Annotated in this window: 58 protein-coding genes, 15 tRNA genes, 1 rRNA gene and 1 other annotated feature (1 of these 75 running past the window's edge); of the genes, 56 read left to right on the forward strand and 18 right to left on the reverse strand. The window is 44.1% G+C overall.

From position 1 onward, the window contains the following. The 17 genes from ACE04G_RS21555 to ACE04G_RS21635 form a co-directional block, all read left to right on the forward strand. Nucleotides 1-179, forward strand: a 23S ribosomal RNA gene (locus ACE04G_RS21555); the annotation flags it as partial. Between the two features lie 66 nt (nt 180-245). Next, nucleotides 246-321: transfer RNA gene (locus ACE04G_RS21560), tRNA-Asn, on the forward strand. A gap of 3 nt (nt 322-324) precedes the next feature. Beyond that, nucleotides 325-416: transfer RNA gene (locus ACE04G_RS21565), tRNA-Ser, on the forward strand. A gap of 9 nt (nt 417-425) precedes the next feature. After that, nucleotides 426-497, forward strand: a tRNA-Glu gene (locus tag ACE04G_RS21570). 67 nt (nt 498-564) lie between these two features. Next, nucleotides 565-640 (forward strand) — tRNA-Val (locus tag ACE04G_RS21575). A gap of 17 nt (nt 641-657) precedes the next feature. Next, nucleotides 658-731: transfer RNA gene (locus ACE04G_RS21580), tRNA-Met, on the forward strand. A 27-nt stretch (nt 732-758) separates the two neighbouring features. Next, nucleotides 759-836: transfer RNA gene (locus ACE04G_RS21585), tRNA-Asp, on the forward strand. Nucleotides 837-931: 95 nt separating this feature from the next. Further along, a tRNA-Phe gene (locus tag ACE04G_RS21590) sits at nt 932-1007 on the forward strand. Nucleotides 1008-1027: 20 nt separating this feature from the next. Next, nucleotides 1028-1103: transfer RNA gene (locus ACE04G_RS21595), tRNA-Thr, on the forward strand. 9 nt (nt 1104-1112) lie between these two features. Beyond that, a tRNA-Tyr gene (locus ACE04G_RS21600) sits at nt 1113-1198 on the forward strand. A 6-nt stretch (nt 1199-1204) separates the two neighbouring features. Beyond that, nucleotides 1205-1278, forward strand: a tRNA-Trp gene (locus ACE04G_RS21605). Nucleotides 1279-1307: 29 nt separating this feature from the next. After that, a tRNA-His gene (locus ACE04G_RS21610) sits at nt 1308-1380 on the forward strand. A gap of 22 nt (nt 1381-1402) precedes the next feature. Next, nucleotides 1403-1477: transfer RNA gene (locus ACE04G_RS21615), tRNA-Gln, on the forward strand. 4 nt (nt 1478-1481) lie between these two features. Next, nucleotides 1482-1556 (forward strand) — tRNA-Gly (locus ACE04G_RS21620). 6 nt (nt 1557-1562) lie between these two features. Continuing rightward, nucleotides 1563-1636 (forward strand) — tRNA-Cys (locus tag ACE04G_RS21625). Between the two features lie 6 nt (nt 1637-1642). After that, nucleotides 1643-1721 (forward strand) — tRNA-Leu (locus tag ACE04G_RS21630). Nucleotides 1722-1890: 169 nt separating this feature from the next. Then, nucleotides 1891-2817, forward strand: coding sequence for a class I SAM-dependent methyltransferase (locus ACE04G_RS21635; protein WP_221823665.1), 927 nt, complete (start codon nt 1891-1893; stop codon nt 2815-2817). A gap of 486 nt (nt 2818-3303) precedes the next feature. On the opposite strand, the gene ACE04G_RS21640 is transcribed toward ACE04G_RS21635, so the two are convergent. Next, nucleotides 3304-5694 carry a helix-turn-helix domain-containing protein gene (locus ACE04G_RS21640; RefSeq protein ID WP_221823664.1) on the reverse strand — a complete coding sequence of 797 codons (2391 nt, stop codon included), beginning with the start codon at nt 5692-5694 and terminating at the stop codon, nt 3304-3306. Between the two features lie 555 nt (nt 5695-6249). On the opposite strand from ACE04G_RS21640, the gene ACE04G_RS21645 reads away from it, so the two are divergent. The 12 genes from ACE04G_RS21645 to ACE04G_RS21700 all read left to right on the forward strand — a co-directional run bounded on the left by ACE04G_RS21645 (nt 6250) and on the right by ACE04G_RS21700 (nt 16705). Next, entirely contained in the window at nt 6250-6558 is a 309-nt protein-coding gene (locus ACE04G_RS21645) for a LiaF transmembrane domain-containing protein (protein WP_017692311.1), read from the forward strand. 35 nt (nt 6559-6593) lie between these two features. Beyond that, a complete protein-coding gene (locus tag ACE04G_RS21650; protein ID WP_017692312.1) occupies nt 6594-7265 on the forward strand; it encodes a PspA/IM30 family protein in 672 nt (223 codons plus the stop codon). 4 nt (nt 7266-7269) lie between these two features. Beyond that, nucleotides 7270-7503: a PspC domain-containing protein gene (locus ACE04G_RS21655; RefSeq protein ID WP_017692313.1), complete on the forward strand. Its 234-nt coding sequence runs from the start codon at nt 7270-7272 to the stop codon at nt 7501-7503. A 17-nt stretch (nt 7504-7520) separates the two neighbouring features. Continuing rightward, nucleotides 7521-8030 carry a PspC domain-containing protein gene (locus ACE04G_RS21660; protein WP_449003627.1) on the forward strand — a complete coding sequence of 170 codons (510 nt, stop codon included), beginning with the start codon at nt 7521-7523 and terminating at the stop codon, nt 8028-8030. A gap of 1 nt (nt 8031) precedes the next feature. Then, on the forward strand, nt 8032-8739 hold the full coding sequence (locus tag ACE04G_RS21665) for a PspA/IM30 family protein (protein ID WP_017692315.1): 708 nt from the start codon (nt 8032-8034) through the stop codon (nt 8737-8739). Nucleotides 8740-8889: 150 nt separating this feature from the next. Further along, a complete protein-coding gene (liaF, locus tag ACE04G_RS21670; RefSeq protein WP_091020935.1) occupies nt 8890-9537 on the forward strand; it encodes a cell wall-active antibiotics response protein LiaF in 648 nt (215 codons plus the stop codon). A gap of 31 nt (nt 9538-9568) precedes the next feature. After that, on the forward strand, nt 9569-10684 hold the full coding sequence (locus tag ACE04G_RS21675; protein WP_221823661.1) for a sensor histidine kinase: 1116 nt from the start codon (nt 9569-9571) through the stop codon (nt 10682-10684). Further along, a complete protein-coding gene (locus ACE04G_RS21680) occupies nt 10626-11294 on the forward strand; it encodes a response regulator transcription factor (RefSeq protein ID WP_091020933.1) in 669 nt (222 codons plus the stop codon). The genes ACE04G_RS21675 and ACE04G_RS21680 overlap by 59 nt, the downstream gene beginning before the upstream one ends. Before the next feature lie 203 nt (nt 11295-11497). Continuing rightward, complete coding sequence (locus tag ACE04G_RS21685; protein ID WP_221823659.1) at nt 11498-12247, forward strand: YwmB family TATA-box binding protein; 750 nt, start codon at nt 11498-11500, stop codon at nt 12245-12247. 215 nt (nt 12248-12462) lie between these two features. Next, complete coding sequence (gene zwf / locus ACE04G_RS21690) at nt 12463-14013, forward strand: glucose-6-phosphate dehydrogenase (RefSeq protein ID WP_221823657.1); 1551 nt, start codon at nt 12463-12465, stop codon at nt 14011-14013. Between the two features lie 357 nt (nt 14014-14370). Beyond that, nucleotides 14371-14769, forward strand: coding sequence for a DoxX family protein (locus tag ACE04G_RS21695; protein ID WP_024634146.1), 399 nt, complete (start codon nt 14371-14373; stop codon nt 14767-14769). Nucleotides 14770-15121: 352 nt separating this feature from the next. Then, nucleotides 15122-16705, forward strand: coding sequence for a peptide chain release factor 3 (locus ACE04G_RS21700; protein WP_221823680.1), 1584 nt, complete (start codon nt 15122-15124; stop codon nt 16703-16705). Between the two features lie 227 nt (nt 16706-16932). Here ACE04G_RS21700 and sspI read toward each other — a convergent pair whose 3' ends face one another. Further along, nucleotides 16933-17166, reverse strand: a complete 234-nt coding sequence (gene sspI, locus ACE04G_RS21705; RefSeq protein ID WP_036673259.1) for a small acid-soluble spore protein SspI — start codon at nt 17164-17166, stop codon at nt 16933-16935. Between the two features lie 128 nt (nt 17167-17294). Here sspI and ACE04G_RS21710 point away from each other — a divergent pair, with 128 nt between their 5' ends. The 4 genes from ACE04G_RS21710 (at nt 17295) to ACE04G_RS21725 (ending at nt 21976) form a co-directional block, all read left to right on the forward strand. Then, nucleotides 17295-17996 carry a potassium channel family protein gene (locus ACE04G_RS21710; RefSeq protein ID WP_076211287.1) on the forward strand — a complete coding sequence of 234 codons (702 nt, stop codon included), beginning with the start codon at nt 17295-17297 and terminating at the stop codon, nt 17994-17996. Nucleotides 17997-18022: 26 nt separating this feature from the next. Further along, on the forward strand, nt 18023-18817 hold the full coding sequence (locus ACE04G_RS21715) for a TrmH family RNA methyltransferase (RefSeq protein ID WP_221823656.1): 795 nt from the start codon (nt 18023-18025) through the stop codon (nt 18815-18817). A 1777-nt stretch (nt 18818-20594) separates the two neighbouring features. Then, entirely contained in the window at nt 20595-21296 is a 702-nt protein-coding gene (locus ACE04G_RS21720) for an SDR family NAD(P)-dependent oxidoreductase (protein WP_339305601.1), read from the forward strand. Between the two features lie 284 nt (nt 21297-21580). Next, on the forward strand, nt 21581-21976 hold the full coding sequence (locus ACE04G_RS21725; protein WP_397376288.1) for a MarR family winged helix-turn-helix transcriptional regulator: 396 nt from the start codon (nt 21581-21583) through the stop codon (nt 21974-21976). A 133-nt stretch (nt 21977-22109) separates the two neighbouring features. On the opposite strand, the gene ACE04G_RS21730 is transcribed toward ACE04G_RS21725, so the two are convergent. After that, on the reverse strand, nt 22110-22583 hold the full coding sequence (locus ACE04G_RS21730; protein WP_221823652.1) for a tautomerase family protein: 474 nt from the start codon (nt 22581-22583) through the stop codon (nt 22110-22112). 224 nt (nt 22584-22807) lie between these two features. Here ACE04G_RS21730 and ACE04G_RS21735 point away from each other — a divergent pair, with 224 nt between their 5' ends. From ACE04G_RS21735 to ACE04G_RS21770, 8 genes are all read left to right on the forward strand, one after another. Next, nucleotides 22808-23365, forward strand: a complete 558-nt coding sequence (locus tag ACE04G_RS21735) for a PadR family transcriptional regulator (RefSeq protein WP_221823650.1) — start codon at nt 22808-22810, stop codon at nt 23363-23365. Nucleotides 23366-23581: 216 nt separating this feature from the next. Next, on the forward strand, nt 23582-24244 hold the full coding sequence (locus ACE04G_RS21740) for an NAD(P)H-dependent oxidoreductase (RefSeq protein ID WP_221823676.1): 663 nt from the start codon (nt 23582-23584) through the stop codon (nt 24242-24244). A 665-nt stretch (nt 24245-24909) separates the two neighbouring features. Next, on the forward strand, nt 24910-25413 hold the full coding sequence (locus ACE04G_RS21745) for an SMI1/KNR4 family protein (protein ID WP_449003626.1): 504 nt from the start codon (nt 24910-24912) through the stop codon (nt 25411-25413). Between the two features lie 334 nt (nt 25414-25747). Then, a complete protein-coding gene (locus ACE04G_RS21750) occupies nt 25748-26506 on the forward strand; it encodes an SDR family NAD(P)-dependent oxidoreductase (protein ID WP_221823674.1) in 759 nt (252 codons plus the stop codon). Nucleotides 26507-26566: 60 nt separating this feature from the next. Continuing rightward, nucleotides 26567-27652 carry an alkene reductase gene (locus ACE04G_RS21755; RefSeq protein ID WP_449003625.1) on the forward strand — a complete coding sequence of 362 codons (1086 nt, stop codon included), beginning with the start codon at nt 26567-26569 and terminating at the stop codon, nt 27650-27652. A 175-nt stretch (nt 27653-27827) separates the two neighbouring features. Continuing rightward, nucleotides 27828-28826 (forward strand): NADP-dependent oxidoreductase, encoded by a 999-nt coding sequence (locus tag ACE04G_RS21760; protein ID WP_449003629.1) that lies wholly within the window; start codon nt 27828-27830, stop codon nt 28824-28826. 61 nt (nt 28827-28887) lie between these two features. After that, nucleotides 28888-29466, forward strand: coding sequence for a TetR/AcrR family transcriptional regulator (locus ACE04G_RS21765; protein WP_449003624.1), 579 nt, complete (start codon nt 28888-28890; stop codon nt 29464-29466). Nucleotides 29467-29555: 89 nt separating this feature from the next. Next, nucleotides 29556-30338 carry an SDR family NAD(P)-dependent oxidoreductase gene (locus ACE04G_RS21770; protein WP_449003623.1) on the forward strand — a complete coding sequence of 261 codons (783 nt, stop codon included), beginning with the start codon at nt 29556-29558 and terminating at the stop codon, nt 30336-30338. Nucleotides 30339-30356: 18 nt separating this feature from the next. Here ACE04G_RS21770 and ACE04G_RS21775 read toward each other — a convergent pair whose 3' ends face one another. The 6 genes from ACE04G_RS21775 to ACE04G_RS21800 are packed head-to-tail and all read right to left on the reverse strand — an operon-like array spanning nt 30357 to nt 33799. Next, nucleotides 30357-30956: a class I SAM-dependent methyltransferase gene (locus tag ACE04G_RS21775; protein ID WP_221823640.1), complete on the reverse strand. Its 600-nt coding sequence runs from the start codon at nt 30954-30956 to the stop codon at nt 30357-30359. Between the two features lie 34 nt (nt 30957-30990). Next, nucleotides 30991-32037, reverse strand: coding sequence for a sensor histidine kinase (locus ACE04G_RS21780; protein WP_339305596.1), 1047 nt, complete (start codon nt 32035-32037; stop codon nt 30991-30993). 49 nt (nt 32038-32086) lie between these two features. Continuing rightward, entirely contained in the window at nt 32087-32767 is a 681-nt protein-coding gene (locus tag ACE04G_RS21785; RefSeq protein ID WP_221823636.1) for a response regulator transcription factor, read from the reverse strand. A gap of 57 nt (nt 32768-32824) precedes the next feature. Beyond that, a complete protein-coding gene (locus ACE04G_RS21790; protein ID WP_221823634.1) occupies nt 32825-33391 on the reverse strand; it encodes a class I SAM-dependent methyltransferase in 567 nt (188 codons plus the stop codon). Between the two features lie 41 nt (nt 33392-33432). Next, nucleotides 33433-33702: a DedA family protein gene (locus tag ACE04G_RS21795; RefSeq protein WP_486094759.1), complete on the reverse strand. Its 270-nt coding sequence runs from the start codon at nt 33700-33702 to the stop codon at nt 33433-33435. Then, on the reverse strand, nt 33674-33799 hold the full coding sequence (locus tag ACE04G_RS21800) for a hypothetical protein (RefSeq protein ID WP_260632923.1): 126 nt from the start codon (nt 33797-33799) through the stop codon (nt 33674-33676). Before ACE04G_RS21800 ends, ACE04G_RS21795 begins: the two co-directional genes overlap by 29 nt. Before the next feature lie 866 nt (nt 33800-34665). Here ACE04G_RS21800 and ACE04G_RS21805 point away from each other — a divergent pair. Together ACE04G_RS21805 and ACE04G_RS21810 are read left to right on the forward strand one after the other, a co-directional pair. Continuing rightward, on the forward strand, nt 34666-35253 hold the full coding sequence (locus tag ACE04G_RS21805) for a sigma-70 family RNA polymerase sigma factor (protein ID WP_221823633.1): 588 nt from the start codon (nt 34666-34668) through the stop codon (nt 35251-35253). After that, nucleotides 35240-35989, forward strand: coding sequence for a DUF3600 domain-containing protein (locus ACE04G_RS21810; RefSeq protein WP_221823631.1), 750 nt, complete (start codon nt 35240-35242; stop codon nt 35987-35989). Before ACE04G_RS21805 ends, ACE04G_RS21810 begins: the two co-directional genes overlap by 14 nt. Before the next feature lie 73 nt (nt 35990-36062). Here ACE04G_RS21810 and ACE04G_RS21815 read toward each other — a convergent pair whose 3' ends face one another. Next, nucleotides 36063-36938, reverse strand: coding sequence for a helix-turn-helix domain-containing protein (locus tag ACE04G_RS21815; RefSeq protein WP_449003622.1), 876 nt, complete (start codon nt 36936-36938; stop codon nt 36063-36065). A 108-nt stretch (nt 36939-37046) separates the two neighbouring features. Here ACE04G_RS21815 and ACE04G_RS21820 point away from each other — a divergent pair, with 108 nt between their 5' ends. Next, nucleotides 37047-38204 (forward strand): Gfo/Idh/MocA family protein, encoded by a 1158-nt coding sequence (locus tag ACE04G_RS21820; RefSeq protein WP_221823627.1) that lies wholly within the window; start codon nt 37047-37049, stop codon nt 38202-38204. A gap of 225 nt (nt 38205-38429) precedes the next feature. Here the strand turns inward: ACE04G_RS21820 and ACE04G_RS21825 are convergent, their stop codons facing one another. Continuing rightward, nucleotides 38430-38750 (reverse strand): winged helix-turn-helix transcriptional regulator, encoded by a 321-nt coding sequence (locus tag ACE04G_RS21825; RefSeq protein ID WP_036605715.1) that lies wholly within the window; start codon nt 38748-38750, stop codon nt 38430-38432. 415 nt (nt 38751-39165) lie between these two features. Here ACE04G_RS21825 and zwf (ACE04G_RS21830) point away from each other — a divergent pair, with 415 nt between their 5' ends. From zwf (ACE04G_RS21830) to yunB, 4 genes are all read left to right on the forward strand, one after another. After that, nucleotides 39166-40620: a glucose-6-phosphate dehydrogenase gene (gene zwf / locus ACE04G_RS21830; protein ID WP_036605716.1), complete on the forward strand. Its 1455-nt coding sequence runs from the start codon at nt 39166-39168 to the stop codon at nt 40618-40620. A gap of 552 nt (nt 40621-41172) precedes the next feature. After that, nucleotides 41173-42066, forward strand: a complete 894-nt coding sequence (gnd, locus tag ACE04G_RS21835) for a phosphogluconate dehydrogenase (NAD(+)-dependent, decarboxylating) (protein WP_076211001.1) — start codon at nt 41173-41175, stop codon at nt 42064-42066. Between the two features lie 88 nt (nt 42067-42154). Further along, nucleotides 42155-42799: a fructose-6-phosphate aldolase gene (fsa, locus tag ACE04G_RS21840; RefSeq protein ID WP_449003621.1), complete on the forward strand. Its 645-nt coding sequence runs from the start codon at nt 42155-42157 to the stop codon at nt 42797-42799. Nucleotides 42800-43072: 273 nt separating this feature from the next. Then, nucleotides 43073-43951 (forward strand): sporulation protein YunB, encoded by an 879-nt coding sequence (yunB, locus tag ACE04G_RS21845; protein ID WP_221823623.1) that lies wholly within the window; start codon nt 43073-43075, stop codon nt 43949-43951. 177 nt (nt 43952-44128) lie between these two features. On the opposite strand, the gene ACE04G_RS21850 is transcribed toward yunB, so the two are convergent. Continuing rightward, nucleotides 44129-45199, reverse strand: a complete 1071-nt coding sequence (locus ACE04G_RS21850) for a M23 family metallopeptidase (protein WP_449003620.1) — start codon at nt 45197-45199, stop codon at nt 44129-44131. 241 nt (nt 45200-45440) lie between these two features. Between ACE04G_RS21850 and lipA the strand changes: the two genes are divergently transcribed. Continuing rightward, the gene (gene lipA, locus ACE04G_RS21855; RefSeq protein WP_017692371.1) at nt 45441-46340 is read left to right on the forward strand and encodes a lipoyl synthase; all 900 of its coding nucleotides are present in this window, start codon (nt 45441-45443) and stop codon (nt 46338-46340) included. A 14-nt stretch (nt 46341-46354) separates the two neighbouring features. Beyond that, nucleotides 46355-46774: a YutD family protein gene (locus ACE04G_RS21860; protein WP_244988285.1), complete on the forward strand. Its 420-nt coding sequence runs from the start codon at nt 46355-46357 to the stop codon at nt 46772-46774. Nucleotides 46775-46802: 28 nt separating this feature from the next. Here the strand turns inward: ACE04G_RS21860 and ACE04G_RS21865 are convergent, their stop codons facing one another. Together ACE04G_RS21865 and ylbJ are read right to left on the reverse strand one after the other, a co-directional pair. Further along, on the reverse strand, nt 46803-47606 hold the full coding sequence (locus tag ACE04G_RS21865) for an NAD kinase (RefSeq protein ID WP_036673293.1): 804 nt from the start codon (nt 47604-47606) through the stop codon (nt 46803-46805). A 104-nt stretch (nt 47607-47710) separates the two neighbouring features. After that, nucleotides 47711-48964 carry a sporulation integral membrane protein YlbJ gene (ylbJ, locus tag ACE04G_RS21870; protein WP_339305587.1) on the reverse strand — a complete coding sequence of 418 codons (1254 nt, stop codon included), beginning with the start codon at nt 48962-48964 and terminating at the stop codon, nt 47711-47713. 152 nt (nt 48965-49116) lie between these two features. Between ylbJ and ACE04G_RS21875 the strand changes: the two genes are divergently transcribed. The 3 genes from ACE04G_RS21875 (at nt 49117) to ACE04G_RS21885 (ending at nt 50676) form a co-directional block, all read left to right on the forward strand. Then, nucleotides 49117-49281, forward strand: coding sequence for a hypothetical protein (locus ACE04G_RS21875; RefSeq protein WP_155984997.1), 165 nt, complete (start codon nt 49117-49119; stop codon nt 49279-49281). Between the two features lie 242 nt (nt 49282-49523). After that, complete coding sequence (locus tag ACE04G_RS21880) at nt 49524-49901, forward strand: globin domain-containing protein (RefSeq protein WP_036605723.1); 378 nt, start codon at nt 49524-49526, stop codon at nt 49899-49901. 43 nt (nt 49902-49944) lie between these two features. After that, the gene (locus tag ACE04G_RS21885) at nt 49945-50676 is read left to right on the forward strand and encodes a DUF2225 domain-containing protein (RefSeq protein ID WP_076254604.1); all 732 of its coding nucleotides are present in this window, start codon (nt 49945-49947) and stop codon (nt 50674-50676) included. Between the two features lie 12 nt (nt 50677-50688). On the opposite strand, the gene ACE04G_RS21890 is transcribed toward ACE04G_RS21885, so the two are convergent. Together ACE04G_RS21890 and ACE04G_RS21895 are read right to left on the reverse strand one after the other, a co-directional pair. Then, complete coding sequence (locus tag ACE04G_RS21890) at nt 50689-50922, reverse strand: hypothetical protein (protein ID WP_017692378.1); 234 nt, start codon at nt 50920-50922, stop codon at nt 50689-50691. Then, on the reverse strand, nt 50919-51089 hold the full coding sequence (locus ACE04G_RS21895) for a YycC family protein (RefSeq protein ID WP_074096390.1): 171 nt from the start codon (nt 51087-51089) through the stop codon (nt 50919-50921). Before ACE04G_RS21895 ends, ACE04G_RS21890 begins: the two co-directional genes overlap by 4 nt. 118 nt (nt 51090-51207) lie before the next feature. Between ACE04G_RS21895 and ACE04G_RS21900 the strand changes: the two genes are divergently transcribed. Together ACE04G_RS21900 and ACE04G_RS21905 are read left to right on the forward strand one after the other, a co-directional pair. Next, nucleotides 51208-53007, forward strand: a complete 1800-nt coding sequence (locus ACE04G_RS21900; protein ID WP_339305584.1) for a M3 family oligoendopeptidase — start codon at nt 51208-51210, stop codon at nt 53005-53007. A gap of 274 nt (nt 53008-53281) precedes the next feature. Further along, nucleotides 53282-53692 (forward strand): O-methyltransferase, encoded by a 411-nt coding sequence (locus tag ACE04G_RS21905; protein ID WP_221823612.1) that lies wholly within the window; start codon nt 53282-53284, stop codon nt 53690-53692. 79 nt (nt 53693-53771) lie between these two features. On the opposite strand, the gene ACE04G_RS21910 is transcribed toward ACE04G_RS21905, so the two are convergent. Next, a complete protein-coding gene (locus ACE04G_RS21910; protein WP_076211017.1) occupies nt 53772-54005 on the reverse strand; it encodes an alpha/beta-type small acid-soluble spore protein in 234 nt (77 codons plus the stop codon). 193 nt (nt 54006-54198) lie between these two features. Then, on the reverse strand, nt 54199-55173 hold the full coding sequence (locus tag ACE04G_RS21915; RefSeq protein ID WP_036673298.1) for an aldose 1-epimerase: 975 nt from the start codon (nt 55171-55173) through the stop codon (nt 54199-54201). A 245-nt stretch (nt 55174-55418) separates the two neighbouring features. After that, nucleotides 55419-55686: a binding site (T-box leader), on the forward strand. Between the two features lie 73 nt (nt 55687-55759). Here ACE04G_RS21915 and trpS point away from each other — a divergent pair. Further along, on the forward strand, nt 55760-56594 hold the 5' portion of the coding sequence (gene trpS / locus ACE04G_RS21920; protein WP_221823610.1) for a tryptophan--tRNA ligase. 158 nt of this gene lie beyond the right edge of the window; the window shows 835 of its 993 coding nt (coding positions 1-835); its start codon is at nt 55760-55762; its stop codon lies beyond the right edge, outside the window.

Consider the following 56594-nt stretch of genomic DNA (forward strand, 5'->3'; position numbering starts at 1 on the left):
CGCTGGGTAGCTATGTACGGACGGGATAAACGCTGAAAGCATCTAAGCGTGAAGCCCCCCTCAAGATGAGATTTCCCAGTATGTAAGACCCCTTGAAGACGACGAGGTAGATAGGCTGGGGGTGGAAGTGCAGCAATGCATGGAGCTGACCAGTACTAATCGGTCGAGGGCTTATCCAATAGCAAGTGATAATTCGCATGTTTCGTTTCGAATCTAGTTTTCAGAGAACGATCTCTGAAGCATATTCCCTGATAGCTCAGTTGGTAGAGCACTCGACTGTTAATCGAGTTGTCACAGGTTCGAGCCCTGTTCGGGGAGCCATATGGAGAGGTGTCCGAGCTGGCCGAAGGAGCACGATTGGAAATCGTGTAGGCGTCACAAGCGTCTCGAGGGTTCGAATCCCTCTCTCTCCGCCATAATATTAAGGCCCGTTGGTCAAGGGGTTAAGACACCTCCCTTTCACGGAGGTAACAGGGGTTCGAATCCCCTACGGGTCATAATAACTTCAAAAAAAGAAGTTGATTTTTACAACAAGATTATGATATGATCATAAATGTGTTGTTCGGAGGCTTAGCTCAGCTGGGAGAGCATCTGCCTTACAAGCAGAGGGTCGGGGGTTCGATCCCCTCAGCCTCCACCATATAAACTTTATAACGACGCGGGGTGGAGCAGCCCGGTAGCTCGTCGGGCTCATAACCCGAAGGCCGCAGGTTCAAATCCTGCCCCCGCAATTATACTTTCCTTTGAGAAAGTGATCTGGAACCGTGGTGTAGTTGGCCTAACATGCCTGCCTGTCACGCAGGAGATCGCGGGTTCGAATCCCGTCGGTTCCGCCATTTAATCTTTACATGAGGCAAACTGTTCACTACATCTGCTGTATGGCACTGGTGCCCTATATAAAGTGTAAGGAATTAAGATTAGACTTTATTATGGCTCGGTAGCTCAGTCGGTAGAGCAGAGGACTGAAAATCCTCGTGTCGGCGGTTCGATTCCGTCCCGAGCCACCATTTTTAAAACAATTTAATATGCCGGTGTAGCTCAACTGGTAGAGCAACTGACTTGTAATCAGTAGGTTGGGGGTTCAAGTCCTCTCGCCGGCACCATGTAATCCTGGAGGATTAGCGAAGTGGCCAAACGCATCAGACTGTAAATCTGCTCCCGTACGGGTTCGGTGGTTCGAATCCATCATCCTCCACCAGTTTTTAGGGGCATAGTTTAAAGGTAGAACAACGGTCTCCAAAACCGTTGGTGTGGGTTCAATTCCTGCTGCCCCTGCCAATTAACTTTTTAGAAAATAACCTTTTGTGGCGATCGTGGCGAAGTGGTTAACGCACCGGTTTGTGGATCCGGCATTCGGGGGTTCAATTCCCCTCGATCGCCCCTTTGTTTTTTTATTTTTTATTGGGGATTAGCCAAGCGGTAAGGCAACGGACTTTGACTCCGTCATGCATAGGTTCAAATCCTATATCCCCAGCCATTATGCGGACGTGGCTCAGCGGTAGAGCATCGCCTTGCCAAGGCGAGGGTCGCGGGTTCGATTCCCGTCGTCCGCTCCAAAATATGGCGCCATAGCCAAGTGGTAAGGCACAGCTCTGCAAAAGCTTTATCCCCAGTTCGAATCTGGGTGGCGCCTCCAGCATATGCCGGCGTGGCGGAATGGCAGACGCGCTCGACTCAAAATCGAGTGGGAAACCGTGGAGGTTCGAGTCCTCTCGCCGGTATATTGAATAGCCCTACATGTTGCTTATGCAATGTGTAGGGCTATTTTTATTTTATATAAATTGCTTTTTTGTATTGTAAGGATAGTTGGACGTTAATAAAGATTGACGTATGATTATATTCAGTATATTGTAGATAAGTAAAGTCTTTAATATAAAGGAGTGAAGTAGAGTGACTAATGGAAAAAATGTATCGGATACCGATCTCTTATTTGATCTTTCTGTATGGGAAGAGGCATGGAAGAATCGTCCGAGAAATTCAAAATATAAGAAGAATAGTACCCCCGTTAATACAGAAGAAGTTTTTGAGCGCTGGGCCAGGGATTATCATGCACAGTCGTTCACTGAAGAAGGAAAGCAGCGTTCTGAGCGCATTATGGGCTGGATTGAGAATCAGGGTGTGGAATTCGCAGGGTTATCCATTTTGGACATTGGAGCCGCTTCAGGCATATTTACCATTCCTTTTGCGGAGAAGGGTGCAAGTGTGACCGCAGTTGAGCCTTCTGAGTTGCTTGTCTCCCTTATGAAAGAGACGATACCTTCAGCTCTGGAATCCAAAATCGAAATCGTAAACGAACGATATGAGGAAATCTCTATTCAGGATAAAGGCTGGGAGAAGAAATATGACTTTGCATTTGCATCCATGTGTCCGGCGATGTCGGATTGGGAAACGATCGAGCAGGCGATCAATTGTGCCCGGAAGTATGTGTATATAAGTACTATGGCGGGACAGAAGGAACACACACTAATGGATGAACTTAAGGATATACTGGGGGTAACTTCTTCATATAAGGCCGGTGATATGGGTTATATTCAACAATTGTTGTATTTGAAGGGGTATTCATACACCATGATCATTACGAGAGAAGTTAACTCATTTGAAGTACCGGTGGAAGATGTTGTAGAGAAGCTGCCAGAATGGCTTAATACGTATGAGTTACCATCGGATGAAGATTCTCTCAGATTGGCTGAGAAGTATATCCGAGATACATACAAGGATAGTACGGTGACCTTCTCACACGGAGCAAGGTTTGGTAAAATTCTAATTCAACTTGAGCAGCCCAATATGAAAACAGTTTGCACTAAGGATAAACGATAAATCGTATAAGCTGCGTACGGTCTGAGGATCAGGAATAGAGACGTGGCAACTTAGTCTTACGTCTGAGGTAACGCTAGCAAGCATTGCACCGCCACCACAAGAAGATGCACGTGTGAAACATATGAAGTTAAGATTATAGAAATGAAATTGTAAGTGAAGGGAGCAGATATGTGCTCCCTCTTTTTTTGAAGCGAATAATTAATTGACTATACTAAACAACATCTTCGGTTACTTGAAGATGTTAAGCTGCTTCATGAGACTGCACATGGCTAAAGCCAATCTTTATTCAAACATCGAGACAACGAAAAGCAAAACACAGACCTAGTTTTCAGAGAATGATCTCTGAAGCATATTCCATGATATTTCAGTTGGTAGAGCACTCGACGGTTAATCGAGTTGTCACAGGTCCGAGCCTTGTTCGGGGAACCATATGGAGAGGTGTCCAAGCTGGCCGAAGGAGTACGACTTACAATCGTGCTCCTTTTTCTAATTTCTGTTCGACACTTCTGCTTTTTGCTTACGCTCCCGATACTGACCGGGGGTGATTCCTTCCCATTTACGGAATGATCGGATAAAGTTTTGCGGATTGTTGTACCGAAGTCGTGCTGCGATATCTTTAACGGTTAGATCACTTTCGTCCAGCCATTTTTTAGCGATATTAAATCGGTACTTGGTCAGATATTCACTAAATGCACAGCCTGTCTCTTTGCGGAAGACACTACTTAAGTAGTTGGCATTGTAGTGAAGCTTCAAGGCACATTCCTCAAGCGTCAGATCCTTATCATAATCTTGATGAATCATGGCAATCATCTTCTCAGATATATGCTGATACTGGGCATACTGTCTTGCTTTAAAAACCTGGATGATGGGCAAGATGACTTGATGTTTAAACCAATCCTCAACTTCAGCAGCGTACTGCAAACTATGAAGTTCATGAAACATCGAGCCACGACCTTGGGAGATCTGTCCGAGTCGTATGCCGGATTCCTGAGTCATTTGCAAAATATGTGTGAGTAGCCTCGTAAGAGCCACCTCATACTCCTCGGGTGTAACCTCCATACCAAAGATCACTTCAAGCAGTTGTTGCAAAAGAGCAGAGGCCTGGACTTCGTCCGCATTTTGAATAGCTTGGATCAACGAATATTCCAATGATTCCGGGTAGGTCATGGACCAAGTGGGAGCGTAATGATCTATGTTCTCATATTGAAAAATAATGCCTGTTCCCAGCTTCATCCGATGCCTCAGTGCTTCCATGGCTTCTGTGTAAGCTTGAGGGATGTGATGTAGAGAGCTGTGCGGCTGGCTGAAACCTATACTGACTTGAAGAGCCAGAATCTTATCCATCTGTTGTTGTAACTGCTCTGTTAATACATATAGCTGCTGTGAAAAAATAAACTGATCCTGTTCAACGGTCCCAATCACCGTGACTACCGTATGTTCCAGCACAATGGGAAGCAATTGTTGGTTATGCACAACCGTTTCCTCCAATATATTTTGAATAGCGAATAATAAGAGGTCACGATCACTAGCTCTATATTTTGTATGATTAACAAGATCGGCCTGTAGTGTAATAACAGCAATTTGTTGCCATTCCCGAACCTGATGCGTGTAGCCATATTCATTCAGGGTGCCATGAAGAGTATGAACAGGGATCTTACCCTGGAACAGATTCATCATAAAATGATTGCGAATCTGCAATAGATGCACATTAAGTGTGTTCTCTAATTGGGAGCGAGAAGCAGATAATTGTGAGACCCCTGCTCTGATCTGTTCGAACTCATCAGAAAATGGTGGTGATTGCTGAGCTACCGTGTTTCCTTCTTTGGACAGGTGGTTGTCACCAAGTTGGGTTAAAAGTATACGAATCGGGACATGCATTCGCTTGGAGCCGAGCCAGGCGAGTAATAATGAAAGTAAAAGTAAGAAGATACTGATATACAAGGTGTGTAATCCGATATCGATATATTCTTGTGTCAGAATATTGGTAGGTGAGATTAGAATATAAGTCCATCCTTTTAAGGTAGAAGGGCTATACGTCAGAGAATAATGTGTATCGGCGATCTTAACTTCCCGTTTTTCAAAACCCGTTGAAAATGTGATGGGTGATAGCTTGGTTATGTTGGCTTCCGTATCCCGATCCTGTAATCCAATGGCAGACAACGGTTGTCCAATGTATACAGGATCGGGATGCACCAAGATACGTTGTTCCCGATTCAAAATGATCAGTCCTGAGGCAGCATTGCCTAAGGAGGCTTCGCCTAGTGTATTTTGCAAAGAACATGCAGGAATTCCCGCAATCAGGGCAGCATCGGAAGACGTATTCAGATTCGGAATAGATCTCGCAAGGGCAATATGATAGATACAGCCTGTACCGGGTGAACGCTCATCATTACTGAATACCGATGAAGGGGAGAGCTGCCATCCAGAAGTTAACGTATCCGAAATCAATTCCTTCATGGGAAGAGCCAGTGGAAAATCCGTATTACGATATAATCCGGCATGATCAATAAGCCAATTCTGAGATTGATTCACCAGAGTAATATCCAGCAAAGGTTCCCATGACCTCATATTCTGAAATTCGCTCTGCAGCTTGTCGGCAAGCAAAGGTCCTTTCCCTTCTAGTGAAGAAGAAGCAGACAGGGAACGAAGGGTTACTGGAGAGCGAACGGCCTGATCAAGCATATAACTGACTGTAGCGAGTTTGTGTTCTACGTTGGATTGCATTTGTTCCAGCAACTGTCTGTTGGCCTGCATACGATGCAGCTCAGTTTGGTTTGATGAATAGATAAATGCGGCAATTCCCGTTAACAAAATGGGCAGGGTGCTTAACAGGATTCCGAAGATGATCATTTTATGGAGATAGCTGATTGGTCGCACAGTTTCAGTTCCACCCCTGACATTAGAAATAGTAACACTTTCTATTTTAGTAAACGCTTACATATAGAACAATCTAAATTTTGTTTATTTGGATAAATAAGTAATTTTATGAGAGGGTATAGAAGTGGAGATAAGGGATTGCTGATAGATGATTTTGCAGAAAAGGTTAGAGAAACGGCTTGGACTGACTATCCAATACGGAATCATGAGAAACGAAATTGCAGTGTGAACGTAAATAGAGACATGGACATCATTCTCTCTACCTGGTGATATCGGGTGAAGTAGAGCCTGAATACGGGGAATAGAAGCTATCTGGAGTGCTATTCAGCTTAGGTGGAACGTTGGTCTTATATAGGGACAGTCAAAGGTCCAACTAGATCCCCGACCTGAGTCTAGGATGAAAAACCGTCCACGGTCTGTTTTGAAAAGTCGCGGAATCCCCTAGAATAAGGACATAAGGTTAAACAAGAAACACAGAAGCAAAAAACAAGAAACAAACGAACAAATGACTCAACACATTAAAACGAACGAATGGAAGGGCGGTGAACAACAATTATGAGATTGAATAAGGGAAATGGCTGGGCGATTGTATTGATTGCGCTGGGAGCACTACTCCTCTTCGGAAAGTTAACTCCACTTCTTGGACACTTAATGGGTTATCTGATTCCGGTCCTGATGATTGCACTGGGATATTACGGAGTTAAACGAGGGAATGTGATGCTTGGCTGGATTGTTCTCATCATCGGTATCATCTCACTGATGGGTAAACTGGCATGGTTGATCGGACCGATCATCGCGATCGGGTTAATCATCTTTGGTATCTCAATGCTAAGCAATAACCGCAGTCGTCGTGGTCGGTACTAAGCTTTCACGATTATGAAAAGGAGGGACAGAACATAATGAGTGTATTTCGTCGAATGCGGGATATTACCGTAGCCAATCTGAACGAACATTTGGAGCAAAGTCAGGATCCAGTCAAACTGATTGATCAGTTCCTGGTCTCGACCCGCCAAGACATCGGTGAAGCCGAGAAACTTCGTCATCAATATGCAAGCCATACCAGACAAATGAAACAACAAGCCGATCAGGCAGCAGGTATGGTGAACAAACGGGAAGAGCAGGCTTCCATGGCTCTGAAAGCAGGGGAAGAACATCTCGCTAAGCTGGCCTTGCAGGAGAAAATCCTCCACGAGGAAAAAATGGAACAGTACAATGAATTGTATGCACAAAGTTATGCGGCATTACAGGAGCTGGATGAACAGATCGACCAGCTGAAGGTTGAATATCAGAATGTATACAGCAAACGCCAATATTACTACGCTCGTATGCAGACGATTCAGTTACAACAACGTATGAACCAGAGAGGCAACCACAACGGTCAGAATGTACCCCGTATGTTTAACCGACTGGATGATCAAGTCTCTGATCTCGAATATGAAGCACAAAGTCTCCGCGATATCCGGCGGATGAATCAAGATGGTTCAGGAGTGACTGGCAGCATGTCATCCTCTACGCTGGATAAGGAACTGGAGCGCTTAAGACAGAAATTGAACAATGACAGAAAGGAGTAGTCACATGAGTAAATTATACCGCTCGGCGCGTAATCGAATGCTAACAGGTTTGATCGGCGGCATTTCTGAAAATCTCGGATTGAGTACCACGCTGCTACGTATCATCTTCTTCATCAGTATTTTCGCTACGGGAGGTACATCATTGTTGATCTACTTCATCGCTGCATTGGTCGTACCAAAGGAATCCAATCACGTTGATCCATATGCTTATGATTCCAACGTAAGAGGATATAAGTAAACGAAAGGAGCAAGCACATGAGCAAATTATACCGCTCAACGCGTGACCGGATGTTAACCGGCTTGTGCGGCGGAATTTCCGAAACCATCGGAATGGATTCCACCCTGCTGCGTATCATCTTTGTTATCAGTATCTTCGTAACTGGCGGCACGTCGTTGTTAATATACTTTATTGCAGCACTGGTGGTACCAAAAGAACCGTATCCGCCTTATGATCCATATGGCTACGGTCCGGGCCCAGGCCCTGGTCCTGGCAGAGGATACAACAACTATGATCACCAGCCACCAAGAGGTCCTTTTCAAAATAATCACAACCAACAAGGTCCTGGTAACTTCGGTCCCGGCCCTGGATACAACAGCAGACCCCAATCTGGTCCGCGTTCTTATGACAACAACGCCTACGGAGCAGGTGCATCGCAAGAAAGTGAACTTGATTCCATGATGAAAGATATCGAGAAAAAAGCACTGAAAAAAGAAGTTGAAGAGCTTCGCCAAAAATTATCTCGTTACGAGAAGGGAGAAAAGTAAAATGGGAGTATTTAAACGGATTAAGGATATGACGAAAGCATCGGTAAATGATATGTTGGATAAAGTAGAGGACCCGATTGTAATGTTGAACCAGTACTTGCGTGATATGGAGGCAGAGATTCATGAGGCAGAGGTAACTGTTGCCAAACAAATGGCAAATGAGCGTCGCATGAAACAACGTTTGGATGAAGCAGAGCGTACTTCGGTACAACGTGAGTCCCAAGCAGAAGCTGCTCTGTCTAACGGTCAGGAAGAAGTGGCACGCAAGTTGTTGGAAGAGAAAATCTACTTTGATCAAAAAATTACGGAGTACAGCGAACTGCATGCACAGTCCGAAGCACAAGCAAAAGATCTGTTGCAACAGTTGCATGATATGAAAGATGAGTTCTACAAAATGCGTAACAAACGTAATGAACTTGTATCCCGTGCACAAATGGCAAAAGCCAAAAAACAAATGTCTTCCATCAACAGCTTGCATTCGATCGAAAGTGGCGGCGCATCACTTGGATTCCACCGCATGGAAGAGAAAATCATGCAGCTGGAAGCTGAAGCTGACGTAGCTCGTGCACCTTATCGCAACACATCATCCACGTACACAAATCCTGTAGATGTGGAAAAACAGTTCAAAGTGGACCAGCAATTACAAGCCCTCAAGAACAAAATGGGCAATGGTTCCAAGAATGAAGCGAACGGAACTTCAAAAGAATAACTGTTCGCTTAGTGGACAATATGATATTCTATAAATCGTGTATAATGTACGGTTGGTAGAACAAAAGTTAAGCCATACAGGACTTCATTGCCTGGTATGGCTTTTCCGTTGAATAAAGAGAGATTAACTTACAGAGGAGGTGCGGCGGGGATGAATCAAAAGAGTAAATGGCTTGCAGTTGTCATTATGATTATTGGCACAATGATGTTATTGAATGACAATATTAATTTCCTGACCGCTGCCGCACTGATTCTGTTAACGGTTGGAATGCTTCAAGTCCGCAATGGGGATACCCGCAAAGGTCATCGGTATCTTGGCATTGGTGCGGCACTGTTATTGCTGGATAATTTAATGATTGTATTTTTGATTGTACTGGCATCGTTAGCTTACTTTTATTCAAAAAACAAAAAGATTCATCTGGACGAAGGCGTTATGAAGAAACAGAATTTCATGGCTCGGTACTACTGGGATCAATCATCCTGGACGTTACGTAGTATGAGTCTGTGGCATGCCATAGGTGAGGTTAACGCCGATCTATCTCTTTCGATTCCGGAGGAGAAACAAACAATTGTGCTGCTGCAAGGAGTTATGGGTAATGTTCGCCTTACGCTACCAGAAGATTATGGTGTGGAGATTGAAGCATCGGTTCTTTTCGGCCGGATTAATCTTCTTGGAGAACAAGATAGCGGTATGATGAACAAATTAGTATGGAGAACACCTGGATATGAATCCAGTGAACATAAAGCAAAATTTGTCATTTCTTATATAGTTGGCGACCTAAGCATCAGTAATCCGTAGTAATATAGATGAAGAGAAGGAGGAGACCCCGATGAAGACAAAACGACATACCGACATGGTAACCCGAAGTATGGGTGAAGGGATCCTCCTGGTTTTCATTGTGCTCGCTGTTATTTTGTATGTATTGTATACATATGGTTATCTTGCTCCGTTTACAGGCTGGCGCCATCTGATTCAATCGGGTCTGGCCTTATTGCTGCTTCTGATTGGAATCGGTGCGGTCTTTGGGTTCTATCAGAGTTACCGGGTTAAACGCCGGCTTGAACTGCTGCGGGAAACACTTCTACTGTGGGAGAAGGGCTCTCTATCACGCACTGTACCTGATCTGGGCGATGATGATGTGGGTCGTCTAAGTGACCAACTCGGACGAATCGGCAAAAAGTGGGAAGATCAGGTATCTTCGCTCCAGCGATTGTCTACTCATAATGCACAGCTTGCTGAACAAGCCAGAATTACGGCTATTGTGGAAGAGCGGCAGCGTTTGGCACGGGAACTGCATGATGCGGTATCGCAGCAATTGTTCGCGATATCCATGACAGCAACGGCCGTTGGACGGAAGATGGAGAAGGATTTTGAACGTGCTCAGCGGCAGGTGGCTTTGATTGAGGAGATGGCTTCGGTAGCTCAGTCCGAGATGCGTGCGCTACTGTTACATCTGCGGCCAGTCTATCTGGAGGGTAAACATCTCGAACAAGGTCTGCGTGATCTGGTGATGGAACTGAAAACCAAAGTACCCATGGACATTGTGTTCGAAATGGACGAAGACATTGATCTGATCAAAGGCATCGAAAATCATCTGTTTCGAATCGTCCAGGAGGCTATGTCCAATACATTACGACATGCAAAAGCGGAAAAAATGGAGATACGGATCCAGCGCCGTACTGATGCGATCCGGGTATTGATTCGTGATGATGGGCAAGGCTTTGATCTGGATGAGAATAAACAAGCTTCCTACGGTCTGGCTAACATGCGTGAACGTGTTACGGAGATTGGCGGAGCCATACAATTTGTAACAGCGCCTGGTAAGGGAACGCGGATTGAGATTACGATACCTTTGATGAACGATGAAAGCGAGGAAGAACATGTCAATGGAACCGGAAGTCGAAACGGAGACGGAAACGTCGATCAAAGTATTGCTCGTGGATGATCATGAGATGGTACGTATTGGTCTTGCAGCGGTACTGGATACCGAAGATGGAATTGAAGTTGTTGGTGAAGCAGGTAGTGGAGAAGAAGGCATTCGGCTCGCACAGGAATATAAGCCTGATGTTGTTCTGATGGACCTGGTTATGGAAGGAATGGATGGCATTGAGGCTACTCGTCAGGTACTTAAAATGTATCCGGAGTGCAAAGTCATTGTATTGACCAGTTACCTGGATGATGAAAAAATGTATCCTGTCATTGAAGCAGGCGCATTCAGTTATCTGTTGAAAACATCAAGAGCCAATGAAGTGGCAGATGCGATTCGCGCAGCCGCTCGCGGACAATCCGTTCTGGAGTCACAGGTGGCTTCGAAAATGATGAATCGGTTCCGGCAGCCACAGGCAGCAGCTCCTTTGCATGATGAGTTGACAGACCGTGAAATGGATGTGCTCCGGTTGCTCGCCAAAGGTAAATCGAATCAGGACATCGCTGATGATCTGATCATTGGTATCAAGACGGTCAAATTCCATGTTACCAACCTACTGGCAAAATTGGGCGTAGACGACCGTACACAGGCTGCGATCTATGCTTATAAAAACGGACTTGCAGAGTAATAACAAGAACTATATGCTATAACATCATTAAGCCAAAGAACCGTGCATTAATGTGCGGAAGTTATAGAGAATGGAAAGCTCCGATCTGCCATGCATGTGGCGGGTGGGGCTTTTTTGTTGTGTTCAGAAGAAGTATAGGTAATGTGGGAAAGGGGCATGCTGTTGATAGATTCATAGAATGCAAGAAAGAGCGGGGGATTCGAATGTTAAATCGTTGGATAACAGCAGGTATATTGGCAATAGCAATCATTATTCTTATCGGTGTGACACAGGTATACGCAGAGAAAAACGAACCCAAAGCAGCCCAACTGGAACAGTTAATCGATACTGCTGACAGCATGATTGATAATGTTGATCGTCTGGTTATTAAATGGCAAGGAGAAGGCAAGGGAGATGCACAAGCGCAGGCCGTGTTACTGGCAAGTCACTTGGGGCTTGAACCACCTGTGCGGGTACGCCAGACGGGCCATGATGTGTATCGCAGTGAGATGGTTGTCAATGAGGCTACTGGAGCAACAGGGATGTTGGTTAATGTCGTCGAGACAGGAGATAACGGCTACTACGCCATCGTACAACTTTCAGGGGATGCCCACACGGATCGGAAGGCATTAATGACAGTACATGAACAGATCGGCCAACTGCTTGTAGATTCAGGCATGAAGGCAACCTGGAATATGTCTGTGCAAGGTACAGCAGGTACTGCTACTGAACATGATGCGAGTCAGCAATTGGAACTGATCGAAGAACAGCTGTCCATAAAGGTGGATATCACCTCCGTCGAACGTTATACAGATGCAGGCACTGCAAGTGTCTCTTATAAGGCGGCTGAGCTGCCATTGTCGATCAAGAGTGGCTCGCATATGTTGAATATGCAACTGGCAGTTCACCAAGTTGGGGAAGAGGTCGATAATCGAATTACAGTGGGGTTTCCGGTGATTACGATTGAATATTAAGGGATGAATTTTTCATGAATTGGGACCCAATATTGAGAATCTTTATCAGAAAAATGAGTTTGAAATAGTGCATCCATTCAGTTGATATGCTAAAATGGCATCACATCCAAGAAGGAACTTGCTGGTAATTGACAGTTGTATGTCGTGCATATATAACACCATTACATAGCTCGGGGAGAGCATGAAGGTTATCTTCCCGGAAGAAAGAGGAGCCCATGGTTGAAAAACAATTGCAAGATGAAGTACAGACACCAGGCGCAGTATTTTTCATTTTTGGAGCAACGGGTGATTTGGCCCGCCGGAAGCTGTTTCCGGCTATCTACAGTCTTTACCGCGAAGGCAAGCTTGCAGAAGACTTTGCGGTTATTGGCGTAGCACGTCGTCCGAGGTCCCCAGAAGAATTCCGGGAAGACATCTATGAATCCATTAAGGAATTCTGCCGTTATCCAGCGGGGGAACCTGATGAGTGGAACGCTTTTGTCGAGCATTTTGAATACAAAGCACTGGATATCAATAATGTGGAAGGGTTCAAAGAGCTGCGTGCGCAGACGGAGCATCTGGAATCAAAGTTTAACACGCCGGGGAACCGGCTGTTCTATCTGGCACTGGCGCCTGAGCTGTTTGGCAGTGTCTCGTACAGTTTGCGGGACGGCGGTATGCTGGACAGTCAGGGGTGGAACCGTTTGGTGATCGAAAAACCATTTGGTTATGATCTGCAATCCGCTGAACATCTGAATGAGCAGATTCGTGAGGTATTCCGTGAAGAGGAAATCTATCGGATTGATCATTATCTGGGCAAGGAGATGGTGCAAAATATCGAAGTGATCCGCTTCGGGAATGCTTTTTTTGAACCGCTCTGGAATAACAAACATATTGCCAACGTTCAGATTACGCTCGGTGAAACAGTAGGCGTGGAAGAACGTGGCGGTTATTATGATCACTCCGGTGCACTGCGTGATATGGGGCAGAATCATATGCTTCAGATGCTGACGATGATTGCGATGGAGCCACCAAGTCGCCTGTTCCCGGAGGATATTCGGGATGAGAAGGTGAAGGTATTGCGCTCATTGCGAGCCTTTACTTCGGATGATGAAGTGAGCAACAACGTTGTGCGGGGACAGTATTCCGAAGGGGAGTACCGTGGCAAGCAGCTTCCGGGGTATCGCCAGGAAGACAAGGTTGATCCACAGTCGAATACGGAGACTTATTTTGCAGCACGTGTATTCGTGGATAATTTCCGCTGGGCGGGTGTTCCATTCTACATTCGGACAGGCAAGCGTCTTCCGGTGAAAACAACCGAGATCGTAGTTGAGTTCAAGTCGATGCCAAACAACGTGTACCTTGGGAAAAAGTATAAGCTCGAACCGAACCTGCTGGTTATTCGGGTGAATCCGATGGAAGGCATATATATCAAAATCAATGCCAAGAAACCAGGCTCAGATTCCGAGATTCAGCCACTCGCAATGGATTTCTGTCAGAGCTGCATGATTGGAATTAACTCGCCTGAAGCATATGAACGTCTGCTGCACGATGCTGCAGAGGGGGATTCTACGTACTTTACCCGTTGGGATGAAGTGGCAACAGCCTGGTCCTTTGTGGATCGGATTGCAGCAGCCTGGGGACAGAATCAGGGAGAGCTTCATACGTACCCTGCTGGAACATGGGGGCCAGAAGCGACAGATAAGCTACTGGAGCAGGACGGATTCCACTGGTGGCCGGTGAATGGTCAGGACGAGGACAGCGTGATCTGGCAAGTGAATGGTTAGGGTAAGGGCATTAACAATATACACAAGATGACTGAGCCTGGGGAAATCGCAAATTTTGCGGTGTACCCAGGCTTTTTAGCGGGGGAAAGGTAGGTATCCATCATAAGGAAACAAGTAATTTAAATTAAGTTGTTGACAAAAAGTAAGTATGTAACTTATACTCAACACATGAGTTAAAGAGTTACGCAAATGACAAACTTCATTCGGGCAAACGTTTCGGATAAGTTATCATTCATGAGATAAAATGTAAACCAGTTGAAGGGGTTTGCGACAAAGAGAATCATGAAAAAAATATGCATAATATCTTTAATCTAAGAATACTATTTTGTATATATCGAATGGAGGAAAAAGAAAATGATGTTGGATGTAGGGTTGTTGTTGATTCGTTTGGTGATTGGATTGTCGTTCATGGCGCATGGGGCTCAAAAGCTGTTTGGTTGGTTCGGAGGTTACGGGATCAAGGGTACAGGCGGCTGGTTTGAGTCGATGGGCATGAAGCCTGGTGCATTGGTGGCGTTACTGGCTGGACTTGCGGAATTCGGTGGCGGATTGCTGTTGGCTCTGGGTCTGCTTACACCAGTAGGTGGCATTCTGATTGCATTGACGATGGTCATTGCGATTGTGAAAGTCCATGGTGCGAACGGTTACTGGTCCACACAGAACGGATTCGAATATAATCTCGCGATTCTGGTGATTGGTGTAGCGCTGGCCCTGACGGGTGGCGGACAATACGCGCTGGATGCATTGATTTTCTAAACCCGAAAAATAAAAATGAATGAGGAGTGCCTGGATGCCATGGAAAATGGCTGAAGGGTGCTTTTTTTTGCAAGTGAAAAGAGAAGAATCTGCGGTAGTAATCGGTTATTTTCAGTACAGATTATGGTACAATAGGAGAGTTGGGTTAAGAAGCAGTTCACGGTATGCATGAAAGCACAGATTTGAGGAGGATGAACTCCATTGTAAATGTGTAAAATTAATCTAGTGAGTAAATACCTAGTACGTAAAAACTCGTGTACAATCAACCGGCCTCGCCGGATTGCATAAAGATTGAATGATGGACCGGCCATGCCGGATTAACGTGAATGAACGGACGAAAGGGATTAAACCTATGAGCAAAGCTGCAAATGAAATTCTTCAACAGGAAGTGGACAAACGCCGGACGTTTGCCATTATCTCTCACCCGGATGCGGGTAAAACTACATTGACCGAGAAACTGTTGCTGTTCGGGGGCGCGATTCGCCTTGCGGGAACGGTAAAGGCTCGGAAAGCCAGCAAACACGCAACAAGTGACTGGATGGAAATTGAGAAACAACGGGGGATCTCGGTTACTTCTTCCGTAATGCAATTTGATTATCTGGATCATCGCGTTAACATTCTGGATACACCGGGTCACCAGGATTTCAGTGAAGATACGTATCGTACACTGACGGCTGCCGATAGCGCGGTGATGTTGATTGACGTGGCAAAAGGTGTCGAGGCCCAAACAATCAAGTTGTTCCAGGTGTGTGCGAAGCGTGGCATTCCAATCTTTACGTTTATCAACAAACTCGACCGTGAGGGTAAAAGCCCATTTGACCTGATGGAAGAACTTGAAAATGTACTGGGTATTCGTTCGGTTCCGATGAACTGGCCTATTGGTACAGGTCGCGAGCTGTGCGGTGTCTATGACCGGATGAAAAATCAGGTGGAATTGTTCCAAGGGGACGATCACTCGACGATTAAAGTACAAAAGGTAGACGGCTACAAAGATCCAATTATCCGTGAGATGGCAGGAGAATACCTGCATGATCAATTGTGTCAGGATCTGGAGTTGCTGGATATCGCGGGCGACCAATTCGACATGGAGAAAGTTCAACGCGGCGAACTGACCCCTATTTTCTTCGGTAGTGCGATCAACAATTTCGGCGTACAGACCTTCTTGGAGAATTTCCTTGAACTGGCACCGAAGCCTGAACCACGTCGCAGTACGGCAGGAGAGATTCAGCCAACGAATGAGAAATTCAGCGGTTATGTGTTCAAGATTCAAGCGAATATGAACCCGGCACACCGGGATCGTATTGCGTTCCTGCGAATTGTATCAGGCAAGTTCCAACGTGGAATGAGTGTGAAGCATACTCGTGTGGGCAAAGAGATCAAGCTGTCACAGCCACAGCAATTCCTGGCACAAGACAGGGATATTGTGGAAGAAGCGTATGCTGGCGATATTATCGGTTTGTTCGATCCGGGTATCTTCCGGATTGGTGATTCACTGAGTCAAGGCAGCGAGGTGGTCTTTGAGGAGTTGCCAACGTTCTCACCAGAGATTTTCGCCAAAGTTACTGTGAAAAATGCGTTAAAACATAAACAGTACCAAAAAGGAATTGATCAGTTGACGGAGGAAGGAACCATTCAGGTGTTCCAGACGGCAAGTTTCGACGAGACAATCCTCGGCGTAATTGGTCAACTTCAATTCGAGGTATTTGAATACCGGATGAAAGGCGAGTACGGGGTAGACGTGCAATTGCAGCGCATGCCTTATCAGTTCGCTCGCTGGATTGTGGACGAGAATCTGGACCCAAGCAAATTCCGGATTAACTCTGCACTTGTAAAAGATAAAAAAGGGAATTATGTGGTGCTCTTCGAAAATGAGTACGCAATGAGAACGGCTATGGATAAAAATCCTACAGCTGAATTCCTGGAGACTGCGCCTTAAGTAAAGACAAAAGTATTTCGTGGGATTGTTAAAAGGTTAGTTAAACGTGACAAGCTCATGTGATGAGATAGAGCTTGTTAAAAATAAGATCCCTCCGCCGATTGGCGGAGGGATCTATTGCTATACACCTTACCTGGAGGCGGGTATGATCCAGCCGAATAAGGGAAAGCTTTCTTTTGCAGACAGAACAAACGTAATGATGGTTACCTTACCCTCCAATGCTTCGATTAACGAAGCGGTTGAACGGGAATGGTGTGCAGATGCTCCTGCGCGATTTGAATGAGTTCTTCCTGCTTGGCAGGTTCTGTGTTCTTCCAGATCATCTCGAAAATGGCGCCAAGTCCAGGTAATGCAGCTTCCGGTCCATCTACTGAACCTTCAATCATCTCCCGGAGCTGATCATCACTCTTGTCATGAACTTTATGAACAATCGCTTCACGCAGGCTTAATGTAATGGGCATCGCAATTCCCTCCTCGTATATTCGGCTGCTCTAATACTGTTCCCTGGGAAGCGCGAGCGCATTCAAGTTTATCGGGCTTTGTGGTATACTACGAAGGATTATTTACGTTAGCATGGGTATCCGTAATGATGCGTCATGCTGAAGTGCAGCGGGAGGTTAAGACCCTAATGGCCAAGAAACAGTATGCCGTAATTGGGATGGGACGGTTCGGATCAAGTGTTGCCAATGCACTGAGTGGCATGGGATTCGATGTGCTGGCAATTGATGCGGACGAGCAGCGGACTCAGGAAATGTCCAATGTGGTGACCCATGCGGTATCGGCAGATTCAACAGATGAAGAAGCGCTGCGTGCGCTGGGCATACGAAATTTCGACGTTGTCGTTGTGGCGATTGGTGAAGATATTCAGGCGAGCATTCTGACAACCCTGATATTAAAAGATATGGGAGTACCAGTGCTGATCGTAAAAGCTCAAAATGAGCTTCATGGTAAGGTATTGCAGAAGATTGGTGCAGATAAAGTCATCTATCCTGAGCGGGATATGGGACTGCGCGTAGCCCATCATCTGACCTCGCCTAATATACTGGATTACATCGAGTTATCTGAGGATTACAGCATTTTGGAGATGAGAGCCTCCGAGCAAATGATCGGTAAGAACCTGATGGAATTAAATATCCGTGCACGTTTCGGTTGTAACGTGATGGCGATTCGCAGTGGGAATTCGATGAACATCTCCCCGTACGCGGAGGACCGGATCGAGGCTGGAGATGTGCTGATCATTGTGGGTCACAAGGATCATTTGACGAAAATGGAGCTTGCGTATCCGAAGTGATGGATGCAGATGGGAAGGATGGAAAGATGGATATTGTATCACCGCAAAATACACGTGTAAAAGAATGGGCACAGTTGCTGGAGAAAAAGCATCGTACCCGTCAACATAAATATATCATTGAGGGCATTCATCTGGTACAGGAAGCATTACGTGCCGGAGCAGATCTTGAGTGTATTGTGTACGATGGAGAGCAAGGCGTACCGAATGAGCTTGCCGGGCTTGAAAACCCGCTTCAGCGTGTGGAGTGGGTCAGTGTATCTCCTGCGGTTATCGCCAAATGTACGGATACAATGACTCCACAGCCTGTATTCGCGATTGTGCGTAAAGGCAGTGAGCCACTGGAAAGCCTGATCGCAGGAGCGCGAGGGCTTGTTGTGGTGCTTGATGGGGTACAGGACCCAGGTAATGTAGGGACAATCATCCGTAGTGCGGATGCAGCTGGAGCCGCTGGGGTCGTACTTGGCGCGGGCTGTGCTGATGTATATAATCCGAAGACGATTCGTTCGACGATGGGCTCGCTGTTCCATCTGCCCATTGTGGAGGGCCAGTTGGAATCCTTGCTTCCCGAAGCGAAGGCTGCGGGCGTGAAGCTGGTTAGTACTTCTTTGCAGGCAGAGCATTCATGTTATAGTTATGATTTTACGCAGTCGGTATGGCTTGTCATTGGTAACGAAGGTAAAGGTATTTCAGACGCTACGGCGCGTTTGGTAGATGATGCGATTACGATTCCGATGCAGGGACAGGCTGAGTCACTTAATGCGGCAATGGCGGCGACGATTTTACTGTTTGAGGCGATGAGACAGCGGATATTTAACAAATAAATAATTCCTGTCTAATTGTATTTTTACCGTCCCTAACAAAAATTAACTGTCCCAAACCACCAAAGACTGGAGCTTGGTTGCCGCTTTTTCCCCAACCATTTCTCCAGTCTTTTATTTTCAATTGAACTCTTTTCAATTGAATTCATAAGTTGAACATGATCTTACTATTTCCATATAATTGAAGAAAACTAGAGGCCATTAGAAATGATACTAAAACTTTGGAAATGACTTAACAGTGCGTAGAATAATCGTAAGTTCATTATAGTTATTAGATCTGGATAGAAATATCATTTCAATATTTTTTCTCCATACCCAAACAGCAGTTGGGAGGAAAATAGCAAATAAGATGAGAAATATTGGATCAGACTATCGATGTTAGTGTGGTTAAACCTATTGTTTCTCAAAAAGTAATAAACTTCATCACACCGTAATGCAAAAAGAATTTCTTTATCATATGTAAGTTTTGATTTTCCAACGAGGTATGCTAGTTCCTTATATTCTGTTCGGATGTATTTTCGTGAAGATTGAATTGTGGCTAAGTGAGATAAAAGAGTAATCGTGCCTAGGCATACTAAGAAGATTCCGTAAAAGTAACCAGGTGAGTAATCCCATACTAACAATAAAACAATACAAAGTAGAAGTTGTGCCATGAGTAACGAACAAGATAATACAAATACTACCTCAAATCTACGGGCGCGCATATTAAAAAGTTTATTCCGTAGAGTTAATTCCTCGAAACAGATTTTATAGATTTGATGTTTTAATTTTTGATCAGCTACAGAATGTCTATTCATTAAATCACTCCTCTATATAGATTTTATCGGAGCGTCCCTTGGATTCTTTTAATGTTCAAGATTATTATTAAATGAATCATTTTTATAAATCGCCCGTCTAAAGAAGTATAGACTGCTTTCCATCCGGTTTTTCCTGTTTTTTTTAAAATTTAGGCGGCTACTAAAATGGCTTGTTTGGCGGCTTTCAGTCGATCACTTGCCAGCCGCGTGGCGTTGTAAATCAGTTGACTACAGACTGAAGGTGTTACTGCCAGTACTTCGTGAATACGTGAAAGGAAATCCTAATGCGCGACCTAAAGAACCGCTTAAGGTTCAAAGGATAACAAAATCTTTTTTCTCAAGAAGCGTCAATAATGCATCAGTTACATGGTTCGGACACTCTACCTCATTAATCCAACTGGATGGCAAATTATTATTGTTAGACGCGATTCAATTGGATATTTAAGCCGGACTATATGACAACAAAGGCTGGTGGCCATGGCATATGTTTCCTGAAGAAACGGTACAAGCTTATATTGAAATCCGGGGTAACTTAATACTCCCTATCACTGGGGGTCTTTACATTGGCGATCCATGATTGGGATGAACCCATTGAAGTGCTCTCAAAGCTGCTGATGAAAAGAAACGTAGCAATTGCTACAACTCGTTTAGCGGCTTTTTTTTATCTTTACAAGTTAGTTTCCCGAGCCAAGGACAAGAACTTGTACCGATTACGAATTAGTCATAAATCTAATCTTTATTAAACCTTTAAATTTATCAAAATAATGGGCAACTTTGTTTAATGACAGTTTAGCATCTCAGTCAATCTAAAAAGGATTTTACCTGATGGCTAATTTATTCCTTAGAATTCCTTTATAAAAAGCTTGCGATAATAAATGATTTGTCATAAACTGTTGATATATCAACGTTGATACATCAACAATAAAATCAAAAGTTACGGAGCAGTGAATTTAAGATTGCTCGTAATAAAAGGAGAATAACAAATGACAAAGACAGCATTAGTAACTGGTGCGAATAAAGGTATTGGATATGAGATTGCAAAACTGTTGTTAGAATCGGGGTATCGTGTTTTAGTTGGGGCACGCGATCAGGAGCGAGGAGAAACGGCAGTAGCTTCGCTCCAAGCACTTGGGGATGCACATTTGATATTGTTAGACGTTGCTGACTTACACAGTGTTGGTAATGCTGTGAAAACGATTACTGAGAATCATCCCGAGTTGTCACTCTTGGTAAACAATGCTGGTATTCCAGGAGATATGCATAAAGTGGGATGGGAATTTTCGGTAGAGGATCTGCAAGCAACCCATCAGGTTAACTTTATTGGTCCTTTTGCACTTTCAAAAGGCTTGCTTCCCCTATTGATTGCCAATAAAGGCACGATTCAAAATATCAGTATACCAATTGAGCCGTTGCCTTACTTCAATGCATTTGCCTATACAACATCCAAGGCTCCTTTGAATGTCATGACAAAGTCTTGGGGAATGAGTTTTGAGAAGGAGAATATACCTGTAGAGATTTTTACAGTGATGCCAGGGGCGGTTTCAACAGATTTGAATGGGCGTATGACAGGGGATTATGTGAAAACACCTGTTCAAGCTGCGGAATTAATCGTTAACTTTGTTCTGGATGAAGAGAATCACAATGGACAGGTTATTAATTACGACGGTACTTTATCAGTATACTGAGTTTACTTATCTATATTAATCTAATTCCAAACTTAAAAGCCCTTCTCCACTGGAGAGAGGGCTTTTAGGTATGGATGATACGATGGGAAGAACTATAACTAATAGAATATCGAGAAACCTCTCACTTACAAAAACGTTGTGTCTACGAGCCGAATTGCTTGTAAAATGAGAATTTAAGTTGTATATTGACAATACATTGCAAGCCGTTAGCAATAAATATGATTAAGAAAGATGTGATGGTTTTGAGTAAAGATTGGTCACAGGAGTCCACGTTATTATACGAGATGTATCGTGTGAATAACGCCATAAATACTACATTTGATACCTATATCAGCATCAGCCAATCTCGCTTTGAAATACTCGCATTGATATATAAAGAAATCGAAATCAGTCAAGGTGACTTACAAAAAAAAGTGACACTTGATAAGGCTGCTGTTGCTAGACATCTCAAACAGCTTGAAGACCATAAAATTGTGTCTAGAAGAAAAAAAGATGAGGATAACCGAATTATTTTAGTTCAATTAACTGATTACGGAAGAGAATTAATTGAAACTTCACAAAAGGAAAAAGAACATTTTGCACAGGAACTGTTAACTGATATTAGTGATACTGAGCTTACTTTGCTAAGAAAAATATTAGTTCAATTAAATAAGAATGTTGAACAAATGAAGGAAAAGTAATTTTCATATTTATTAATAAAAACACTGCCATCTTGATGATAAGATGGGCTGTGTTTTTATTATATATAGTGGTTCAATATTTGACCCTTCCCAATAACCGCATCATATTTAAAAGATGATTCATCAAAAATTACTACTTTAAAATGTTTTTTTTGATCGCTTTTATCTTCTCGTCAGTAAACACACCTGATTTAAGTAGATCTAAAATAGAAAGAACACCGCCACTAGAACCCCAGCTTCCATCTTCAATGACTTGAAAACTTACCCACCAGCTAGGAGAAGGTTCCGGAACCTCAAGAATGGTGGTGAGACTACGTAGAATATTTTCAATTACTTCTTTACGCACCTCGTTTGACCAGTCTCCATCCATTACCAACACATTGATCGTAATGACATCACGCTCAGGCTGATCCGACAAAAGCTTACCTCCAATAGCCATGTAATCTTTTGCACGCTCTGTGAAATGGACTTGAAAGCCTTCTCTTGCAGGGGGACAAAATTGTCCAACTTCTGGGACTAATACGGCATCAGTTAGAGCTTCAGCCAGAAGAACACGTTGTTTCTCGGAAATCCGTCCAGTAGGGAAATTAACATTAATAATAGTCATAAAAATACACTCCTTCAATGTGTTACAGAATATAAATAAGTCAGACTTGTTTACATTTGCCGGCAAATCAACTATAAACACTTTTAAAAACCTTGTCAATTAAAGTTATTAAATTAATATATATTATAATAATATATAACTCAATAATGCTAAATCACCTGGAATACGATATAATACAATTTGATTAAGAATAAGTGCAGCAACTGGATTTAGGAGGAACTGAAATGGCAAATCGATCGGGGAGAGCCAACACCAAGTTTGCTGTGTTAGGCATACTCGCCCTTGGACCACATACCGGTTACGATATTAAACAGCATATGGATCAAAGCACGAGTTATTTTTGGAATGAGAATTATGGGCAGATATATCCCAGTTTGGCAGAACTATTGGACAATTCTGATATTAATTTGGAAGTTATTCGTCAAGACGGAAAACCTGATAAAAAACTTTACAGAATAACGGATCAGGGAAGAGAGACATTGTCTCAATGGCTATCCCAGCCAAAAGATTATGTGGTGGATCTCAAAAAAAACGAGTTATTATTACGAGTTTTTTTTGGTAGTAATGGTTCATCTGAGAAGATCATCATGCATATAGAGGCATATCAACGTAAACTTGAAGAAAATTTAAAAGTATTTGAAGAACTAGAAAAATGGCTTCTTAATATGGAGCATAAGGATAATAACTACAAATATTGGATGATTACAAATCAATATGGAAAGAATCATTTCACCAGTTTAATCCAGTGGTGTAAAGATAGTATTATTATTCTTAAATCATGATGATTGGATCTAGATCAAGATCAAGATACACTCTTGGAATAGTTCTTGGAACCTTCTCGGGTTAATCCATGATTCTATGGGGTGTATTTTTTATGTATTACACATAAATTTATTTCTCTTGCAACTGATCCTATCTTGTTATATATTTGTTGATATATCAACGTTGATTCATCAACAAATATAACACAGTTTGGGGAGGTTTATATAGTGAGCATTATTGAAGATAAGAAAAATGAGATTTTAAGCGCGTACCAATTTAGACATGCCTGCAAAGTTTTTGATACTAATCAAAAGATTTCGGATGAAAACTTTCACTTCATTCTGGAGACGGGTAGATTGTCGCCCAGTTCATTCGGTCTAGAGCCGTGGAGATTTGTTGTGGTTCAAGAACAAGAATTGCGTGAGAAGTTAAAACCGGTTGCTGGAGGTGCTCAAAGACAGCTACCTACATCAAGCCACTTGCTATTTATTTTGGCTAGAAGAGAAAGCGAGTTGAAATTTGATTCCGAATATGTAACTAAGTTAATGAAAGAAGTTCAGAAGATGCCCGAAGAAGTTGTTAAATTTGTTTCCAACATGTACAGAATGTTTACTGAAATAGAGCTTGGAAATAACGAACAACTTATTTATGAATGGGCATGCAAGCAAAGCTATATTGCAATGGGGAATATGATGACAGCAGCAGCTCAAATCGGAATCGATTCCTGTCCAGTAGAAGGTATTGATCGTGAGAAAGTGGCTTCCATATTCCATGATGAAGGAATTATGAACAAACAAGAATTTGGCGTAGCGTGTCTGGTTGCTTTTGGCTATCGTTCTGAAGAACCACACCGTCAAAAAACAAGACAAAGTATAGAGGAGATTGTTGTGTGGAGATAACTCTACATAATTAAGCAGTAATACATTCTTGGACAAAATAACTATCACTTTGTTGACTTAGAAAAACCAATTTTGAATGATATAGACGAAAAAAATGGAAATCTAATCAAATTATTTGATTCTTCCTCATAGCTTTTTTACAATTTTCTTTGAGTAAACTAAGGCTGCTTTTAAAAGCAGCTCTTTTTATGTTGTAAATTTAATCATTGGATCAAAGAATGGCGAAGTGGATTCAGTGTTAAGGAGAATTGAATCTAAAATAGCACGTAACTTCTCCAGATGTAATTTTGTATAGCCGTGCACGTGATAAAATCAAGGATATGATATGAATATTATTCAGTCAGTGGAATAATCTCATTTTATAGTATAGAAGAGATATGTTTATCTTATAATAAGATATAAAAAATATAAAATTATGATATAGAAACACGTTATTTCACGTGATTTTAGTCTCAAATGATGATATAACTCACATCCTGTCCAATTTCAAATTAACTGTCCCCCAACCACCAAAGGCTGGAAGCTGGTTGCCGCTTTTCCCAACCATTTTTCCAGTCTTTTTGTCTTTCTCTTTGAAGCACCACAGCAGGGATTTTCCATTCAAATCCCGAATAGGTGATATAGTTTCTATTTCTTAAGCTGATGGGCAGGTGTATAAATTGGAAATGAATAATGGAAAAGGAAACACTCACTTTAGGGAATTTATGACTTGGGCCGGGGAAAAGGGCTGGGACATAATGAGTAAATCCGGTTCGCAGTCACATTTAAACAGCAGCGTTACTTCAAGATATAAAGGACTTCCAGATGAATATTTAGAATTTCTAAATGTAGTTGAAAAATGCGTTGCACCGGATGAGCAAACCTGGTTTATTTGTGAGGCTGAGTTCAACAATAGCACGGAGACCGCATTCCAATGGAATGAATTTGAAATGCTTAGTTTGGAGGCAGCAGAGGGGGATGCTATTTGGCAGTTAGAGATAACGTCCTGGTGGGATCATCACTTGCCGATCGTAATGTCTGTGGAAGATGGATATTCCTTCTATGCCATGGACTTAACAACCGACAGAGGAGCTATTGTCCGTGGATGTGAGCCTGAATTTGAAGAGGTTGAAAAGGTATCCGATTCGTTTGGAGAATTTCTGGCATGGATCATGTCGAATTCAGCTTAGCGTAACTAGGAAAGGTTGATGGTTATACTTGTGGCCAGCAAGCCTGACATTAGATTATTCAACGAAAGAAAAGTTAATTCTACTTAATTTGAAGGAGTGAAACGATATAGGAATTCTTAATTTATGATATAAATGGTTTATATAGCGTGATTTTATTCTCATTTAAGTATGTTCCAAGCATATGTTCTACATATAAAATAATTATTTACTGTTCGTTCTAGAAATGATATGCTAACAGCAAGTTAGTTCTAACTTCTTTTTTTTGCACAATAAAGAACGATCGTTCTCAAAAGTGAATTTACACTAATCTAAAGAATATGAGGGAGAGAATATGATGAAATACACAGTGATTACGGGAGCAAGTTCAGGAATTGGATATGAAACAGCATTGGCATTTGCAGCACGGGGCAAAAATTTGATTTTGGTAGCTAGAAGATTGGATAAGCTTGAAGAGCTTAAATCGACTATCCAGGGTATCGATCCTAAAGTGAATGTTATCGTACACACAAGCGACCTGTCTGTTACCGCAGAGGCGTACACGCTATATAACGATTTGAAGGAATATGAAATTGAGACTTGGATCAATAATGCGGGGCTGGGAGAAGGTTCGTTCATTGCTGAACAGAATTTGGATAAAGTGGAGACCATGCTACGTGTTAACATCGAATCACTAACCATTCTCTCTACATTGTATGTGCGAGATTATGCAAATGTCGAAGGTACTCAGTTGATTAACGTCTCCTCCGCACTCGGATATGCCATTGCTGTAGGCAGTGTTGCTTATTCTGCATCGAAATACTACGTTAGCGCCTTTACAGAAGGTCTTGCCAAAGAACTGGAACTGAAGGGTGCAAAACTAAAAGCGAAGGTGCTTGCACCAGCGATCACGGAAACAGAGTTTGTACAAAAATCAATTGATGCTGAAGGATTTGATTACAAAGCGAATATGTCCAAATATCACACAGCTAAAGAAATGGCAGGCTTCATGATCGATCTGTATGATCACCACGAAGTGGTTGTAGGCATTGTAGACCAGAACTATGATTTTCAGCTGACAGGCGCAATCTACCCGGTCATTTCAGAATTGAATTAATACAGCAGAATCTAGAGGATACATCTACAAAATCTCAAATAAGAAGAGGAGTACATCCAAATGGAAAAGATATGGAGTAAAACGAAGATTGGTAACATGGAATTGTCTCATCGACTAGCGATGGCACCTATGACACGCAGTAGAGCACAAGAAGATGGTACACCTGGAGAGTTAGCGGCACTTTATTATGCTCAACGTGCAACCATGGGACTTCTGATTACGGAAGGAACACAGCCTTCTGATGATGGACAGGGTTACTTGTGGTCACCTGGCATTTACACCGATAAGCATATTAAAGGTTGGAAAAAGGTAACCGATGCGGTGCATGAAGCTGGCGGATATGTATATATCCAATTAATGCATGCGGGTCGCATGTCCCATCCGGACAATACCCCGCATCATCGTCAACCGGTTGCTCCATCTGCAATCGCACCTGGTGTAGAAATGTTTACGGCTACAGGGATGCAGGATATCCCCGTTCCCCGGGAATTGAGTCAGGAGGATATTCAAACGACCATCGCTGATTTCCGAAAGGCAGCAGCCGCAGCGATCGAAGCAGGGGCAGATGGCGTTGAAATTCATGGAGCCAATGGTTACTTGATCAATCAATTTTTGGGAGAGAATTCGAATACACGCACAGATGAGTATGGCGGATCTATAGAAAAACGTGCTCGCTTTGCGATGGAAGTAACCAAAGCCATCGTGGAGGAAATAGGGTCAGAACGAACAGGCTTCCGTATCTCACCAGGGACACCGCTGGGTGGAATTCAAGATGGAGAACAAGGCCCTGAACTCTATCGCTATCTTGTAAAAGAATTGGCTCAATTGGATTTGGCTTACCTTCATGTTATGCATCTTGGAGATGAGAACCTACTTCAAGACATTCGTTCGATCTGGCAAAATCCATTGTTGGTCAATCGTGCTGGAAGAACGTTGGATGATCTTAGTGTAGATCTAGATCGTGGTCTCGCTGATCTGGTACCGGTTGGTGTATGGTCCTTAGCTAATCCAGATTTGGTGGAACGACTTCAACAAGGTGCGCCACTGAATGAAGCAGATCCGACAACATTCTTTGGTTTGGGAAGTAAGGGCTACACGGATTATCCTACGTTGGAAGAATTAAAGTCGCAAGAGGGGCTACACTAGCAAAAAGTATGGAGCATGGCGTACAACTGAATATTGCGCGCCATGTTCCTAACATAAGTTGAACTACTCATTTACACGATAACAGCGATTGGAAGGTTGTTCTGTCATCGTAGGTCAGTGTAAATAATCTTGAGTTCAACTTTTATAGTCTATAAGCAAAGGAAGAGGATAAATGATGAGAGCAGCTCAAATACAGAAATACTCCAAAAAAATCCAAGTGGAAATCAATAATATTGAGATACCTCAGATCCATAGCCGTGAGGTCCTTGTCAAAGTGAAAGCTGCGGGTGTAAATCCGCTGGATATCTTGAATATGAATGGCAGTGTTCGGATGATTGCCGACTATACGTTACCTCTAACTTTAGGGAATGAACTATCGGGTGTCATTGAAGCCGTTGGTGATGATGTTTTGAAGTTTAAAGTAGGTGATAAGGTTTATACCAGGTTGCCTCTGAACAAAATTGGTGCTTTTGCTGAATATGCAGCTGTACATGAGGATGCCTTATCCATGATGCCTGAAAATCTATCTTTTATCGAAGCTGCGGCGGTACCCCTTACTGCCCTGACCGCGTATCAAGCATTGCATGATGTACTCCAAGCTGAGCCGAATAAAAAACTGTTTATTCCTGGTGGAACGGGTGGATTCGGTGCAATGGCTATCCCGATTGCCAAGTCCATGGGATTAACGGTTATCACAAGTGGCAGTGAGAGGGGCAGAGCACGTACTCTATCCATTGGAGCAGATCAATTCATTGATTATAAGACTGAGCAGTATGCTGACATTCTGTCCGATATCGATTATGTGATCGACACCTTGGGTGTGGATGAGATCAAAGCTGAACTGAGTATTTTAAAACCACAGGGGAAATTAGTCTCTTTGAAGGCAGGACCCAATTATCGTTTTGCAGTGGACAGTCAATTCCCGTTGTGGAAAAGAGCATTGTTTGGTCTCGTCGGTGCACGCCTGGATTCCATGGCACGTAAGACTCAAGCTGAATACCGTTTTTTATTTGTGCATTCCAGTGGGATTCAGTTGCAAGAAATCACAGCTCTTGTAGAAAAAGAAGACATTAAACCTTCGATCGATTCTACGTATACGTTTGATGACATTGAAAAGGCATTGATTAAAGTATCAACAGGTCACTCGCAGGGCAAAGTCATTGTTACCTTTTAAAGGCTCGTTAAGATCATACTCATGTTATTCAATGTTCGTTTTCTGAACAGGAGGGAAGCCAATGGCGAGAAGCAAAGAGTTCGAAGAGTCTGTTGTACTGGATAAAGCGATGAGACTTTTTTGGGAACAAGGCTATGAGAAGACGTCTATGACCGATCTAGTCAATCATATGGGAATTCATCGTAAAAGCTTGTATGACACATTTGGTGATAAACATACCTTGTACCTGAAGACAGTAGATCTATATGATCACCAGATGAGCTCTGCCCTTGCAACAGGTGTAGAGCAGTCTCAAACGGCAACGGAAGCACTTCAGTTTATATTTTCTTCTTTGATTCATAGTGAGGAGCATCCAGCATCAGGCTGCTTCATTGTTAATTCGACGGTCGAATTGGCGGCACGTGATGACGATATGAACAATCGATCGATAGAGATGTTTGCAAATACGGAGAAACTAATCAAGGACATTATTGTGTGGGGACAGCAGGAAGATGAATTCACAACCGAGTACAACGCCGAAGTATTGGCAGAATATCTGCATAATGTAGGCGTTGGGTTAAGGGTGATGGCCAAAACTTCGATAACCAAAGAAAAACTTCTTCGTATAGCGACGCTATCCATGGATCTCATACGGAGGTAGTCTATTTTTTTCACTATTATAGAACGTTCGTTCAAATATTGATGTTCCAGATGAAACACATTTTATAGAAAAGAGAGGCAGGCAACAACATGAGAAAGACAGTTCTAATCACAGGGGTATCAGGTGGGATCGGTAAAGAATTAGCAGATCGGTTTGCCAAAGGTGGACATCATATTGTGCTGGTAGCACGAAGTGAGGGTAAAATACAGGATCTAGCTCAGGAATATCGGAAAAAGTATGGCATTCAGGCGACGGTTATTGCCAAAGATGTAGCGGCACCTGGGGTACCACAGGAGATTTATCATGAGCTGAAGGAAAAGGGCATTGTTGTTGACTATCTTGTCAATAATGCGGGTTTCGGCCTGTTCGGGACATTTATGGAGACGGATCTGGAACAAGAAATTAATATGATTGACGTGAATATTAAGGCTTTAACGGTCATGACCAAGCTGTTCTTACCGGATATGATCCAACGTGGGCAAGGCGGAGTGATGAATGTGGCTTCGTTGGTAGGCTTTTTCCCTGGACCGATGATGTCGGTATATTATGCGACGAAAGCGTATGTGCTATCGTTCACTGAAGCTTTGGAGAATGAAGTAAACGGTACTGGTGTTACGGTGACGGCACTGTGTCCAGGTCTGACATCTACCGGATTTGTTGATCGTTCGGGTATGGGTGTCTCGAAGATGTTGCAGGGCCCGATCATGGAAGCAGGACAGGTAGCGGAAGAAGGATATCAAGGCTTCTTGCGTGGCAAGACATTAATTATGCCAGGGACTCGTAACCGCTTCATTGCATTTATGCCGCGCTTGTTACCGCGTAAGATGATGACTCGCATGATTAGATCCTCACAGGACAAGACAGGACATTAAACATTTATAGAGGATAAATCAGATCTTACCCAATTCGATCGTTTCACGTTGTCCTTCATCGTCCCTTTTACGACAAACATACACAAAAACAGGAGGGAAACTGAAGGGCACAAATTGAATTTTCTCAATCTCGAATAGTTCAGCTAATCGTTTCTTCATATGAAGGGAGTACTGGTATAACACTAACGTGCCTTCAGGTCGGAGCGCTGTATGGATCTGTGAAAGGATGTTACGTCTCATTTCTCTGGAGAAATTAAAAAATGGCAGTCCACAAATGATATTATCCAATTGATGGATATGTTCTTGATGCATCTTTTTCACTAAATAGGATGCATTCGAATGGTACATGAATTCAGGATATGTTTTCTTCAGAATATTCCTCATTTTCGGGTCTCTTTCAAATAAAAAAACGGTAGCAGATTGGGGTAATTCAGCTCTCATAAGACGTGTGATGGCACCTGTTCCAGGCCCCAGCTCAGCAATGGTTCGAATTTCATCCCATCGTACAGACTGGACTATTTTTCGGGCTAGAAATTTGGAACTGGGCAGGAGACTACCTACTCGTTTGGGGTTCTTCAGAAATCCTTGCAGGAAAAGAAGTGGTTCGGATGTTTTCATTGCTGTATCCTCCATGACTGAATTCGCTGATGGTTTACTGGATGTTGTTGGAAGGCAGGCTTATCTGGAACGTAAATATGTTATGCGTATGCTGAAGTTTCAAGGTACCCTGATGTAACTCTGCAATGTTTCTTGCAATCGAAAGACCCAGACCAGACCCCGTTTGAATGCCTTCACTGCTTCTTGAATAATCTACCTTATAAAAACGATCAAACAGTTTATCTTTTTGCTCTATTGTGAGTGGCATACCTTTATTTTCGACTTCAATGGTAATGTGTTCATGACGCATACTCATTCGAATGTGGATCGTACCCGGTTTGAAGGAATACTTTAGGGCATTCATGAGAAGATTATCGATGGCGCGAGCAATCTTATCACTATCTACGATGGCCATGATTGGAGCATCGCCAATCTCTTTTACAATATGAATACTATTTTCCTGAGCCAATGGTTCAAATTCAAACAGTAACTGATCCAAGAGTTGATGTAGGTCAACCTTTTTCATATCCAGTTGGGTATCTACTGAGGTTAAGCGTGTGTATTCAAATAAATCATCGAGCAGCTTCTTTAAATGCGTTGCTTTGTTATAGGTGTTCTGTATGAAGCGGTCATACTCTGCTTTGTCTTGAAAAGATTCTGTTCTAAGAAGCTCGATATACCCGATTATGCTGGTAAGTGGTGTGCGCAGGTCATGTGAGATGCCCGTAATCATGTCCATCTTGGATTTTTCCAACTCGCGCTCCTTGATCATCTGTAGCCGCAACTGCTCAGTCATGTGATTGATGTTGGAAGCGACTCGTCCAAGTTCATCTTGTCGATTGACGGGTACACGGTAGTCCAGATTGCCCTCCGAAATGAATTGAAGCCCTTGCTCTAATGTAATGAGATCTCTCACAATTTTTCGTGTGGAAAACAAAAAAATTAACGTGAAAATTACGATGAAGATTGGTGTTAAAACATAAGGGAAAATGTAGAGAAGCGAAGGCCAATTAAATCTTTCACTAATTTTTGCGGCAGCTATGATCAACATATTATTTACACCCACAGAGCCAACAAACGAAATCAATAAACTGATCAACATTTGATATAGGATGTTAATCTGTATCTTTTTTTTAAAATGTGGTAATCGTTTAATCAATTTTATAGCCCACTCCCCATACCGTTTTAATATACTGAGGTTCCCGTGGATTCATTTCCAATTTCTCACGCAGGTTACGAATATGAACCATCACCGTATTATCCGAATACCCGAAAGGTTCTTTCCATACAGTTTCGTATATCTTCTCGGAGCTAAATACTTGTCCAGGTTGGCTGGCAAGCAACACCAGAATAGAAAACTCCAGAGGCGTAAGCGAAATGTCATTTTCTTTGAGCTTCACGGAATGTTTACTTGTATCAATGACAAGGTCCTTGATCAGAATAAGTGAATTGAATTCTGCTTTGCCAATCAGTGTTTGACGTCGCAGCTGAGCCTTAACGCGAGCAAGTAACTCTAGCGGATTAAACGGTTTGACCATGTAATCATCAGCCCCGGTAGTCAGGCCCGTGATTTTATCAATGTCTTCTTCCTTGGCGGATAGCATTATAATCGGAGTGGCTGATACTTCTCTTATTTTGAAGCAGGCTTTGATTCCGTCCATAATGGGCATCATGACATCCAGAATAACGAGTTGGACCGATGTTGTTTTGATAATATTTAGCGCTTCCTCACCATTGGTTGCTTCAATGACCTGATATCCTTCGTTACGTAAATAGACATGAATGACATCCCGGATATCGGGTTCATCATCAACAACGAGAACGGTACTCATGATTCAACACTCCTTAAAAATTAGAATAACATCAGTGTAAACGATAGTCCGGAATGTTTAAATTGTTTCCTTTTTGCGACAGACATAAACGAACGCAGAAGGTATGTTCAAAGGCACGAATTCTATTTTTTCGATGATAAAGTGTTCGGATAATGTTTTTTTCATTTGGAGTGAATATTGAAAGGCGATGAATAACCCTCCAGGTTTGAGTGCCTTATGGATCTGGTCTACCAACGTATTTCTTAATTCAGGCTCAAAGTTGAAAAACGGCAATCCGCTAAAAATGTAATCCAGTTGCTGAACGCCCTCTTGATTCATGGATTCTACCAATCGAGCGGCGTCTGGATAACAGGAGAACTCCGGGTATGCCGTCTGAAGAGTATTCCTCATCGTTTCGTTCATCTCAAACAATAGGACTTTGGTGGAATTCTGTACTTGTTGATGAATATAGCGAGTGATCGGACCTGTACCCGATCCAAGCTCGGCGACTGCTTTTGCCTCTAACCAAGAGGCTTGCTTCACCATTTTGCTGGCGAGAAACCGGGAACTTGGTATGATACTGCCGACATGTTTAGGGCTTTGCAGAAAACTTTTCAAAAATAGTACAGGTTCATTGGAATTCATAGGGGTTCCTCCATAATGTGATGGTATGTTATCAGACCCAGTTAGAAATGGAATAATTGAAGCGTAGATAGGATGGGACCGCCGAAGTAGATTCCCGCTGTAAAATACGTTATGGTCCATAACAAAGCACTGGAATAGGAGATAAGAGCAAATTTTCTATACTGTACGCCATTGAGTCCCATCACCAAAGGGAGAACATAGCGCACGATTGGAATGAACAAACCGATGCACATTGCCCAATTGCCACTCTTATTCAGAATCATTTCAGCTTTAACGAAGTGTTTATGATGTTGAGATTTGTGATTTATCATTTGGAATTGGAATACCGAAAGGTCCTAATGAGAAGGCAAAATAAAAAATCAGATAACCATACTGATGAAGTAGCTCTAAGATCGTATTACTGATCATTGTTTTGCCTCCTCTCTTGTTGATATAGCAATCTTAATGAAAAAAACTAAGGAATTAATGAGCAAAATTCTGAAGAAAATCTAAAGAATACATAAGCAAAGCCAAACAACTTACGTTTAAGAAAAAAAAGCCTTGCCAACTTAATGGCAAGACTTGAATAGATGGAACTATTCAGGAACGGTGATCAAGTGGGACGAATTTCTGAGTATCAAATAAAGTTTGTCTCAAAAAGGAACGTATAAGCGAGCTCGAGTTGATTACCTATATCTTTATCTGCAAGGATGAGGATGAGCATCAAAGAAGAGCCGAGACGTCATAATGACGACTCAGCTCTTTTTTTATGCCCAAGGGGATCAGACTTCTATGAAATCAGTTTATTGTAGGAAGTAGAACCATCTGAATTTGGTACCAGCAACCAAAAACAAAACAATCCATCCCCATAAAAACAACAAACGTAGAGGTCGTGGAATCAGTAAATATTCTGAGTACAATTTGCTGAAAAGTTTCATTACAGTAGTGACCACCCCTGTTAAGTTACTCCCTATATCCGCTTTCGAAAGAAAAAGAAGTAAGTCGATATGATAACCAAAACTCCAATAAGTCTATATACCGTGGCGTAGGCCTCAAGGTGGGTTCTGGCGATTACTAATCCGATGATCGAAATAGATAATAGCAAAAGAGCAAAGGTAATCTTATAACTCAGGTTCAAAACCTCCAGTTATATCAAAATTAGGTATATTATATCATGATAAACACCAGAGGTCTTTTTTGTATCAGATTCAGCTATACCTACTCATTCAATAAATAAATCGAACGATATGATGCTGGCGTGCCAATATATAGTGTAAGGAGGAAGGGGATGGCTAATGAGTGAGCAGGATGAGTACATAGAACTTGTAACGTTAATACGTACTGGGCGTGAAGAAGCATATGGAGAATTATATGAGAAAACAGTGACGGGGATATATCGAACTGTGCGTTTTCTCATCAAGGACGAGTCTGACGCGGAGGACGTGGTACAGGAGATTTACATTCAGGCGTATCGGTCATTAGAGCGATATGATGCGGAGCGTGCTTTTCGTCCCTGGTTGATGGGGGTGACGATGCGACAGGTTCAGAGTTATCGGCGCAAAAGGTTGATGCAGTTTCGGTTTAACAAGCGGATCGAAAAATCTGACGTTGGTATGGAATATGATTTTTCCACTGATTTGATCAACAAACTGGCCAATCGTCCTCTGCTGGAACAGGTGCGCCGTTTGCCGTACAAGCTGCAGCAGGTGGTCACACTTCATTATTTGAATGAATATACGCAAGAGGAGATTGCTGACATATTGGAGATTCCGCTTGGAACCGTAAAATCGCGTATACATGCGGCGCTGGCGAAGTTGAGACAGAAAGAGAAGATGAATCCAAGATTGCGGGGAAAGGTGGAGGATCTGCATGAAACTCGATGAACAGTTGCGAAAAGCCTACCAGGAAGAGACCAAAGACTGGTCCGTTCCTGCTAGAATTAAACATAAAATGATGGATGGTATTCGAAATGATTCACACATCAGAAGAAATCGAAAAAAATGGCTGGTCACTGGGCTATTGGCTGTTGTACTCATTGTTCCCACCGGAGCCTATGCAGGGTACACCTATCTCGCAGACGGAATATATGGTTCACAGGAGAATATCGCTGCTATGGGGGGAACAGCTGAGGATTACCTGAGGTTGGAAACAAAGCTGCAGACGGCCAAGGCCCATTTCAGCGAAGAAGAATTTGTTCAATATATGGACCTGCTGAAGCAAATGGGGCAAATGGCCGTGAAGTATGCCGATTCTCAGGGCAGTATGCATCCAGAGCAGTGGAGTACAGTGGAGCAGGAACGATATAACATTCTTGTAGCTGAGTTGGAACCGTTTTTTGAGAAGCTGGAAGCTGTGAGTGTAGGGTCCTCCAAAAAACGGATGGACGACCAACAATTCTGGACGGAACAATTGGAACAGGCAGAAAAGACATTTACCAAGGAACAATATCGTGAGTTCAAGTCTGTCTATGAACAAATGAAAAAATACCAAGTTATGGTGATGGACAAGGATGGAAGTATCCATGAGGAACGCTTGTCAGCGGAGCAGAAGGATGATTTAAGGCAGCTAGAGAGACGCCTAATTCCCTATTTGAAACGGTTGGAGCTCAATGTGCGTTGAGTTGAGTGAACTGTGAAAGAGGAGCAGAAGCGGAGAAGAGATTCTTTCGCTTCTTTCTTTATGTTGTGAACCATTATTTCCTCCCCTGCACATTCAGCCGATATTGATGCGGTGTTGTGCCTGTGGCAGTACGGAATACCTTGCAAAAGTAGGAGGGACTCGTCATACCGACACGGTGACCGATTTCGGGAACCGTAAGCGAGGAACGGGTGAGCAGCACGCACGCATGACGAATGCGGGTAGCTTGAGCATAAGCGACAATCGTGGTGCCGGTCGCTTTTTTGAACAAATGAGACAGATGATAGGGAGATAGGTGAAGTGTATCTGCGATATGCTCCAAACGGAAAGGCTGTGAATAATGCTGCTCAATCCATTGCATGATGGCTTCGGCATGAGGGTGAAGAATACCTGAATTGAATGTTGCGCCCGTATGTGAAGGACGATTTGTAACATCTTTCCATAAGTAGCGAAGTTGCGTAAGTGTATCGAGCACAAAGAGACACGTATCCTCCTCAGCTTCATGAGGTAGCAGATCTGGATAAGTCTTATCGAATTGTTCCATTCGTTGAATGAGTGGGGAAGTGGTAGCAAGTCGGATGGGCTGAATGGGAGATTGCTCTCTCAACAGATCCTGTATGAAACGGTGAGTCGCGATAAAATGCGACCAGTGTGCCTTCAACAGATCAAGTTCAACCATGAGTACATTTCGAATGAAAGGCTGTTGTTGGGATACTTGAATCTGGACGTGGTGCAATTGAAAAGGTCGAAAAATCATGAGCATACCGGGTTCAAGGGAGAACACCTGGCCTTCTGTTATCAACTGACCGTATCCCTTATGTATGTACGTAATTTCCATTTGTGAATGAGCATGGAACACCTCGCGAAACGATGTGTTGGAAGTGCGACGATATGCCAAATTAAAATATTTTTCTGGAATGAAAGACATCATGAACTCCTCCCTCAACATGCGCAAGATAGTTTTATTTTAGCACAAGATGAACGCATAAAAGCGCTTTATTATTGTGTATTGTGAAGGGAATAAGGGAGGTATGCAACGATGTTAACAGTGGCAATTATCGGAGCAGGTGCAATTAGTGGAGCACATATCTCAGCATATTTGGCGTTCCCTGAGCGATGTCAGATTGTTGCTGTCGTCGATATCTACGTGGAAAAAGCACAGAAGCGAATTAATGAATATGGTCTGGAAGGTGCACAAGCAGTCACGGATTACACAGAGTTACTTGCCCAAAACATTGATCTGGTATCAGTCTGTACACCACCGTACACGCATGCTCCCATTGCGTGTGATTTCATGCAAGCAGGTGCACATGTGTTGGTCGAAAAACCGATGGCATCTTCCCTGGAGGAAGCGGATCTGATGTTGAGAGCAGCGCAAGAAAGTGGCAAGTTGCTATCTGTAGTAGCACAGAATAGGTTTACGACACCAATGATGAAGCTAAAAGGTGTGCTGGACAGTAAACGGATGGGACCGATTGTACATGTGCAGGTTGATTCGTTCTGGTGGAGGGGCCACAATTATTATGATCTGTGGTGGCGCGGGACATGGGAAAAAGAAGGCGGAGGCTGTACGCTTAATCATGCGGTGCATCATATTGATGCCATGCTGTGGATGATGGGACCTCCAGTGGAATTACAGGCGATGATGGCAAATACGGCACATGATAATGCCGAAGTCGAGGATATATCCATGGCCATGCTTCGCTTCCAGGAAGGGGCGCTTGGCATAATTACCAGTTCCGTCGTACATCACGGAGAGGAGCAACAGTTAATTTTTCAGGGCAAGGAAGCCCGGGTATCTGCACCTTGGAAAGTGGTTGCTTCTACCGCGAGGAATAACGGATTTCCGGAACCGAATCGAGAGTTGGAACACCAGATTCAGAAACTCGCTGACGAATTACCGGATGTTACTCATGTCGGTCACGCTGGGCAAGTTGAGAATGTGTTAAACGCTATTGAAACAGGATCACCCCTTCTAGTGGATGGGAAAAGTGGCCGAAATACGCTTGAATTGATTGTGGGTATTTACAAATCTGCAAGCACGGGGGAAAAGGTTGTTTTCCCACTAGGAGCGGAAGACGCATTTTACACAAGAGAAGGAATTATGAAACATGCCGTACACTTTTATGAAAAAAAGACGACGGTGGACAACTTCGAGGATTCGAGTATTACGCTGGGTAGCAAGTTGGATTCGTGATATTCGAATAAAAATCGCAGAAAAAGATGCCAACTCACGTCTAGTGATTTTGGCATCTTTTACTTTTAAATGATTAAGAATAACACCCCGTCCCAAAATATTCTATTTCGGAGTGAGTTAATCATCTATTAGAGACAATATTAAAGACATGAATAATATGACGTTTATACGTGTGTTTTGCATTTCCCGTTGGTAATCCCTATTTCGCCTTTAAATTAAGGGATGCTACAACCACTTATCAGCCCAACGTTCCACGGCGCTTAGCGCTCTCCCCAGTTCCGTGCCTTTTCGTGACAACATATATTCAGTTCGAACTGGACGTTCCGTGACCACATGGCGAACCACAAGTCCCTCTTCCTCCAATTCCTTCATTCGTTCATTTAACACACGTTTGCTCAAGTCAGGGATATAAGCGTGAATCTCACTGAAGCGTTTGGGTTCCTCCATCAACGCATGGATAATGAGGGCTACCCATTTTCGGCCAATGATCTGATAAGATTGTTCCACTTTTGTACATATTTGCTTGGCATTCTCATCATCGCTCATGATTGTACTCCTTTGGTTTAGTATTGCTTGTAATATCATTAGTATACTTATTGTAACCTACTTGTCCACAGGCCATATGTGTAAAATGTCACATGCCAATTGTTCTTAATCTTACCACATAAAGCGTTATCATCAAATAAAAACCCTATAAACACTGGAGTTCACAGGTTCGACACGATTATTGACGAATTGTGACGACAGGTGTAATATGGGTAACGTTAATTCAAATGGTTACAATTTATAACCTAAACACAGGTTGTGGAGAGAAGGAATGTTCCATGGTTGAATTCAGGCGTGTTATATAAACGGAGGCAAGGCGGGGAATACACCCACTTATTCCGTCTTTTGTCATGCTTGGATTTGAACATTTTGCAACATCATATACTATACTGCACAGATCACAGGAGGCACTCCAATGGATGCAATGACATTTGTCCTGTTCGGGGCAACAGGCGATTTAGCCAAACGCAAGATTTACCCTGCATTATATAACTTGTACATGGATCAGAAAATGCCGAAATCTTTCTCCGTTATCGGATTGGGACGACGTGAATTGTCGGATACGGACTTCCAGGCGAATGTTGAAAAGTCACTGCATGAATTCTCACGTCAGACGCCGGAAGAAGCATCTCAGGTTCGTGATTTCATTGGCGCTTTCCGTTATTGTTCTTTAAATAATACGAAGCTTGAAGATTACACCAAATTGTTGGAACTGGTTCAACAGCGTGAACAAGAGCTTAACATTCCCGAAAACCGCATGTTCTACATGTCGGTGGCACCGGAATTCTTTGAGCCAATCGCATTGAACATTCAAGAAAGTGGCCTGGGTAACACCAAAGGCTGGAAGAAACTGATTATCGAAAAACCATTCGGACACGACCTGCAATCAGCTCGTGATTTGAACGAAAAACTGAGCAATACCTTCGCGGAAGAAGAAATCTATCGCATTGACCATTTCCTCGGTAAACCGATGGTTCAAAATATTGAGACGCTCACCTATGCAAATCCGGTGATTCAAGCGTTGTGGTCTAACCGTTATATTGCCAATGTACAGATTACGGCAAGTGAGACGGTGGGTGTTGAAGAACGTGCCGCGTATTACGACCAAAGTGGTGCTCTTCGTGACATGTTCCAAAACCATATGCTTCAGTTGCTGATGATGATTGGTTTGCATTTACCAAAACGTTGCACGCCGGAAGAAATTCAATTTAAAAAGCAAAAAATTGCTGAAGCACTTCGTCCGTTGACAAAAGAAAATATCGCTTCTGAAGTTGTTCGTGCGCAATATGCAGCAGGTGAGCTGCAAGGTTCCTCGGTTGTTGGATATCTGGACGAGCCTGGCATTCCAGCCGGATCTCAGAATGAGACGTATGTTGCCGCGAGACTTTGGATCGATGATCCATTCTGGAGCGAAGTTCCATTTTATATCCGTACAGGTAAACGCCTGGCTGAGAAATCCACCAGAATCGTTGTTGAATTCAAGGCACCACTGAAGACAGGTCATGAATCCGAAAATACAACGGAACCGAACCTGCTGACGATTGAAATTGGTCCTGGAGAAAGCATCTCGCTTCAATTAAATGCGAAGAATCCATTGAACCATGGTGAAGTGGAACCAATGCATATGACATTCAACTCAGGTAAACGTAACATCCCTGAAGCTTACGAGAATCTGATCTTTGATGCGATGCGTGGAGATTCCACCTTCTTTGCACACTGGAACGAAGTGGAGCTGGCATGGCAATGGGTACAACCGATTCAGGAAGCATTCGAAGCGGGCAGCGTGCCACTGGATACGTACAGTGCAGGTTCGCATGGACCTGAGTCAGCAGATCGCCTGACGGCAGCAGACGGTTACCGTTGGTGGTAAGTGAAACGAAAGAGTGAGCATAAGAGAACACAATAGTAAAAAAACAGTACATTCCATTGTGCTCACCAATGAACATTTTGCCTTTTCAAAAGACCACCTTCCGCTCAGCGGGATATAGAAAACGAAATGCTCCTATTCGTCTAGAGCCTGTACTCCAGAGCGAGTTGGGTCGTATGTTGCAATTCAATTCTGATATAAAAACAGTATTAATTACGAATCATACCGTTCCAATTTTGCATAAGTCCTTCTGGTTATGTTTGCCAGAAGGCCGTGAAAATTTTTGAATATAGATTAGCGGTTCAGTTTTGAAAATGGGTTGGCTTGAACGCTGAGAATGTAGTGTAGGGGGACGAAATCGATTCTGTAGAAGCAAAGCGTTCGCCTGTATCCCCGGATTTTCTCCTATATAGGAGATTCAAAAAATCTGGGGATAACAGCGATCAAAAGAACGATTCGTGACCGGAACGGTTACTTCACCAAACGTTAAGCACTTATTTTAAATTTTGAACGCAAATGAAATTTAAACATTGTTCATAACAGGAGGATTTTGAAATGAAACTTGGACTTGTCGGATTAGGAAAAATGGGATTGAACCTGGGTAGAAACTTGATTGATCACAAACACGAAGTGGTTGCTTTTGACCTGAACGCTGATGCAGTAAATGAAATGAAAGAATATGGCGCTGAAGGCGTATCTTCTTACGCAGAGATGGTGGCTTCGCTCGAATCCCCACGTGTATTGTGGATCATGGTTCCCCACAACGTAGTAGACGCTGTGCTGGCTGAAGTTAGCCCATTGTTGTCCAAAGGGGACATCATTATTGAAGCGGGTAACTCCCACTACAAAGAATCCATCCGTCGCTACGAAGAGATGAAAACTAAAGGCATTCACTACATGGATGCAGGTACATCTGGCGGTATGGAAGGCGCGCGTAATGGAGCATGTTATATGATCGGTGGAGACCCGGAAGCTTGGGCAATCGTTGAACCGGCATTTAAAGACACTTCCGTAGAGAATGGCTACCTGTATGCTGGTAAAGCGGGCAGCGGTCACTTCCTCAAAATGGTTCACAATGGTATCGAGTACGGTATGATGGCATCCATCGGTGAAGGTTTTGACGTATTGGAAAAAAGTGGGTTTGATTTCGACTTCGAACAAGTGGCTCGCGTATGGAACAACGGTTCCGTTATCCGCTCTTGGTTGATGGAGCTGACAGAACGTGCCTTCTCCAAAGATGCAAACCTCGATGAGATTAAAGGTGTAATGCACTCTTCCGGTGAAGGACGCTGGACGGTAGAAACAGCATTTGACCTTCAAACCGCTACACCGGTTATTGCGTTGTCCTTGCTGATGCGTTATCGTTCACTGGAAACAGATACATTCACTGGTAAAGTGGTAGCAGCATTGCGTAATGAATTTGGCGGTCACGCTGTAGAGAAAAATTAATTTTTTATATATAACTGTTAACATATGATGAACATCGGGTAATGACTTATATCGTGTTTACGAATTCATCAAGTGGAGGGAACATATCATGAAATTTTTCTTGGATACAGGGAATGTGGAAGAAATCAAACGGATCGAACGTCTGGGTCTGGTGGATGGAGTCACGACTAACCCGTCTTTGATTGCCAAAGAAGGTCGCGTATTTAAAGAAGTCATTCAGGAGATCTGTGGCGTTGTTAAAGGGCCGGTCAGTGCTGAAGTCATCGGTCTCAAAGCCGAGGATATGTTGAAGGAAGCTTATGAAATTGCAGAATGGGCACCGAATGTAGTCATTAAATTGCCGATGACCGAAGATGGGCTGTACGCTTGTCATGAGTTGACGCAAAAAGGGATCAAAACCAATGTAACGCTGATTTTCTCCGCAGCACAGGGTCTGATGGCGGCGAAAACCGGTGCAACCTACATCAGTCCTTTCGTTGGTCGCCTGGATGATATTGCGGTGGATGGTATGAAATTGATTCGTGATCTGCGTCTGATTCTGGACATGTATGATCTGCCTTCCGAGATTATCGCAGCAAGCATTCGCAATATCAAACATGTCGAGGATGCAGCCCTTTCCGGTGCGCATATTGCCACCATTCCGGGTTCGCTTCTGCCGACACTTTGGAAACACCCACTGACGGACAGCGGGATTGAACGTTTCCTGAAAGACTGGGAAACTGTTCCAAAATAAAAGGATAGACATGGCCTGAATCTTTGGGTGGTCTGAACATAAAGCCTTTTGCCTTGCAGAGCAATCTGCGGGCGAAAGGCTTTTTTTATCTCTGTTTATGTAGTTTCCGATTTGCGGTTAGTTTAGCCAATGAGGAGTACTTGTCCCTTTAATGTTGTCGTTGTTGTTGTTACTTTCTATCCAGTGTCCACGTACTGTCCTTCTTTTTCGGGACAACGGTGCATAAGGTTAACATATAGCCTATAGCTCATCCCGTAGGGGAGGGACACTTCGATGATGAGAAGAAAATGGCGAAGCCGGAGACGCCGTAAGCCGCCAAGCGGCAAACGCAAAATGTGGTTGATCATTCTATTGGTCACCGCGTTTTGTTTGATGCAGGGCTTTGCTTATGTGGATAAAAAGATGAAGCCCCCCATCATGCACTTGGCCAAGATCAGAGTGAAGCAGATTGCGACTGAAGCGATCAACAAGGCGATTACAGCACAGGTTGCAGATGGCAAAACCAACGAAGGACTGATTGACTGGAAGACGGATACCGCCGGGAAAGTGTCCGGTTTCATGCTGAACTACAATGAGCATATGCAAATTACTGCAAGTACGATGAATATTGTGCAATCCACGCTGCAGAATGTACACATGTTAAAAGAAAAAATCCCGCTGGGGCAGGCGCTGGGCAGTCCGGTGTTGGCTTCATTTGGCCCGAGTATACCGGTTCGTATTGAGCCCCAAGGCGCTGTCAAAGTGGACCTGAACACCCGTCAGCAAAATGCGGGGATTAACATGATCTTGGTGGAAGTGTACATTCACATTATTGCTGAGGTCGCGGTCGTGGTGCCATTCGACATGGAGCCCGAAACGGTTGATACGGAAATTCCGATTTCCTACCTTCTGGTTGTCGGGGATGTGCCAATGTATTATTACGATAATCAGGGCAAGCCAGTGGGCACTAACGGCAGTAACGCCCCAGCTATTGCGCTGCCATCAGGTCATACGGGTGTATCAAGCGGTAATGGAGTAACTACGAATCCGCCTAGCCAGAACCAGCAACAGACGCCGTCAGACCCTTTGCAAGGGAATGAACTTGAAATTGAACCGGATGATCTGCCTGATGTGAATGGGGGATTGCAGCTCAATAAGGACGCGCACCCATGATACACACAATTTGAATTGTAAAACAAAGAAAGGGGCCTCTATTAAAGAGGTCCCTTTTTCGAATGCTTATCGTACTCTGAGCAGAAGAGAATCGACTTAATCCCGCCAATTTACAGGTTTGGGTCAAGACATGAGTTGTACTCCAGAATGCTTCCACGTACGGAGCATATCCTCGTTTCACTTACTTTTCTTGCTCTTTTGTTTGCGTTCATCCTGTTCCCAATGTTTCAGCTGTGGATAAGGATCGAACGACCATTCGTGCAGTCCGCTGTCCCGGTAGATCCCATAGTGCAGATGAGGAGGGAATTTGCCCTGTGTCCCAGGTTTCCCGTAACCCGAACTGCCAACCCAACCTACGACCTGACCGGGGATAACCACTTCACCGATGCGTGCACTTTTGTCAAAACCCGATAGGTGGGCGTAGTAATGATAATGGTTGTTCAAATCCCGGATACCGATGCGCCAGCCGCCAAACGGGTTCCAGCCTTTGATTTCCACGACTCCGTAACAGGTACTGCGCACAGGCAGGCCATGCGGAGCGAAGATATCTGTTCCCTCATGAATGCGATAACCGCCCCAGCTTCTTTTCGTTCCCCAGGTACTGCGATAGGAGTAGTTGGTTCCGAGCGGGACCGGAAAGGCATGTCCGAATAGATCCAGATTGTCAAAATGCTCATATAACTTCGCGAATTGCTGTATCCGTTGCACAGCACGGGAGTTGTGATAGTATTCCCACAAGGCAATGTTGAAGTCCTCTTGCTTGTTCCCGTAACCTTGAATAACAGAAGCCATGCTGTACAGCACATCCTGATCATTGTTGGCATCTGCTATACCGTCTCCTGAACCATCACGTCCATATCCTTTGAAAAAAAGAATGGATTCCGGATGTTGATCCGTCTCATCGGGATTTAACCATCCTCTCCAGGCCGGAGGGGTCATGAAGATACCTGTAAGCCGCTCAGGATGCTTGCGATCCTTTGGGTGTGCGCGAGTAATCGTTCGTTCATACTGATCAATTGCGGCAAGCCTGTACCAGGGAATCTGGGTCATCTGACCGATGGTTTCATATAAATGGCGACGTGCAGCAAAAATTTCTGCGGGTTTTAACTCGGCAGCCTGTGGTTTGGGAGCGGCCTCGGCGGGTTCACTGTAAGCTTCAACAGGCAAGAATGGGAGAAGCAGAGTACCTGCAAGTAATGTTTTGATCCAAAAGCGGTACGTGTGCCTGAAGGTCAAGCGTTGTTGCACTGGGATGCAGCCCCTTTCCATTAGAATGATACAAGGTACCCGATGAACCAAGCTAAAGGTTAGCGTTCTTCAAAAGTTCTCATTTTATCCATGTAAGCTCTTGGGGGGGAATCCAATTATACAAATTGTCCATATCGGGCATGAATGCACAAGATGTGACAAATGGGGGTTTTTCCAGCGCTTTCATGGTATAATATGTTCCGAGCAACAGCCTAACTTCAGTAGAAAGAAGGTTTATGCATTGGCTAAACGTGTTAAAGAACCGAAGCCGGATTGGATTCGGATCAAATTGACAACCGGCGATAACTATCAGGAAATGAAAACGATGATGCGTTCCAAAACGCTGCATACGGTATGTGAGGAAGCACGGTGTCCGAATATTTATGAATGCTGGGCCAATCGAACGGCCACTTTTATGATTTTGGGCGACATTTGCACAAGGGCATGCCGTTTTTGCGCGGTGAATACAGGCTTGCCAACGGAGCTTGATTTGCAGGAACCAGAACGTGTGGCGGAAGCAGCAGAGCAGATGAATCTGCAACACTGCGTAATTACAAGTGTAGCCCGTGATGACCTGAAGGACGGGGGAGCTACGATTTTTGCAGAGACCGTGAAGGCCGTAAGACGACGGTTGCCATTGTGTAGCGTTGAAGTACTCATTCCAGACTTTCTGGGTGATCGGGAATCTTTGCAGATTGTAATGGATGCCAAACCGGACATTTTGAATCACAATATTGAGACGGTTGAGCGGTTGTCAGACAAAGTGCGTGCCAAGGCAAAATATAAACGTTCACTGGAATTGCTTGCTCGTGCCAAAGAAATGCAACCTAACATCCCTACGAAATCAAGCATTATGCTTGGTGTAGGTGAGGAATATAATGAAATTTTATCAACAATGGATGATCTTCGTGCGGTGAACTGTGATATTATGACGATTGGTCAATATTTGCAGCCATCGGAGAAACATCTGTATGTTGAAAAGTATTATCCGCCAGAGGAGTTTGCTGCATTAAAACAGGAAGGATTAAAACGTGGATTCAGCCACGTCGAATCTGGCCCTATGGTACGCAGCTCCTACCATGCGCATGAACAGGTGAAATCGGCTACCAAACATGCTGAACAGGCGGCAACACACGCGTGATGGAGGATACCGGATTGGAAGAAGAAAAAAACACAGAACAGATTCAGGACCAACTTCAGGAACAGATCCAGGAGCCGGCTCAGGAATCGGTTGTTGAGTCAGTTGAAGAAAAGCCCAAAGAACCGGTCATTGTACAGATCGGCGGCAAAAATTATGAAATCGTCCAGAACCACAAAGAAGGCTGGAATCCAGAGGTTTTCCGTGATCGTTACAGTGAAGTGCTGGAGCGTTATGATTATATTATCGGGGACTGGGGTTATAGCCAGTTGAGGTTAAAAGGGTTTTACCGTGATAACCATCCAAAAGCGACAAAGGATTCCACAATCGCCAGTATGGTGGATTATATCAATGAATATTGTAACTTTGGCTGTGCGTACTTTGTGCTTCAGAAGAGCAAAGATCAACCTCAAGCCAAAGCAAAAAGCGGTTCCTGAGAAGGACCGCTTTTTTGGTGTGTTTATTTTAGTCAAGAAATGCCGTGCGAACCCGGTTCCAGAATGGATAAGGGCGGAAACGTGCGAAACTGACCTTGTGACTGGATACCTGACAACGGACGGAGATCAGATCCTCCACCATCACATTCACATGATCAATGGTCATCAGTAACCGCTGATCCTTGCGGGAGAAAATATCACAATGATGATGCTTGGGCAAAATAACCGGTGAACCAAGTGTCCGATAGACCCGGTTATTAATCGATGCAATCTCCGCAATCTGAATGGCCTCGATGGTTGGATGAACCATGGCACCCCCAAGGGCCTTGTTGTATGCCGTACTGCCTGATGGTGTGGATACACAGATGCCATCCCCACGGAACATCTCAAATGTCACATCGTTAATATCGACCTGGGCCACGACGGTACCGTCTACACCTTTTAACGTAAATTCATTAAGGGCGATGTAAGAGGAATTCCCTGACTTTTTCCGGATCTCAAGCTCCAATAGCGGGTATTGTACAATGCGTGGTTTGAGACGCTCCGGATCTCCCTTGCCACTCATCAGCCTGACTAATTCCCGTAATTCTTCCTTCTTCCAATCGGCGTAAAAGCCGAGATGGCCTGTATGAACCCCAACAAAAGCAATATCCGGAATACGGTCGATGAAATTGTGAAATGCCTGTAGCATCGTACCATCGCCCCCGATGGAGATAACAATCTCCGGCGATTCTGCATCCAGCTTGAACCCTTCTTCCTTCGCCAGCGCATGAAACTGCTGACTGAGATCAATCGATAACTGGTCTCCGCGGTCTTGAACATAGTATCTCAAGATGAAAGCTCCTTTGTGGTCATTATACTACCGATGATAATCAATTCCGCGGAAGAACACAACGTTTGGGCGCATATTCCGTTAAATATAGATGAATCGTTGACTTATTTTTTGGCATGTCGTCTAGGCTTGAGAATGGAACTTAATATCGCAAGGAATAACAACAACACGATGAGGCTTACAAAAACAATCATTCCGGATAAGAAAATCAGTCCCCAGTCCGGTGTATACGTTGATAACGATGGGATGAAACCGGGCTCCATAAGAACGGGTGAAGAGGAACGCCCCATCATGGGTGTCCACAACAGCAGGACCAGCACAGGTGCGATTAGGGCATGAATTGCTCTGGCAAATAGAAATGGACCGTATCTCATGGGTGTGTTGCTAAGAACACTCATGATCTGTGCATGGACGGATAATCCGCCCCAGGAGAGAACAAAGGCTGCAGCTGCTACTTTATAGACGAGTGGGATGGATGCCCCGGCACTCCCAGCCTCTTTGTTCCCCAGCGTTACTTCAAACAGCCCACCGACCAAGCTAGGAGATAGGGATGGAGGCAGTCCGCTATGTCGTAACAATTGCTCGGTTATCCCGTATAATCCGCCAAGCCAACCGGTCTGTACAAGCAGCTCCATCATGACCGAGAAGAATACAACCAGCCCTCCTACGATAATAATAAGGCGAAGGGATGAGGAGACTGCCTGGCGCAGCAGTTCACCGAATGCCCGTCCGTCAGCCTTTCTTGCTTCATGCATCGCATAGATGGCCCGGACCAGTCTGTTTCTAGGTATCTCCTCCGATGGAGATCCAGAAGAGATGTCTGGCTGTGAGCCTTTTGCTGTACCCCCGTAAAAACGCATGAGCATACCCACCAGAAAAGCTGCAGCGTAATGGCTCGCAACCAATACTGGAGCAATGGCGACATTATGGAAGAACCCAACCGATACCGCTCCAATCATGAAGATCGGATCGGATGATGTAGTGAAGGCAACGAGCCGTTCTCCTTCTTCCCGGGTAACCAGCTTTTGTTCCCATAACTGAGCGGTCAGTTTCGCCCCTGTAGGATAACCGGATGCACAGCTCACGGCAAATACAAAACCACCGCTTCCGGGAACACGAAACAATGGACGCATCAGTGGATTCAGCAAGGTACCTAGAAAATGAACAATGCCAAAGCCGAGCAGCAGCTCGGACAGCACCAAAAAAGGAAAAAGGGAGGGAAACAATACGTCCCACCAGATGGACAGTCCGCGTACACCCGCATGCCAGGTTTCCGCTGGATACAAGACCATTAACACACAAAGGATCAGGAGAGCGAGTGTGACCAGGACATGGGTGAGTCGTTGTGAAGCAGCCATGAATTCTTCTCCTTTATTTTTGGAATGGTCGATGTGCGGAAGTCTGTGATGTTATTGCCATCAATATATGAAAAAAAGTGGACAAACAGTACAAAATTATACGTAGAAAGCGCTTGCAAAAGTGGCTGTGTTTTTGAGTGATGTGTGCTAAAATGAGAAAAACGCCTGAACGTCACCTAATTGTCTCCAAGGTGGAATTCAATTCGGATGGAGTGATGATCATGAGTCTTGTCACCGGAATCCTGGTCTGTGCTTTTGTATATGTGATACGTGCCTCGCTTGTACGCTCTGAGGAAGAGGACTGGCGGAGTTATTAATGAAATATCTAGTGCGCCAACCCAAGCGGTTGGCGTTTTTTTGTGCTATTTTTGAAAAGGGTCCTATATACAGATGGCAGGTTACATGTCCTGATGATTTCATGTTATATAGGACTTTTTGGTTTTTTTTGATAGAATGGAGATAAAGGCTTTTGTGGCCTGGATATTGTTACTGTTTTCACAATGTTCACGGAACGTGTAATATATGGCAAAATTCGACATCAGAAAGGGGAATCAGACGAATGAATCCCAGTTTGAGTATTTATGACAATCTTGGCGGTGAGAAAGGTGTTCGCGCACTGGTCGAGGCCTTTTATCCGATCGTTCAGCAGAATGAGCAGCTGGCTCCGCTTTTCCCGGAAGATATTCAGCCGGTCATCGACAAGCAGTATATGTTTTTGTCTCAGTTTTTTGGGGGCCCAGGGCTGTTTTCCGAGGCGTTTGGACATCCGATGATGCGTGCCCGTCATATGCATTTTGAAGTGACGGTTGAACGGGCTGAGGCTTGGCTTGCATGTATGGATCAAGCCTTAACACAGATTGGTGTGGAGGAGCCCTTGCATTCGTTTATCCTGCAGCGTTTATCCGGGCCTGCACATCATTTTGTGAATACACCATAGTTCCGAATATGATTACGAGCGTACGGGAGAGGGATGGAAAAGATTGGAATTAGAGCCGCTGTATAAGGTGAAAGTCACCTGCCATTATTGCGAAACCGAGTATGAAACCTCACGGGTAAGACCGAGTTTGAAAAGGCCATACCGGACGGATTCGGATTTTTGTGCTTACTACAAGCTGGAGAATCCAGATTTTTATGTGGTTCGCATCTGTCCTCAGTGCGGGTTTGCCACGACGGAGAACGCAACGGAGCATTTAAATGATGCTCAGCGCAAGGCTTTTAAGGAACAGATCGGTAACCGCTGGGTTAAACGTGATTATAGCGGAGCACGAACACTGGAACAGGCGTTGGCAACGTACAAGCTTGCCTTGCTGTGCGCACAGGTTATCCAGGAGAAAGATCGTGTCGTCGCTGGTCTGTTGCATCATATAGCTTGGTTGTATCGTTATATGGAGGACCATGCACAGGAACATCGTTTTCTTGAATTTAGCCTGGAAGCCTATGTGAAGGTGTTCGAACGTGAAGGAACGGGTGGCAATGAAGCCAAACTGTTGTATTTGCTCGGGGAATTGAACCGCAGGGTAGGACGGTTTAATGAAGCAGTGCAATGGTTCAGCAAGGTCATTCATGACAAGCGGATCACAGATGCGGCCATGATTCGTGCTTCAAGGGAACAGTGGGCCGTGCTGCGTGAGCAGATGATTTCAAGTAAGTTGGAACTCCCTGAAGAGATGCTGGAAACAGACAAAGAGGCTGCGAAGCGCAGCCCCCTCTAAGTTGATCTTACATTAGTTACGGACAGGACGGCTGGATAACAAATAGTCACTGTCGTTGTCGATCACGGTCATGCTTGTATTACAGCAGGGAAATACCAGTAATTTCTTTTTGCCTTCGCGAATGAGCACAAGCTCTTTTGGTTTGAGGGGGAGCAGCACGTTGCTTGCATGACAGTAGGGACATTGCTGTACATAGATGTCTCCCATCACAATATCGTAAGGCCAGCTGTTCTCAAACGGAATCATTCTTGTTCGCCTTCTGGTGCGGAAGGTTTGGAGGTTTCTTGTTTGGCGAGTTCCGCAATCTTCTGCATCAGGATATGTTGGGGCATGTGCATCAGGTGCTCCAAAGGTACGCCCAGGGATTCTGCTAATTTGACGGCTGTATCAGCCGATACTTGTAAAGGTTTCATACGTTTACCTCCTGAAAGTTACTATAAGTATTTCTCTAGTATAGAGATATGGCACACAGAAAACCAGTTTTTAATTCAATCCTAACCATCCAATTTATAGAGAGAGGTGCCTTATTAAATGAAAACGCCATTACACCCCGTATGGGATCTGGAGTCCATTTTTAGTGGAGGTTCTTCCTCCGAGACATTCGCTGCGTATCTGATTGAACTGGAAGAGGATGTACGTAAACTGCAACATCTGTTGAACGAAACACCTGCACCGACTTCATTAGAAGAGACGGCTGCATTTGATCCGATTTTGGAACTGCTGCAAAGCTGTTATATCCGCATATCGGAAGGTTCTGCGTTTGTATCCTGCCTCTCATCGCAAAACCAGAAGGACAAAAAGGCAACCCAGCTTCAGGGCGCTATCAGTTCTATTGCAGCGATGCTGAACGGCAGCAAATCGAAGTTCGATAATACACTCAGTCAGACATCGGATTCGGTGTGGGATGCCTGGATTGCTCGGGAAGATATTAAGCCGCTGGCATTTGTACTGAACGAGAGTCGCACGCTGGCTCGTGAGAAGCTGTCGCCTGAACTGGAAGGTCTTGCTCTGGATCTGGGTGTAGATGGTTACCATGGTTGGGGCAAATTCTACAACACGATTGTCAGCAAGGTGAACATTCCATTTGAGCAAGATGGGGAAACGGTGATGCTCTCCGCAGGACAGGCTGCCAACAAGCTGAGCGATAGTGATCGGAATGTACGCGAGACGGTATTCGCAAACTGGGAGCAGGCTTGGACCGATGTCGAAGATTTCTGCGCTGACACGCTGAATCACCTCGCGGGATTCCGTCTGAAGTTATATGAGAAACGTGGCTGGGATGATATCCTCAAAGAACCTCTGGCCATCAACCGGATGTCACGTCAGACACTGGATACGATGTGGGATGTGATTAACGGTGCCAAACCTGCGCTTGTTCAATATCTGGAGCGCAAGGCAGAACTGCTGGGGGTAGACAAGCTCAGCTGGAGCGACGTAGATGCACCTGTAGGTAAATCGAGTGGCAAAATCACTTACGATGAGGCAGCCATCAATATTGTTGAGCAGTTTGCCAAGTTCAGTCCTAAACTTTCCTCGTTTGCAGAGATGGCTTTTGAGAAACGCTGGATCGAAGCAGAAGACCGTCCTGGCAAGCGTCCAGGTGGATTCTGTACGTCTTTGCCACTTAGCAAAGCAACTCGAATTTTTATGACCTTCTCTGGGACACCGTCTAATGTGTCGACCCTTGCGCATGAACTTGGTCATGGATATCATCAACACATTATGGAAGAGTTGCCTGCATTGAATCAACGTTATGCGATGAATGTGGCTGAGACAGCTTCCACGTTTGCTGAACTGATTGTAGCAGATGCCCTGGTGCAGGCGGCAACAGATGAGCAAGAGAAGCTGGCTTTGCTGGAAGACAAGATACAGCGAAGTGTGGCTTTCTTTATGAACATCCATGCCCGGTTCCTGTTTGAGAATCGTTTCTATGAACAACGCAAAAAAGGCTTGGTCAGCGCGGATGAATTATCCAAATTAATGGTGGAGGCGCAGCAGGAAGCGTTCTGCGGTGCACTTGCATCAGATCACCCTCATTTCTGGGCATCCAAACTGCACTTCTATCTAACTGGTGTACCGTTCTATAATTTCCCATACACGTTCGGTTATATGTTCAGTGCGGGAATCTATGCAAGAGCGCAGCAGGAAGGTACAGCATTTGCAGATAAATATGATGATTTGTTGCGGGATACAGGGCGTATGACGGTCGAAGAACTTGCTCAGAAACATCTGGGTACCGACCTGACACAACCGGAATTCTGGCAAAATGCTGCGGACTTGGTTATTGCCGATATTGAGCAGTTTCTACAGATGACAGCAACCCAAAAATAGGTTGAACATATATAAAAAGGCTGAAATCCCGTGTTAACAGACACTGGATTCCAGCCTTTTTTTGTACAGAATCCTCATTTTCGATTCTCGAAGATTTTGTCGTAATTAAGTGAAAAAGCTCAGTTTAAGGAAGTGAAATGGCAATTAATTGTGCAAATCATAGTTAGAAATACCCAACTTTGCCGTTCTTTGTTGAATGAGCACATATGATGTCATATAATGAGTCGTAAGTCCTTGATGTATAGGACTATAAGCATATAAGGAGAGTGTTAATATGAAAATTAATGAGCTTTCATTAGCGAGACAGTTGGATCTGGTATTCAAAGAACTTGATCATGAGTTATCAGGGTTAGATTCAGGGGGAGTTTTTGTGCAAATACGAAATAACGTAATTGGGAAATTCGGTATTCGACATAATCCGATAGCTGGACGAGATGGGCAGATGGATGTGGAGGAAGGGGGGCTAAACGAAACCCAGAGAAATTCTTTCCGGGCAATGGCATTGGAGACGTTGAAATTCAAACGCAATTGGACACATGGCGAAATATCGTACGATTTCACAGTAAGACAAGGTATGATTTTGGTAGATGCAACGATGGAGTCTAATTACAATATGGCAAGCTTGATGATTCGTTACCCTAGAACCAATACATACAAGGATTCAGATATGGAGTCGACCTCATAATTAGTTACACAAGAGAAAGCGGCACTTCCGAAGAAGGCCGCTTTTGTTTTTTAACGCTACTTAAGCATTAATTACGAGCTTACGAACGACCCGATAATTGCTGCTCAGCGATTTGTACCAGACGTTTAGTGATGTATCCACCCAGAGAACCTGTCTCACGGGAAGTATAGTTACCGTAGTAACCATCTTGTGGAATCGTTACACCCAGCTCTTGTGCTGCTTCCATTTTCAATTGTTGCAATGCAGCATTTGCTTGGGGAACGACCAGGTTGTTGGAGCGGCTACCGCTACCTTGGTTTTGACTTCCGTACATATGTGTCACCTCCTTATGGCTTGGTGATGTTAGTATGGTTAGAGAATAAGGAAATATACATGATATGGCGTAAGGGAAAATATGGATAACTACAGAGCGCAGGGCACATAAAAAAGCCGACCCAATGCGGGTCGACAAGTTGTATTTGGATATCAAAATATAGGGTGATATGCGTAAAAGATGATCAGCTCGCTTAGTCTGTAGGAGGTATAACCTCAATACGTGTAAATAACTCAACAGGCTGTTCCGGTTCCAAACGAATCAACCCGGTTTGTTCATCCGATAAAGCCAAATTAGGTGCATCCGGGAGCCAAGTGTACGGTTCAATGCACAAGAACTGATCGGATTCACCTTTGGTAAAGAGAACCCAATGTTTGAAAAATGCTTCATCTGCTGAATATTTCAATGTATATCCATCTTGCCTGCGTAAGTAAGCCGTAGCCGGTTCACCTTCGGTAGCTTTCAACAGGGTATCCCAGTTACGTCCCTGCAAATTGATGCCTTCGTTCAGAGCAGACCATTCACCCAGGGATTCCAGTTCACCTGTCGGTAGTTGTTCTTCATTCTGTCCGTATATTCCGGAAACAGGCAGTTGCAGTGTCCAGTCGGCAGGTTTGCCGTCTAACAAAAACCATGTATGATATCCCATCCCGAATGGAGCAGGTGTTGAGCTCAGATTGGTGACTCGCAGACGCTGGCTAAACACAGCGTTTTGCAGACTGAACGTCATCTCAAGTTTCAGGGGAATCGGGAATTGAGCCATCCAATGCTCTTCATTTTCGGTCAGTAATTCAGTCGTAATTGCACAGCCGTCTTCATCTTCCTCAATGTCACTGACACACCAGGATTGGGTACGGTGGAGACCGTGAATATGGTTGTCATTCGCCGTGTTCTGATCGAACTGGTAACGAACACCTTCATATTCGAATTGTCCACGATGAATGCGCCCTGGTGGAATCAGAAGAGGAACGCCAAAATGGTACGGCTTCTGCAGATAAAAGGCAAGATCGTCTTCATCCGGACGGCGGACGACATCTCTGTCCTGCACTAAATCGCGAATAGAAATAATATTATTTCCAAGACGCGGCAGCAGGGTGATTTCCAATTCACGGCTATGTAGGATATACGTGTCGTAACCATTCCATTGGCCTTTGGTCACTTGTTTCATATCGATGCTCCTTTTCCCACTTGAAATCTGTCTGCAAGCAGTCGTGATGAAGCTACTGCTGCAGGCGTGTCGTTGTGTACATGCCAGCTATTTCCTGCGCTATTTCGTGTGAAGCAGGCAACAGGATAAGCAATTCCATCATAACAGATTTTGATGTCTCGGGTAAAAAAGTTCAACTCATTTTGACATTCGCGCCTGTGCGCATTAAGATGGAACTCTGAAAGCATTTATTAGAATTGAATGACTTGAAATCGATGACAGGGATAAGTAGGCCAAGAGAATCCTCTTCAGAAAGCCGGTGGTTGATGTGAACCGGTGTGAGCTCTTTACCGAATGGACCCTTGAGTGTAGGTTTGAACAGGTTAAGCCAGAGATGGGCTTGCCCCACTAGAGTCTGCCGTATAATCCACGTTACGGAACAATGAAGGCATTTCATCGGCTTGACTTGATTCAGAGTCAGGAGCAATCGAAGAAATGCGAATAAGGGTGGCACCACGGTCTCACGTCCCTTGCGGATGTGGGGCCTTTTTGCGTTCGCAGAGAATAGCAGGAGTTTATATATATAATCAGGGAGGCGTTATGGGTAATGAAAACAGTACTTTCAGGTATTCAGCCAAGCGGTAAGCTCACATTGGGCAACTATATTGGTGCAATCAAAAATTTTGTAAAACTTCAGCATGACTATCAATGTCATTTCATGGTAGTTGATCTTCATGCCATCACCGTGGCTCAAGAGCCAGCAGCATTGCGTGAACAGTCGGAAGCAGTAGCTGCACTGTTTATTGCAGCAGGTATTGATCCGTCGAAATCTAACGTATTTTTGCAATCCCATGTACCGCAGCACGCAGAATTGGGCTGGTTGATGACAACGCTGACCTCCATGGGTGAGCTTGAACGGATGACTCAGTTTAAGGATAAATCATCCGGTAAAGATTCCGTTGGTGCGGGACTGTTCGTGTATCCATCATTAATGGCGGCTGATATTTTGTTATACAATGCTGACCTTGTGCCAGTAGGTGAGGACCAGAAGCAGCATCTGGAACTGACACGTGATCTGGCAGGCCGTTTTAATCACCGTTATGGAGAGTACTTCACCATTCCAGATCCGTATATTCCGCAGGTGGGTGCTCGGGTCATGTCACTTGATGATGCCTCTTCAAAGATGAGCAAAAGTAACCCTAACGCTGGCAGCTATATTGCCCTACTGGATCCGCCGGATGTGATTCGCAAAAAAATCAGTCGTGCCACAACGGATTCCGGGCGTGAAGTCGTATATGATCCGGCAAACAAACCGGAGGTCAGCAATCTGATGAGTATCTATGCTGAATGTGCAGGTATGACGCTTAAAGAAGTGGCTGAGCGTTATGAAGGCAAGATGTACGGTCCGTTCAAAAAGGAACTGGCTGAAGTGGTTGTATCTG

The sequence above is a fragment of the Paenibacillus sp. AGC31 genome (genome assembly GCF_057334655.1).

Excerpts from the sequence above, each read along its gene's own strand:
- ACE04G_RS21645 (WP_017692311.1), top strand. The coding sequence starts at position 6,250 with ATGAGATTGAATAAGGGAAATGGCTGGGCGATTGTATTGATTGCGCTG.
- ACE04G_RS21650 (WP_017692312.1), top strand. The coding sequence starts at position 6,594 with ATGAGTGTATTTCGTCGAATGCGGGATATTACCGTAGCCAATCTGAAC.
- ACE04G_RS21655 (WP_017692313.1), top strand. The coding sequence starts at position 7,270 with ATGAGTAAATTATACCGCTCGGCGCGTAATCGAATGCTAACAGGTTTG.
- ACE04G_RS21660 (WP_449003627.1), top strand. The coding sequence starts at position 7,521 with ATGAGCAAATTATACCGCTCAACGCGTGACCGGATGTTAACCGGCTTG.
- ACE04G_RS21665 (WP_017692315.1), top strand. The coding sequence starts at position 8,032 with ATGGGAGTATTTAAACGGATTAAGGATATGACGAAAGCATCGGTAAAT.
- liaF (WP_091020935.1), top strand. The coding sequence starts at position 8,890 with ATGAATCAAAAGAGTAAATGGCTTGCAGTTGTCATTATGATTATTGGC.
- ACE04G_RS21675 (WP_221823661.1), top strand. The coding sequence starts at position 9,569 with ATGAAGACAAAACGACATACCGACATGGTAACCCGAAGTATGGGTGAA.
- ACE04G_RS21680 (WP_091020933.1), top strand. The coding sequence starts at position 10,626 with ATGGAACCGGAAGTCGAAACGGAGACGGAAACGTCGATCAAAGTATTG.
- ACE04G_RS21685 (WP_221823659.1), top strand. The coding sequence starts at position 11,498 with ATGTTAAATCGTTGGATAACAGCAGGTATATTGGCAATAGCAATCATT.
- zwf (WP_221823657.1), top strand. The coding sequence starts at position 12,463 with ATGGTTGAAAAACAATTGCAAGATGAAGTACAGACACCAGGCGCAGTA.
- ACE04G_RS21695 (WP_024634146.1), top strand. The coding sequence starts at position 14,371 with ATGTTGGATGTAGGGTTGTTGTTGATTCGTTTGGTGATTGGATTGTCG.
- ACE04G_RS21700 (WP_221823680.1), top strand. The coding sequence starts at position 15,122 with ATGAGCAAAGCTGCAAATGAAATTCTTCAACAGGAAGTGGACAAACGC.
- sspI (WP_036673259.1), bottom strand. The coding sequence starts at position 17,166 with ATGCCCATTACATTAAGCCTGCGTGAAGCGATTGTTCATAAAGTTCAT.
- ACE04G_RS21710 (WP_076211287.1), top strand. The coding sequence starts at position 17,295 with ATGCGTCATGCTGAAGTGCAGCGGGAGGTTAAGACCCTAATGGCCAAG.
- ACE04G_RS21715 (WP_221823656.1), top strand. The coding sequence starts at position 18,023 with ATGGATATTGTATCACCGCAAAATACACGTGTAAAAGAATGGGCACAG.
- ACE04G_RS21720 (WP_339305601.1), top strand. The coding sequence starts at position 20,595 with ATGACAAAGACAGCATTAGTAACTGGTGCGAATAAAGGTATTGGATAT.
- ACE04G_RS21725 (WP_397376288.1), top strand. The coding sequence starts at position 21,581 with ATGTATCGTGTGAATAACGCCATAAATACTACATTTGATACCTATATC.
- ACE04G_RS21730 (WP_221823652.1), bottom strand. The coding sequence starts at position 22,583 with ATGACTATTATTAATGTTAATTTCCCTACTGGACGGATTTCCGAGAAA.
- ACE04G_RS21735 (WP_221823650.1), top strand. The coding sequence starts at position 22,808 with ATGGCAAATCGATCGGGGAGAGCCAACACCAAGTTTGCTGTGTTAGGC.
- ACE04G_RS21745 (WP_449003626.1), top strand. The coding sequence starts at position 24,910 with ATGAATAATGGAAAAGGAAACACTCACTTTAGGGAATTTATGACTTGG.
- ACE04G_RS21750 (WP_221823674.1), top strand. The coding sequence starts at position 25,748 with ATGAAATACACAGTGATTACGGGAGCAAGTTCAGGAATTGGATATGAA.
- ACE04G_RS21755 (WP_449003625.1), top strand. The coding sequence starts at position 26,567 with ATGGAAAAGATATGGAGTAAAACGAAGATTGGTAACATGGAATTGTCT.
- ACE04G_RS21760 (WP_449003629.1), top strand. The coding sequence starts at position 27,828 with ATGAGAGCAGCTCAAATACAGAAATACTCCAAAAAAATCCAAGTGGAA.
- ACE04G_RS21765 (WP_449003624.1), top strand. The coding sequence starts at position 28,888 with ATGGCGAGAAGCAAAGAGTTCGAAGAGTCTGTTGTACTGGATAAAGCG.
- ACE04G_RS21770 (WP_449003623.1), top strand. The coding sequence starts at position 29,556 with ATGAGAAAGACAGTTCTAATCACAGGGGTATCAGGTGGGATCGGTAAA.
- ACE04G_RS21775 (WP_221823640.1), bottom strand. The coding sequence starts at position 30,956 with ATGAAAACATCCGAACCACTTCTTTTCCTGCAAGGATTTCTGAAGAAC.
- ACE04G_RS21780 (WP_339305596.1), bottom strand. The coding sequence starts at position 32,037 with ATGTTGATCAGTTTATTGATTTCGTTTGTTGGCTCTGTGGGTGTAAAT.
- ACE04G_RS21785 (WP_221823636.1), bottom strand. The coding sequence starts at position 32,767 with ATGAGTACCGTTCTCGTTGTTGATGATGAACCCGATATCCGGGATGTC.
- ACE04G_RS21790 (WP_221823634.1), bottom strand. The coding sequence starts at position 33,391 with ATGAATTCCAATGAACCTGTACTATTTTTGAAAAGTTTTCTGCAAAGC.
- ACE04G_RS21795 (WP_486094759.1), bottom strand. The coding sequence starts at position 33,702 with ATGATAAATCACAAATCTCAACATCATAAACACTTCGTTAAAGCTGAA.
- ACE04G_RS21800 (WP_260632923.1), bottom strand. The coding sequence starts at position 33,799 with ATGATCAGTAATACGATCTTAGAGCTACTTCATCAGTATGGTTATCTG.
- ACE04G_RS21805 (WP_221823633.1), top strand. The coding sequence starts at position 34,666 with ATGAGTGAGCAGGATGAGTACATAGAACTTGTAACGTTAATACGTACT.
- ACE04G_RS21810 (WP_221823631.1), top strand. The coding sequence starts at position 35,240 with ATGAAACTCGATGAACAGTTGCGAAAAGCCTACCAGGAAGAGACCAAA.
- ACE04G_RS21815 (WP_449003622.1), bottom strand. The coding sequence starts at position 36,938 with ATGATGTCTTTCATTCCAGAAAAATATTTTAATTTGGCATATCGTCGC.
- ACE04G_RS21820 (WP_221823627.1), top strand. The coding sequence starts at position 37,047 with ATGTTAACAGTGGCAATTATCGGAGCAGGTGCAATTAGTGGAGCACAT.
- ACE04G_RS21825 (WP_036605715.1), bottom strand. The coding sequence starts at position 38,750 with ATGAGCGATGATGAGAATGCCAAGCAAATATGTACAAAAGTGGAACAA.
- zwf (WP_036605716.1), top strand. The coding sequence starts at position 39,166 with ATGGATGCAATGACATTTGTCCTGTTCGGGGCAACAGGCGATTTAGCC.
- gnd (WP_076211001.1), top strand. The coding sequence starts at position 41,173 with ATGAAACTTGGACTTGTCGGATTAGGAAAAATGGGATTGAACCTGGGT.
- fsa (WP_449003621.1), top strand. The coding sequence starts at position 42,155 with ATGAAATTTTTCTTGGATACAGGGAATGTGGAAGAAATCAAACGGATC.
- yunB (WP_221823623.1), top strand. The coding sequence starts at position 43,073 with ATGATGAGAAGAAAATGGCGAAGCCGGAGACGCCGTAAGCCGCCAAGC.
- ylbJ (WP_339305587.1), bottom strand. The coding sequence starts at position 48,964 with ATGGCTGCTTCACAACGACTCACCCATGTCCTGGTCACACTCGCTCTC.
- ACE04G_RS21875 (WP_155984997.1), top strand. The coding sequence starts at position 49,117 with ATGAGAAAAACGCCTGAACGTCACCTAATTGTCTCCAAGGTGGAATTC.
- ACE04G_RS21880 (WP_036605723.1), top strand. The coding sequence starts at position 49,524 with ATGAATCCCAGTTTGAGTATTTATGACAATCTTGGCGGTGAGAAAGGT.
- ACE04G_RS21890 (WP_017692378.1), bottom strand. The coding sequence starts at position 50,922 with ATGATTCCGTTTGAGAACAGCTGGCCTTACGATATTGTGATGGGAGAC.
- ACE04G_RS21895 (WP_074096390.1), bottom strand. The coding sequence starts at position 51,089 with ATGAAACCTTTACAAGTATCGGCTGATACAGCCGTCAAATTAGCAGAA.
- ACE04G_RS21900 (WP_339305584.1), top strand. The coding sequence starts at position 51,208 with ATGAAAACGCCATTACACCCCGTATGGGATCTGGAGTCCATTTTTAGT.
- ACE04G_RS21905 (WP_221823612.1), top strand. The coding sequence starts at position 53,282 with ATGAAAATTAATGAGCTTTCATTAGCGAGACAGTTGGATCTGGTATTC.
- ACE04G_RS21910 (WP_076211017.1), bottom strand. The coding sequence starts at position 54,005 with ATGTACGGAAGTCAAAACCAAGGTAGCGGTAGCCGCTCCAACAACCTG.
- ACE04G_RS21915 (WP_036673298.1), bottom strand. The coding sequence starts at position 55,173 with ATGAAACAAGTGACCAAAGGCCAATGGAATGGTTACGACACGTATATC.